This is a genomic window from Sphingobacterium zeae (assembly GCF_030818895.1).
Lineage (GTDB): Bacteria > Bacteroidota > Bacteroidia > Sphingobacteriales > Sphingobacteriaceae > Sphingobacterium > Sphingobacterium zeae.
In genome coordinates, this window is sequence record NZ_JAUTBA010000001.1 from 5421117 (window position 1) to 5478787 (window position 57671).

Here is a 57671-nt window from a genome sequence, read left to right on the forward strand (position 1 = left end):
TCAAATAACACCTTTAGCAAATAACGAAACACAGGCTATCGCAGCATAAAGGACAAAAAACAGCTTCCAATCCAAGTATATTCCATACGGTTTGGAAGCTGTTTTTTTATTTGGACACTTTCGTCGCAAATTGTATACCCTCCATCGCAAATCCATCTTGCTTGGCTGCCCGTGATGGAGTTCATAAAATATTCATCCTACGCTAAAGCCAATACATGGATGGCTACTTTTAAGGGCTATCCAGTGAAATACAACACGTATTGCGCCGACAAGAGTCTATAGGAGAAGAAATCATACGAATAAAGAGCCAAGTTGATTAGGTCTTGGTATATTTGTACCTATGATTTATGTCCATATCCCATTCTGTAAACAGGCTTGCCATTATTGCGATTTCCATTTTAGCACTTCACTTCAGTACAAAAGCGAGATGATCAATGCTATAAAACGGGAAATTGCGCTTAGAGCAGTGTATTTGGAAGACAAAAAGATCGAGTCTATCTATTTTGGGGGCGGCACACCGTCCTTATTGGAAGCGGATGAGATCGCGCGGATCATCGAGACGATCGCGAAGCATTTTGATATTGCAAATCACGCTGAAATTACACTAGAAGCCAATCCAGACGATCTAAATGCCGCCAAAGTAAACAGTCTGCGGAATACAGCAATCAATCGATTCAGCATAGGTATACAGTCATTCTTTGAGGAAGATCTCAAATGGATGAACAGAGCGCATAATCAACAGGAAGCAGTCGCATCGATAATGCGCGTGCAAGATGCAGGCTTTGAAAATATTACCTGTGACCTTATTTATGGCTATCCGTTATTGACAACGGAAAAATGGCGTCATAATATGCAACAACTGATTGACTTTGAAATTCCTCATATTTCTTCCTACTCCATGACTGTGGAAAAGAAAACAGCATTAGACCACTTCATAAAAAAAGGGATAACTCCAGCCATAGATTCTGATCAGGCAGCTGATCAGATGAGTCTTCTTATTCATACCTTGAAATCCGCGGGATATGAGCAGTACGAAATTTCCAATTTTGCAAAAAACGGCATTTATGCTCGTCACAATACAAATTATTGGAAAGGCAAACATTATCTTGGCATCGGCCCTTCAGCTCATTCATTCAATGGAACTTCAAGGTCCTGGAATGTTTCTAATAATGCGAAGTATATGACATCCATTAATTTAGATCAACTTCCCCTGGAAATTGAGGAGCTTTCCACGCTTGACCAGATCAATGAAAATATCATGACATCGTTGCGAACCATGTGGGGACTAGATCTAATTGCACTGGAAAGTAAGTTTGGACGATCCGTTAAAGATCGCGTCTTAAAAGAAGCTGAACCATTTATAGCAGCGAAGAATCTTATTTTGGAGCCAAACAACTTACGTTTAACAGATGCGGGCAAATTAATGGCCGATCGTATCATGTCTGATTTATTTATAATAGAATATTAGCAAATAAATATATTATATTTTATAAAATCATTAATACAAAAAGCGATTTAGCGCTAAAAATTGTGAAAATGGAAATTTAAGACAGTTTTCTACCTACTTTGTCCTATGTTTGTAACATAATCTATTATAAAATTATTATGTCACACAAGCCATCTTTTGACTTAGAGATCAAAAGTTACAGAGAGCAACATAATGCTGCCGTAAACTTAATTCAAATTGTCAGCAACCTGTGGTATAACCACGCCGTAGAGCTCGTATTCTTTCGAAATCGACTCTTTGATGCAAAACCGAGTGCTATCCTAAACCTGATTCAGGAAAGTGCCCTGCTTACCGACGAGCCGGTCGACATTCTTGACACACTGCAAATCGCACAGCTATTGGAAAAATCGCCACTTTCTCCCGCTCGTATTGACCTTGGGAAACTCACTTTACAGGCCAAGAAAAAAACCTTTTCCGCTAATGACCTACACAATTTCATCACTGTGGAGTTACAGGACATGCATCAACAGGAGAAATTGAAGCCACGTGATGTGGTGCTTTATGGCTTTGGTCGTATCGGCCGCTTACTGGCCCGCGAACTTATGCTTAACACCGGTGCGGGACAGCAGCTTCGTCTCCGCGCCATTGTAACTCGCGACGTCAATGATAGCAAATCGATCCTGAAAAGAGCGGCACTATTAAAAACGGATTCCATACACGGTGCATTCGAAGGCGATGTGCAGGCCGATATAGCAAATCCGGCACTCGTCATCAATGGAATTACCGTCCATCTGATCTCCGCAAAACAACCCGAGGATATTGATTACACAGTCTATGGTATAGAAAATGCTTTAATCATCGACAATACAGGGGCTTTTCGCGATGCGCAGGAACTTAGTCGCCACCTGAAATCCAAAGGCGCCGAACAAGTATTATTAACAGCTCCCGGGAAAGGGGTCCCAAATATCGTATATGCGGTCAACGAAAATGATAGCGATTTGCAAAAACATAAGATCTTTTCCGCGGCCTCTTGTACCACTAATGCGATATCTCCCATTTTAGCTGTACTTGAAAATACAATAGGAATAGATAGAGGGCATATTGAAACCATACACTCCTATACCAACGACCAGAATCTTGTCGACAATATGCACAAGAAATCCAGACGGGGCAGGGCAGCCGCACTCAATATGGTCATCACCGAAACTGGAGCAGGGGATGCCGTTGCAAAAGTGTTGCCTTCGCTAACGGGCAAACTGACTTCAAACGCTATTCGTGTTCCCGTCCCAAATGGGTCATTGGCGATATTAAATCTTCAAATCAAATCCAAAACTACGGTCAACGACATCAATACCCTTTTAAAAAAGGCATCGCTGCAGGGTAACCTTGTTGAACAGATTATGTTTTCCAAAAACAATGAACTTGTTTCATCGGATATCATTGGCACCAGTGCCGCTGCTATAGTCGATGCTCCGGCAACAATAGTTTCTGCGGATGGCAAAAACATTGTTCTGTATATCTGGTATGATAATGAATATGGATACTCACATCAGGTAATGCGCTTATCCCGACATATAACCGGTGTAAGAAGATATACTTACTATTAAACTGTAAAACATAAGCGGTAGCTGTACAGCCGCCGCTTATACTTTAAGCTTATACTTTAACAAGATTACTTTTAAGGTATTTCATAATAATTGGTGTTGCTCCAGCGTTCTGCAGCACGTATTCACGGGCCAACTTTCCCGCTTCCTGGCGGAAACCGCAATCTTGAAGAGCAGCAAAAGCTTTATGGAGTTCTCTAACACTTTCAATAGAAAAACCCGCACCATTCTGTACAAGATCCTTCGCCTCCTGAAACTTTCTGAAATTTGGACCAAATAGAACCGGTATGCCATAAGTTGCGGCCTCCAGCGTATTATGTATCCCCACCCCAAATCCACCACCAATATAGGCTATTTGGCCATAACCATACAAGGAAGAAAGCATACCGATATTGTCGATAACCAATACACGAGCATCTGCTATTGTAACAGGATCATAACTAGCCATATTCGAAAAGCGGAGCGCATTTGGCCAAAGAGCGAAAATACTCGCCAAATGTGACTCATGAATCTCGTGCGGAGCCAAGATGAGTTTATAGGCCGGATAATCCGCAAACAATTCTCTTAGCATTTGTTCATCTTGTGGCCAGGTACTTCCAGCCACCAACGTTGGATGTTCACCAACAAATTGGATGACCTCAGGAATCATTTTCTTACTTTTAGGGAGGTCTACTACCCGATCAAATCGGGTATCTCCGGCAAGCCCGGCGTTGCGTATCCCAAATTCTTTTAAAAGACGGACACTTTCTTCATTTTGCACAAAAAAGTAAGTCACATAGCCTAAAATCTGAAGAAAAAAGTTACCATATGTCTGAAAAAAGATCTGATCGGGTCTAAATATTGCTGAGATCAAAAACAAAGGAATGCCTCGTCTATACAGACCCTCAAAGAAATAATACCAATATTCATATTTCGTGAATACGGCGAAGCTTGGGTTGATGAGGTCAAGAAAAAGTCGCGCATTCTGTGCAGTATCATAGGGAAGATAAAACACATAATCGGCCAAAGCCGTATTTTTTCGGATCTCAAAGCCCGAGGGAGAGTAAAATGTTACAATTATTTTATGATCAGAATACGTATTTCTTACAGACTCTAAAACAGGTCTTCCTTGCTCAAATTCTCCCAACGAAGCAAAATGAAACCAGATATGTTTTTGGGTAGAATCAACCGTTTGTTTCATCATTTTATACCAGTCTTTCCGCCCTGTTACCATGAGCCTGGCCTTACCATAAAAAGGAGCTAAAATACGCAGTAAGAGTCCATAAAGAACGATTCCAATTGAATAAAGCAAACGCATGTTTTTAAAATAATGTTTATCTTAGTCAAAGATATTAAACCCATTTCATTAAAAGGAAGCCATGAGTGGAAAATAAAAATCAAAATTATCCGCGTGCCGAAACATAGGGAACCATATCTTATATTTTGCCTTACCTGCAAGACAGAAAGACTTTACTTACTATAATCAAAAATAATGAACAAAAAAATATTAGTCACAGGAGGAACGGGTTACATCGGTTCGCACACCGTAGTCGAACTACATCAAGCAGGATACATACCTGTCATCATAGACGATCTATCCAATTCAAACATCAAGATTTTGGATCAGATTGAGAAGATTATCGGGGTTAAACCTGAATTTCACCAATTTGACCTGTGCGATACAAACCTTGTGAACGAATTTGTTAAAGAAAATACGGATATATCAGGAATTATCCACTTTGCCGCGTCAAAGGCTGTAGGCGAATCTGTCAAAAAACCTTTAAAATATTACCACAACAATTTTTTCTCGTTAATCAATTTGTTAGAAGCTTATCAAAATAAGCCGATTAATTTTGTTTTCTCTTCAAGCTGTACTGTATATGGCGAACCAGATACACTTCCCGTCAATGAAAGTGCACCTGTCAAAAGAGCTACTTCCCCTTATGGTAATACCAAACAAATTGCGGAGGAAATTCTCGAAGAAACAGCTACTGCATACGATAACTATAATATTATTGCATTGCGCTACTTCAATCCCGTTGGAGCGCATGAGTCCGCACTGATAGGCGAATTGCCAAACGGTGTGCCTCAGAATTTATTACCATTCATTACACAGACCGCGATCGGTAAAAGAGAAAAACTAACAGTTTTCGGTGACGATTACGACACCATAGATGGCTCGTGCGTAAGGGATTATATCCATGTGGTTGATTTGGCAAAAGCACACGTTGCAGCAATCAATTTATTGGACAGAGGAAATCCGAACGGGAAATATGATGTATTCAATGTGGGTACCGGCAAGGGGTATTCAGTTCTCGAAGCCATCAAAGCGTTTGAAAAAGCATCCGGTCAAAAATTGAATTATGAAATTGGCCCACGACGGGATGGCGATGTCATCAAGGTTTATGGTGATGTGACCAAATCTGCGGAACAACTGCATTGGAAAGCCGAACTGGGGATTGATGAAATGATGGCTTCTGCTTGGGCTTGGGAAAAAAATCTGAAAGAAAATCCACTGGATTAAATAGGAAGCCATTGAACGCTACATTTAATATGACCGTCCAGGGAACTGAGACGGTCATATTTTTGGTCATAGTAAATTGGATTGTTTGGATCCTTTCTCTTTTTGCAGAACAAACTCCCCGATCCGCAGCTCGTCTTATCCATCTCAAAGCTGAAAAGCAGCCATAACAGAAGCTGGATTAAAATTTATTTCATTGAGTACATTTGACCGATAGCTCCCTTTTTCCAGATAGAGCATGGTAAATCCAACAAATATTGAACTAACGGCAAAATCGCCACATTTAATGATCAAGTTTTTTGCCGGTATCACATTCTCTCTATACTTAATATCGTATTCCCATTCTACCTCTTTTATCTCTGTGGGCTCAAACTCATCAAAGTTGAATGAGAACGCGTGAAATTTGAATACCACCGCATTGCATTTTTCAGGAAGGACCAGCGCTCTTTTGATATCAAACTCCGGAAATGATATTTTAAGATCTTTCTTCTTGTTCAGGGAAACTACCGGATCGATTAAAAAATAATCCTGCATGTGACAGTTTTCATTGAACTGAAAATTCACCAATCTATCCAATATGCTGTTGCTCAGTGTGCAGCTTCCCTTTTCGCATTCAAGATTTGTTTTTATTGCCCGGTAGATCTGCCTATTTAGCCGATTGCCCATCTGCCCATCATGAAGCCCTTGATGTATTTCGCCAAAACACATCCGGATCAGTGCGCCAGCACGACTCACATTTCCAAAATCTTTACCAGCTCTTTTGGTATCATCAGTCTGTTTGACACGATGTGGTCTGCTCTGCAGGTAGTTTTTATTGCCAACTTTTCTATTCACCAGCGGACCGACCAGGCCCCTGATAAATCCATTATCATTTATTCCCATACCTAAAGATACCACAGCAAAGCCCTGTTGTCAAGCATCTTGTTGATTTTTAAGGATTTCCAAATTTGAGTAAAATGACAATTGTAAATCTTGTAATTTTCAGGGGACTTTGTTGTGAATAGCGTATGGACAAGTTCGCCCCGTGCTCGCCCTGCTCCCGATTAGTAAAAAACATGCAGGCACAGTGAAAGCACCTTAAAAGGTGGACTCAAGGTGGACTCACTCTACACTCAAGCTGTTTACAGGGCGAACTTGGCAATAACATGGTCTTAACTTGCCCCCTATCAAAGGGCTCTGTCATCCGAAGGCCGAAACTAGAGTGCCTTAACTACGCTATACTATAGCTTTTTGAGAGATCCCATAGTTGAGTCATCTGTATTCATATGATTCATCAAGAAGCGTATTAATTTAGACTCCTCCACTAGTGATCGCGCCCATTTAAACAAATTCTTTGTCAGATATGTATTCCATAAGCACCCCAGCCTGATTTCCAAGTTTTTTTTTCAAACGCTGCATCGATTTTTTGATCGCATCTGGAGTAACCCCTAAAACATTGGCGACTTCCTTATTATTAAGTCCCAATTTCATCAGTACAATGACACGTAAATTGGATTCGGTGATATCGGAAAATTTAGATTGTATCTCTTGTAATAGATTAGGAAATTCTTTCATAATCAGCAGCTTAAATTCCTGCCATTTTTCCTCTGTAATCAAATGCGACTGCAATAAGATTTTAAGCTCCTCGCGATCTCTTTCAATATTATTGCCCTTTTCTTCTAGTAATGCTGAGAGCACATTGATCTGTTCATTGTTCCGCTTAAGATAAGCCACATATTCTTCGACCTGACTTTTTGAACTCATTAGCTCCCTATCGAGTTCAGCCTTTGTATACTTCAGGTTGAGTAGCTGATATTCGTAATCGCGAATACGTTTTCTTGCCCGATAGCGAACGGCGTTGTAAACAAAGAAAAATAATACCAATACCAATAAACTTAATATGAGCCATAGTCTTCTTTCGGCTTGCTTTTTCTTAATTACCGCCTGCGCTAAAGATAATTTATCCGCATATTTCTGTTTATCCGCCATAAATTTCAATTGGGATAATACAGGATCTCCATCGAGAAATCGTAACGAGTCCTGCAGGCGTTCAATCCTCCTACGCGCATCTAGTTCATGCCCAATTTCCTGATTATGAATGGCCAAATGTAATTTATGAATTTCAAGTTCCAATATTGTCTTCTTATCATCCGACCCTGATAAAAGCAACTCGGCCTCGCTAATCATGTGAGGAACATCAGTTATTTCTTGCCTGGCAATATTTATTCTAATCTGCATCATTAAGGCAAAAATCGTATTTCGTTTATCACCTATTGATCTAGAAATTTCAAGATCCTTTTCCAACAGTGATAAGGCCTTACGATAGTCTTTCATGCCTTCAAAGACAGCGGCTTGATTGCCCAAAATTTTCGCGTAACGTAATGAGTCATTTTCTGAAAGAGCCAAGGATTGAGCTAGTTCAAAATTTTTCATGGCCTGCACTGTATCCCCTCTACTTTTAAGCGTCAACATCCCTAAATTGTCTAGAATTTCGGCCCTCAATCTAGGCAGAATTATTTCCTGTTGTTGGCCTAAGTTCAAGTACTTGATTCCAGAAGTATAATCACCCAAGGTCCCAAAAAAAATAACCAAGCTTTTTATAGGTCTGTACGATATCTAACACCAGTTCTTTCGGTACATCTTCAAGGCCTCTTTCGCCTTCAAGAATAAATGGCATAGCTTCAGATGCTTTTAAACATCTATAAAGATAAAAGCCATACATGACTTTCACCCAAGTTTTCACATTTTGATAACTGTATCCCTCATCTAGATCCAATGCTTTGAGATAGTATTTATCGCTAAAGCTATTTCGCTTTCCTTCATCATTAAAAGACTGGTCGGCTAGCAAACAATAATAGATTGCAAGAAGCGCCTTGTCATTTTTTCGTACAGCTTGGCTAAAATACGGTGCAAGATATTTACTCAACGTCAGATTGGAAGATTGATGTTGGGCGGATTCTTTTATGATTGTTTCATAAAAATCTTTTTCTTCCATCGACGAGTTTGAACTCATAAGTCCCATTCCACGAACAATGTGAAACGGTATAATCGCTAACAAAAAAACAATTAGAAAAAATCTAGACATATTGGCGCAGGCATTGAAAATCACATTAAAATTAAAAAATAATTTTAATTAAATCACTATGGGGCCAAATCAAACCAAAATCGGGGATAATCTACCTAATGTAGGCTATTATAGAAAACAGATCGTATACTAGTAACATGCGCGGGATAGGGCTTGATCATTGAGAGTAAATACTATTCATTGACAAAATGATAGATATGATATGGTGTTACCGCCTGAGTTAACTGAACATCGAGTTCGTTTCGATCCATAATAACGTCAATCGGTTCAAAAAAAGATAATCCAATACGCTGAACATCAACTTTACATTGAGAAAAGAAACGGTCATAAAAGCCTTTTCCATATCCCACTCTATAGCCAAAAAGATCAAAAATTAACAAGGGTACAAGAACCATATCGATATCCGACGGAGCAACTTCAACACCTGCAGTTGGTTCTGATATTCCCCATGCATTCTTTTCAAATCTCATTTGCGTATCAAATAGGTAATGCCGCATCGAATAGTCTTCAAAGTTAGATCTTGAAACAACGATTTTTATCTGAGGATAAAATTCTTGAAGGTAATTTATGATTGCGTAAGTATTTGGCTCGTGATATTTTTCAATAGGAATAAAAACGTGTAAAAGGCTCACTTTGGAGAGATCAATTTTCATAAATTGATTCAGAAGCATGCTGTTGAGGACTGCCTCTCTGGCGATAGACAATTGACATCTCTTCGCTCTATACGTATGCCTAAGTTCTTTCTTCGATTTCATCTCAATAATTTTTTCATGACAAAACAACTGCTTTCTATAACTTGAAGATGGCATTCCATCGGGCTCATTCAACTATAAACAAAGATACCCCAACATCAATTGCATTCACATAAGCCATAAGATCAAGTCGAACCTTCTCAAAAACTAAAAAATTCCCTATTCTACTTTATTGAACTTTATAAAGATAAAAAAACGGCCTTGTAGCGAGCGCTAACAAGACCGAATAATCAACCTAAACCTAAAATCTTTATGCTATTTTACGCGCTCGATATAGTTACCGGTTTGCGTATCAACTCTTACTTTCTCACCTTGATTAATGAACAACGGCACCATAATCTCGACACCTGTTTCTACGGTTGCCTTTTTTAATGCGTTTGTAGAAGTATCTCCCTTTACTGCCGGTTCAGTATATGTAATTTCCAGTTCAACACTTTTCGGTGCTTCCGCCATGATAGGCTCATCACTTTCAAAAGCTATAATGACAGTCATCCCCTCTTTCAAGAAACGGGCTGAATCGCCAAACAAAAACTTAGGAATATTAAATTGCTCATAGGTACTATTATCCATTACAACGAAGAATTCACCATCTTCATATAAATATTGATAATCGTTTGTTTCTACGCGTGCAATTTCTACAGATTCGTCAACTCTGAAACGATACTCAACTAACTTACCCGTTTTAACATTACGCATTCTAGCTTGATAAAACGCGCGCAAATTGCCTGGTGTACGGTGTATATATTCTTCCACGGAAACTAATTCTCCGTTAAATCTTAAAATATTTCCTGATTTTACCTCTGATGCCTTAGCCATTCTTTGAATTGAACTTTAAACGGTTATCTCATTATTGAGTCGTCAAAAATACAAAAACTAATTGTGTTATAAAAATTTCCTTCACTACTTTTTATGGAAAATACTGTTTTCAATAGGAAGAAAAATCAGCGTTAGCATTCGGAAGGTAAATACACTAAAAATGTAATTTATTAGGGTTTAAGGACACAGCGATCGAGGTGAAAGAAAGATGAAGGAAACAGTAATAGTTAGGTTTTAAAGTCCAGAATTGAAATATGTTCATCACAAAACGCATATTCTTTTTTCTGGTTTGAACAGACGACAATTATTCTTGATTTTAGTTTTGTTCGTTCGATTAAAGTTAGGTACCACTCTTCGCCGGAACTATCCAAATTACTTGTAGGTTCGTCCAACATGACCAACGAAGATGCGGAACAACATGCTAGTACCAACTTTACCCGCTGTCGCATACCGGATGAAAAAAAACGTATCTCTCTGTCAAGCGCATGTTCCAGTCCCAATAAGCTGATAACAGTTTCTTTATCAAAAGAAGGAAGATAGCTTTTAAATTTAAAATGGAAATCAATCAGCTCCATTAAAGTAAATTCCTCTATCAATTCAACGTATGGAGCTGCAAGAGAAAGTTGCTGATATACTTGATCCACACCTAAGACTTCGTCTCCATAGTTATAGACCAATTCGCCTTCAGAAGGTGTCAAACTACTTGAAAGCACTTTCAGAAAAGTAGATTTTCCCGAACCATTATGGCCAAGGATGGCATAACTCTTTCCGGACTCAAAGGTATAGTTTATATGCCTAAAAATCCATTCATTGTTATACCTCCTACCAATATCCTTTAATGTAATTTTCAAATTCACAAGAATCGATAACGCGATTACATCGCTCTATTATTGAATCCTTTCATGATACCTCGGCCCGAATTCCGAATAAAATCCAAAATTTCATCCCGAATTTCTGTTGCCTGATATTCAGCCTCTATAATTTCTATAGCCTTAGCTAAATTTCTATTTTGGACAAAAAGAATTCGATAAAGGTTTTGAATTTCGGCGATCTGATCTTCCGAAAATCCTCTTCTTCTTAATCCAACTGAATTAATCCCTGCATAAGAAATAGGTTCGCGCGCCGCTTTAACAAAAGGCGGTATATCCTTACGTACCAATGAACCACCGGTAACAAATGCATGCGAACCAATTTTGACAAATTGATGAACAGCTACCATTCCAGCCAGTACGACATAATCACCCACGGTAATATGTCCTGCAAGCGTACTATTATTTGAGAAAACACAATTATCGCCTACTTCACAATCATGCGCAACATGACTATATGCTTGAATTAAACAATTTTTTCCAATGACTGTCTTATATCTATCTTTGGTGCCTCTATTGATTGTTACACACTCGCGTATGGTTGTATTATCACCAATTTCCACTGTTGTAATCTCACCATCAAATTTTAAATCTTGAGGCTCTCCAGAAATTACTGCACCGGGATATATTTTACAATTTTTTCCTATTCGTGCTCCATCCATAATCGTCACATTTGAGCCTATCCAAGTGCCTTCACCAATGATGACGTCTTTATAAATGGTTACAAATGGTTCGATGACCACATTTTTAGCAATTTTTGCTTCAGGATGAATATAAGCTAATGGCTGTATCATCTATACTACTTTAGTTGTTATTTACTCTTACGATCTGAGCCATAAGCTCGGCTTCACATACGATCTTCTCTCCTACCATGGCCACACCTTTCATTTTTGCGATACCTCTTCGAATCGGCTCCATCAAATCGCATCTAAAAATAACAGAATCTCCGGGGGTTACCTGCGCTTTAAAACGGGCATTTTCAATTTTCAGAAATAAAGTCAGCCAATTTTCCGGATCAGGAACTGTTTTAAGAACCAAAATTCCTCCTGTCTGCGCCATAGCCTCTACTTGCAATACGCCTGGAAATAATGGCGCTCCGGGAAAATGTCCCATAAATAAATCTTCGTTCATGGTAACATTCTTCAAGCCCACCACATGTGTTTCGGTCAATTCAAGAATCTTATCCACCATAAGCATAGGTTGACGATGCGGCAAAATCTTCATAATTTCTACCGTATCGTATAATGCTGGCATATTAGGATCGTAAACTTTAATTTTTTTACGTGTTTTATCTTTCTTAATCTGCTCCTTTATCTTTTTCGCAAAGGCAACATTGGCGGCATGCCCCGGCCGAGCAGCCATAATATGGCCTTTCAGGGGTCGCCCAACGAGTGCCAAATCTCCAACCATATCCAACAATTTATGTCGAGCAGGCTCATTTTGGTAGCGTAATTGATTATTGTTTAATATTCCTTCTTTAGCAACTGCTACGGTTTCTTTATGAAAAAGATGAGCTAATTTCTGTAATTCTTCAGGTGAAGTCTCCTTATCCACAATAACAATGGCATTACTTAGGTCACCGCCTTTAATAAGCCCATGATCCACCAACATTTCTAACTCATGCAAAAAGCAAAAGGTCCGTGAAGATGAAATTTCGGATTTAAAATCGTCAATTGACGTAATCGCAGCATGTTGGCTTCCCAACACCGGCGAGTTAAAATCGATCATGCAGGTCATCCTATAGCCATCCATCGGCATCCCCAATATCTCGACTTTACGATCAGGCTCTGCATAATGGATATTATTGGAAATCTCATAATAATCTCTGTCAGCATCCTGCTCCTCAAACCCTGCCTCTTCAAGCAGCTTTACAAAAATAGCTGAACTTCCATCTAAGATAGGTATCTCGGGACCATCTATATCAATCAGGACGTTATCAATTTGTAAACCAATTAACGACGCCATCAAATGTTCAATTGTACTAACACTTGCACCATTCTGAGTAATTGTCGTCCCCCTCGAAGTATCTGTCACGTTATCTGCATCAACCAAAATTTCTGGCTGCCCCTCCAAGTCTACACGTCTGAACTTAAACCAGTGATTTTCCGGAGCGGGTTTAATGGTCATCGATACAATTTTCCCTGTATGAAGACCTACCCCCGAAATCTCAACCTCGTTTTTGATGGTTCGCTGTTTTACATTCATTTCTAATAACATATTTTTAAATCAAAACTTCTTTTGACAAAACATTTATTGATAATGCTATATCGGTCAATGATATAGTTATACGATAAACTACTGTTTCATCACAATTAAAGAACAGCTTATTTTCAATGAAAAATAATTATTTTAATTTTTTTTCTACTAATTTTTCTAACTCCTGGATCCGCTTCTCCAATTCAGGAAGGCGAGCAAAGATTACATTAGATCGCAATTGTGGCTGATAAGCCATCAAAGGCGTACCGCCCCACTTCTTGCCCTCTTCTTTGATCGATCTATTCACTCCGGATTGGGCCTGAATTTGGGACCCCTTAGCAATAACGATATGCCCAACGACACCAACCTGACCGCCCAATACTACATGCTCTCCGATTTTTGAACTACCGGAAATACCAGTCTGCGCCGCAACGACAGTATTCCTTCCAATATCAACATTATGGGCAATCTGAATCAAATTATCCAACTTCACGCCATCACGCACAATGGTAGCTCCCATGGTTGCTCTATCAATTACGGTATTGGCACCAATCTCAACATTATCCTCTATCTGAACATAGCCAATCTGAGGAACTTTTTTATATGTTCCGTCTTCTTGTGGTGCAAATCCAAATCCATCGGATCCGATGACAACACCTGAATGTAACACCACATTTTTACCGATCTTACAATCATGATAAATCTTCACTCCTGGATAGAGCGTTGTATTATCTCCAATCGTAACTTTATCTCCAATATAAACCTGAGGGTAAATTTTCACATGATCACCGATCGATGCTCCTCTGCCTATATATACAAATGCACCGATGTAGCCCCCCTGGCCGATTTCAGCCTCGTCGTGTATAAAATGAGGTTCCTCTCGCCCACTTTTGTCAAGGCGAAACTCATTATACATATTTAGGACAGTAGAAAAAGCGGCATAGGCATTCTTAACCCGTATAATTGTTAATGTAGGTTTAGTCGAATGTGTCAATTGCAAATCTTCATTAACAATAACAATCGAGGCATCGGTAGTATATATAAAATGCTCGTATTTGGGATTCGACAAAAAAGAAAGATCACCTTTTTTACCCTCCTCAATTTTGGCAAGGTTACCTACCGCAACCTCTGGATTTCCTTCAATCCGTCCTTCTAATAATGTCGCTATTTGTTGCGCAGTAAATTGCATGGTACAAATCTATGTTTTTTTATTAAAAAATAACTACTTGACAGAAGGAATTGCAACATATCCTACCTCTTTTGGATAACACAAAGCATATTTAGCGACATTTTTCGACAGTGCTTCTAAATTCCCCAGATCAGAAGCCTCCGTTATATCGACAAGTTCGCCCGATTTTAACAAAATTTTTATTTGATCCTGGGATGAATTATACGCGCGATTCTGAATTTCCTGAGTAAATACATAATAGTGAATATCCTCCATCGCCACGTCGATTTCCGCCTGTACTTTTGCTTTCACCAAATCAATATATTCGCGCGAAAAAGGTTTGTTGCTCAATACAGAGCGATATAAATCACGCTTCATCACCCGTTGACACATTGTACGTAGAATATGGTCCTCATGACACTCCCATGTTTTTATGGCAGACATAATATCTGTATCATCCAAACGAGTAAACCAGTCTAAATGCAACGGGTTGTCCAAAAAATTACTTTTATTGATTTGTTGGCTTAAAAACCAATGAAAAGCTGGAGTAGAAAAGAGTTGATGGCCAGCAGCCGTCAAATATTTTGCCCGCTGCAGAATTTTAATCAGCAACTGCTCGGCACCAATAACGGTTTTGTGCAGATATACTTGCCAATACATCAGTCGCCGTGCTATTAGAAATTTCTCCACTGAATATAGCCCTTTATAATCCACAACAATCTCATCCGCTACCACGTTGAGCATTTTTATGATACGGTCAAATGAAATTACTCCCTCAGATACTCCCGTAAAAAAGCTATCCCTATTGAGGTAATCCATTCGATCCACATCTAACTGGCTCGACACCAATTGGTGAAGAAATTTGCGCTCGTATTTGTTATTAAAAATGGTAATTGCAAGGCTCAACCTTCCGTCTAAATCCTGATTGATTCGATCCATTAACAACGAAGACAACAACTCATGCGAAACGCCTTCAATTAAACTATGTTCTAATGAGTGGGAAAAGGGGCCATGCCCAATATCATGGAGTAAAATAGCTGAAAGAGCTGCTTCCTCTTCCGTGTCCGAAATGAATACACCCTTACTTCTTAAGGTTTCCAAAGCCATCGCCATCAAATGCATCGATCCAATGGCGTGCTGAAAACGAGTATGTAATGCACCTGGATAGACGAGATGTGTCATACTCACCTGCTTGATATAGCGGAGTCGCTGAAAATAAGGATGCTGTACCAAATCAAAGACCAATCCTGTGGGGATCGAAACAAACCCGTATACCGGATCATTTATAATTTTATTTTTGTTCAAGGTGGCGACAAATTAAGGCGATCATCAACACTATAAATTATGAAACCTGGCTCCCAAATCCTGAACGCTGGGTTAACATCAGTATAAACTTAAAACAAAGATAGTTAGTTCATCGTTAAGAAATGTTAAAAATAAAATCTAAAGCACGATATTTGCTTAAGTTAGCATGAGATCAAAAATCCGTTAAATAGGTAAGAGTTGTTCTTTTACACTATTCTATTCATAGAAACACGGTCCTCCTCTAGTAATTAAACACATATATAGCAGATGCAAAAAACACATATTCTCTGGGCTGACGATGAAATTGACTTTCTAAAACCACATATCTTATTTTTAGAAAGCAAAGGATATAAAGTTGACACCGTCAATAATGGAAATGATGCTGTTGAAGCCTTTAAAAATGGTTTTTTCCATCTCGTTTTTTTAGACGAGAACATGCCCGGTCTGACCGGACTTGAAACACTCGGTATACTGAAGTCAATCAATCCTTCTGTACCTATTGTGCTGGTCACTAAAAATGAAGAAGAACATGTCATGGAGGATGCGATAGGCTCTAAAATTGATGATTATCTGATCAAGCCGGTCAATCCCAAACAGATCTTGATGACCATCAAGAAATTGACTGAAAACAAGCGCCTCGTCAATGAAAAAACATCCATGGCCTACCAGCAAGACTTCCGTAATTTAGGGATGACTCTCAACGAAAACCTAGATTACAACCAATGGTCGGAAGTATATAAAAAGCTTGTGTACTGGGAGTTATCTTTAGAGAAACTTGAAGATAATAATATGCATGAAATTCTGACCATGCAAAAATCTGAAGCAAACATGCAGTTCTCAAAATTCATAGAGAATAACTATATTCATTGGATTAATCGTCCCGAAAACGGCCCTATCCTCTCCCATCAGTTGTTTAAGAAGAAAGTGTTCCCAACGCTGGAAGATGATGTACCTACATTTTTCTTCTTAATAGACAACTTGCGGTTTGACCAATGGAAAATTATCAATGAAGTCATCACCGACTATTTTAGACTGGAGGAGGAAATAAACTATTTCAGTATTTTACCAACAGCAACACAATATGCTAGAAATGCCATCTTTAGTGGACTAACTCCGTTAGAAATGGAAAAGCGTTTTCCGAAATTGTGGCAAAACGACGAAGACGAAGGCGGTAAAAATCTATACGAGGATAAATTTTTGGAGGATCAGATTAAGCGCCTTTATCGAAAGCCCATAAAACACTCTTACACAAAAATTCTGACGTTGGAACAAGGAAAAGACGTTGTAGACAATCTCGGAAATTTAATGCACAATCAGCTTAATGCATTAGTGTATAATTTTGTGGATATGCTATCTCATGCACGTACAGATAGCTCTATGATTCGCGAATTAGCAAACGACGAGGCAGCATACCGTTCCCTCACCTTGTCTTGGTTTGAGCATTCTCCCTTATTGGAGGCGATCAAATGGCTCTCCCAAAAAAAGGTTCGCGTGATTATCACCACTGACCATGGGACAATCCGTGTAAAAAAGCCAAGTAAAATTGTGGGGGATCGAAATACAAATACAAATTTGAGATATAAACAGGGCAAAAATCTGAATTATATTGACAAAGACGTCTTCGCTATCAAAACCCCACATGAGGCACAATTGCCCAAACTTCACGTGAGCTCAACCTACGTGTTTGCCAAGGAGGACACCTATTTTGTCTACCCGAACAACTACAACCAATTTGTCAATTACTTTAATGGAACGTTTCAACATGGCGGAATCTCTTTGGAAGAAATGATTATCCCCTTTGCGACATACTTACCGAAATAGTAATTTTGCAGCATGGAAATTATTGTAAATTCGGTAGCAGATTTATCGCAAGCAGCTCAAACACTTTTAACCAGTTTTCCGGAGGAACGCATTTTTTTGCTATATGGTCCAATGGGGGCCGGGAAAACAACTTTTGTAAAACACCTCTGCAAACAATTAAATGTTCAGGACAGCACATCGAGCCCGACATTCTCCATCGTAAATGAATACGAATCTGCTAGTGGCCCCGTATATCATTTCGATTTTTACCGTATCAAAGACGAACAGGAGGCATTTGATTTTGGCTACGAGGAATACTTTTATTCAGGAGCATACTGTTTTGTGGAGTGGCCAGAGAAAATCCCCAATTTACTTCCTGAAGAAGCAAAGGAAATACACATCAGCATCATAGATGCCACAACACGTCAAATCTCTATTCATTAACTTACCTTTTTCGACCTCCCAATATGGCTCAATCATCCTCTTGTCAATATATTCCATCTGATATTCATGTGCCTGGATTATCAGCTATACACGCCGAAAATCTTAGCTTTTCCTTTCATGAGAACAGCATGCAATTTGCTGTTGAAAACAGTTCCTTCGACATTGAAGAAGGAAAAATAACCGCGATTATAGGTGAGTCCGGGAGTGGGAAAAGTACCTTGTTGAGACTTATATATGGATTATTGGAACCAACAGAAGGTGTGGTGCGTTATAAAGGTTGGCAGGTACCTACACGCAAAGATAAGTTAATTCCTGGTCACGATGCGATGAAATTAGTCTCGCAGGGTTTTGACGATTTAAATACATATGCCAACGTGTGGGACAATGTTGCATCGCAATTGCCAAATACAAATATCAAACGTAAACAAGATAAAACTGCGGAAATACTGCAACGTCTTCGGATAGACCACCTTGGGCGAAAAAGAGTAGCAGATATCAGTGGGGGAGAAAAGCAACGCGTTGCAATCTGCCGTGCGCTCATCAATGAGCCCGAAGTTTTACTTATGGATGAACCCTTTAATCAGGTTGATGCCTCTTTTCGCGACACGCTCCAACAAGACATAAAAGATATAGTTAAAGAAACCGGGTTAACTGTTATACTCGTTTCTCACGATCCGACTGAAGTACTTGCTTTAGCAGATAATCTTATCGTGATGAAAGAAGGTAAAATTTTAGATCAAAACAACCCACATCAACTCTATGACAATCCTTCGCACCCTTATACCGCCCAATTGTTGGCAAAAAGCAACATCTTGACTATCCAGCAAGCTCAAAATCTAGGGATAACAACCGAAAAACCTATAGCAATCCATCAAGAATGGATTTCAATAAGTCCTTCACAAGAGTCCACTTTCTTTGTAAAAGATGTGCGATTCCGAGGATTTTATTATGAAATTGTTGTCAGCAACAATGTGATCGACTTACATACCATTACAACCTCTCAAATCATTCCGCCAAAACAACAAACAGTTGATCTGACCATATCCCATTGGATTTCTTTTGACCATTAATTTGATGTCCTAATCCAGTGTAGCTAGCCAGGACAAAAATGCGTCAAACCACAATTTATCCGAAGTTTTATTAATTAATCCAAAACCATGTCCCCCCTGCTCAAAGACATAAAGTTTGTTGGGCACTTTAGCTTTATCCAAAGCAGCAATCATTCGATAACTGTTTTCTATCGGCACAGCCCTATCGTCTTTGGCATGTACAAAGAAAACCGGGCAAACTTCCGGAGAGACCTGTAATTCAGAAGAAAATGATCGGACCAGATCTTCTGAAGGATTTTCTCCGATGAGATTAATTCTTGATCCTTTGTGTGTGATATCATTCTCCATGGAGATGACCGGATAAATCAATCCAGCAAAATCAGGTCTTAGGGATACATGCGAAGAATTCGCTATATAGTCCTTTTTGAATTGGGTAATTAAAGTAGAGGCCAAATGCCCGCCAGCAGAAAAGCCAATAACGCCAACCTTGCGAAGTTCAGGGTGCAACGTTCTGATCAATTGGACCGCCCGCTGAGCATCTTGAAGAGGTCCTATTGATTTGTTACGCATGATATTTGGCGAAGGTAAACGGTATTGTAAAACAAAAGCCGAATAACCATTTTTTACGAGTTCTTTAGCAACAGCATGTCCTTCATGATCCATAGCGATATGCGAATACCCACCTCCCGGGATCACCAGTACAGCGATATTTTTAGCGCTACTTTTATCTGCCGGATAAGCAAATAACCTGGGAACATTTTTTTCTAAATTCACTTGCTCTTTATCCGTCGAATTCGGAATGGAATCTGCATAAAGATTGATTGTTTCCTGCGCCTTAACGAGTGAAATCAACGAACATAAAATCATAAAAATTCTTTTCATTAAAATAGTATTTTAAAAGAGAGTTCCAGACTACATCGACTCGAAAAGACGAAGCACATATGAACTGTATACCCCTGTTTTATAATGAAGAAACGACTAAAAGATCCAAATCTTTCGCAGTCATATTAAACCTTGATGCCATATCTGCATTTGTAAGGTTACCTTGATACAAATAAATAGAACTTCGGATTCCGGGATTCTTCCAAATTGCGTTTTTCAATCCTCCAAGCTCAGCAAAATCGAGCAAAATTGAAGTAAAAATATTACTCATGGCATAAGTTGCTGTTCGTGCCACACGAGAAGCGATATTGGGAACACAGTAATGAATAACATCAAATTTTCGGAAAATGGGTTGATCATGTGAGGTTACTTCTGACGTTTCAAAATTCCCACCCTGATCAATACTAACATCTATAACAACGGAGTTGGGTTTCATTTTAGATACCGTTTCTTCCGAAATCAAACAAGAAGACCTTCCATTGCGCGCTCGCAAAGCACCAATCACAACGTCTGAACTGATAACAGCCTTATTTAAAATAATGGGCTGTATAACAGATGTAAACACACGGCTGCCAAGATTGTTCTGTAAACGTCTAAGTTTATATATTGAATTATCAAAAACCTTTACTTGTGCGCCTAACGCTAAAGCTGTTCGGGCAGCTTGTTCACCAACAGTACCAGCGCCGATAATAACAACTTCTGTCGATGCTACCCCGGTTACACCGCCTAACATCAGCCCCTTTCCGCCAAACGCATTGCTCAGATATTCGCCAGCAATCAGGGTTGCCGTTGCTCCCACAATTTCGCTCATGGCCCTAACCACGGCTAGACACCCGCCCTCATCTCTTAAATACTCATAAGAAATTGCTGTGATCTTTTTATGCATTAATGCCTTCAAGACATCCAGGCTCATGAGTGAGGGTTGCTGAGAAGACAATAAAAGTTGGCGTTCCTTCATCAACTTTACTTCTGCCGCAGTAGGGCTACCAACCTTGATAATTAAATCTGCTTGGTATACTTCTTCGCGGGAAGATACGATCCGAGCCCCCTGTTCACTATAATGATGGTCTAAAAAGTTGGCTCCACTGCCTGCCCCCGTCTCAATGATAACGTCGTGCCCATTCTCTACCAGCAATGCAACCGCTAAAGGTGTCAAACATATCCGCTTTTCCTGTAGCGAGATCTCTTTTGGAATACCTATAAATAAACTTTTTGCATTCTTTTTCTTTTCAAAAAGCATCTCTTTTGGAGAAATCATAGCTTGACTAGCAAGCTTCCCTAACTCATTCATCTTGTCAAATTGATCGTTAGCTAAAATTACAATAAATAATCAATCTTATCAAACGAAGATAAATTTGGTTTGGCACACCTTTGGAATGAAACAAATTTATCTACATTTGTCTAAATTAATCAGATATAATACCATGCTCAGTAAAGTAAATATAGTGCCGCGGTGGATCATTTTTTTATTGGACATCTTTAGCGTATCCATCGCCTATCTGCTCGCAAATGTCATTTACTATGATTTTGACTTCGCTTTTTTGCTTGACATTGATTTTAGTATACGTTATATTTTATTTATAGGTGTATGCTCTTTTTCATTCTACCTTTTTAAAAATGTATACCGGAATAGTTCGTTACACAAGTGCGATCGATTCCATACGTATATTATCGACGATAACATTTAGTGTTTTCATTCTCCTTGTTATAAAAATAATAATCCAAGCAAATGAGTTCGAGCGTAATATCCCAACTGCCCTCATTATTTTCTTTGCACTCTTTTCATTTCTAATCTTAACAGTCTATAGAACGATTATTAAGATTTTTTTCCTATACACAAAAAAAGCTAGTGGCTCCAGAAAAAAAACGCTGATCTATGGAGCAGGCGACTTGGGCATTGCTGTAAAAAGAACATTAGACCATGATGTAAGATCCAAAAATGTCATTGTCGGATTTTTAGATGATAACGAACAAAAAATAAATAAGGTAATTGATGGAACGAAGATATATTCTTCGCAGAAGTTCAGCCACCTGATCAAAACGTTAAATGTTGAGGAGGTCATTATTGCTTCCCATAATATTCCTTCGGACCGCAAAAATGAAATCACTGACGTCGCGCTGGAAAAAAATGTTAATATTTTAACGCTGCCCCCAGTTAAGAAAATTATGAATGGCGACCTTAATCCCAATCAGATCCAAAAAATAAAAATTGAAGATTTATTGGAAAGGGCGCCTATAAAGATCAACGATGATCACATCCTTAGTCAAACGAAAGGCAAAAGGATATTAGTCACTGGTGCTGCTGGCTCTATAGGAAGTGAGATCGCGACCCAACTGGGAAGATACGAACCACAGATGATTATACTATGTGATCAGGCGGAGTCCCCTTTACATAATCTTCAACTTGATCTTCAAGATGAATTTCCAAATCAAGTATATCATACCTACATAGCCGATGTCCGAAGTACAAAAAGAATGCAATTACTTTTTGAAACGTTCAAACCACACTATGTCTATCACGCAGCAGCCTATAAACATGTGCCGATGATGGAAAACCATCCATTGGAAGCGGTACAAACGAATGTGATGGGAACAAAAAATCTTGCTGATTTAGCTGTTGAATTTCAAGTTGAAAAATTTGTTTTTGTCTCTACGGACAAAGCGGTCAACCCTACTAACATTATGGGAGCAACGAAACGTATTGCTGAAATTTACGTACAGTCGTTGAACAATCATTTGGAAGCATCATTGCAAGAAAGTATCCATACTAAATTTATTACGACGCGTTTTGGAAACGTGCTGGGTTCAAATGGCTCCGTAATTCCACGATTCAGAGATCAAATTCAAAAAGGTGGCCCTGTAACGGTTACGCATCCAGAAATTACACGATATTTTATGACCATTCCCGAAGCTTGCCGATTGGTTCTTGAGGCTGGAACAATGGGACAAGGTGGCGAAATCTTTGTATTCGATATGGGAAAATCTGTAAAAATAGTCGAATTAGCTAAGAAAATGATTCGTCTCTCAGGATTCAAACCAAATGAAGATATTGAAATAAAGTTTACGGGTTTGCGCCCCGGCGAAAAGCTGTATGAAGAATTATTAAATGACTTAGAAAATACCCTACCCACTCACCATGAAAAAATTATGATTGCCAAGGTGAGAGAAAATAATTACGACATCGTGCTCATGAAGATCGAAGAACTGCAGCAACGATTAGCAACGCAAAACAAAAACGAAGTGGTGTATCAAATGAAAATCATTGTACCCGAATTCAAAAGCAAAAATTCGATCTACGAGCAACTGGATCGAGAAATCGAATTATCAAATAAGTCAGAAAACTAAACTTAATTCACTTTAAAATTGCAAAATACTTGTATTTTTACTCGAAAAGTGTATTTTTGCAATCCATATTTTACTGATTAGTAATGTCTAAAAACACAAATAATACAAATCAAGGTTTCAAACCTTCAAAAGGATCTTTTTTCCAAGATAACCAAAAAAGCGTAGTGTTCATTTTAGGTGGTATCGTTGTATTGATCTTACTTTATTTTGGATATCAAAAGCTGTATCTAGATCCGAGAGCAGAAGAAGCTTCGAACCGTATGTATAAAGCTGAACAGCTTGCCACAATTGATTCTTTGCAAAATAAAGCAATCATGGGGGATGGTGCATTTCTTGGATTTAAACAAATTGCGGATGAATATTCGAATACAAAATCGGCGAATATAGCGAATGCTTATTTAGGCGGATTGTATTTGCGCCAAGGTAAATTCGAAGAAGCTGTAAAAGCTCTTGAAAAATATTCTCCTACTGGAAGCCAAATTCTAGACCCTTTGGTAATTGGTTTAACCGGTGATGCATATTCAGAGTTAAAAGACTACAAAAAAGCTGCTGATTACTATAAACAAGCTTCCGAAAAATCGAGTAATTCATATACTACACCGATGTTTTTAAAAAAATTAGGTCTTGTTTATGAAGCACAAAATGATTACAAAGGTGCAGAGACTGCCTATAAAAAGATTAAGACAGATTTTCCTGAAAGCCAAGAGGCCAGCACTATTGATGGTTTGTTAGGCCGCGTACAGGCACATTTGTAGGAGATTACAATATCACAAAAAAGGAGGCTATTTGATAGCCTCTTTTTTTGTGACCATCTAAAACACTATCTTTGCTCCTATTATGGCAAGTAGCATTAAAAATTTATCAGACTTCTCGCATATCCAAGTCGCGGATGCAAGTCCATTCAAATTTGCAATCGTTGTTGCACAATGGAATGCAGAAATTACAGGTGCACTATTGAATGGTGCAATAAAGGGTCTGGAAGAACATGGCGCTGAAGAAAAAAACATTCAAATTATTGAGGTCCCTGGAAGTTTTGAATTAATTTCAGGGGCGGATCTGGCACTGAGAAATCAGGGTTTTGATGCAGTTATTTGTTTAGGTTGTGTTATCCAGGGCGAAACAAGACATTTTGATTTCATCTGCGATGCCGTTGCAAATGGCGTTGCCAATGTGGGACTCAAATATAATAAGCCAGCAATTTTTGGTGTATTAACAACAGACAATCTTCAACAGGCCCTGGATCGTGCAGGAGGGAAGCATGGGAATAAAGGGGAAGAAGCTGCTATTACAGCAATACAAATGGCTCATATTGCCAATAAATTCTAATTTGGTATCAATTTTGCCTACTAACATGTCAATGATGAAAGTATTTATCGAACATAGCTTAAAGTAAGATACCTCCATTTGTGGTAAATCGATTAATAAAATATGTTATTATCTTATTAATCGATTTTTATTTTTCATCAGAAAAAATTGTCGTTGATGGGCTCACATGGATAAAGTAAGCGGAACAATCGGCAGTCTTACAGAAAATAATGCAATGGTGAAGTGGAGTATTTTTAATTTTTGCATAGTCCACACTTGATGATTGTTTCTTAAAAAAATAGGGTTATGAAAATATTATCGAACGTACTCAGTATCGTTATCCTGACCTTGTTCTGTCAGTTGAATTTAATAGCGCAAGAGGATAGTCTACATAAACAGATTTGGCAAAGTATTGGCGGTCAAGAAAAGTGGGATTCGTTACAGTATTTAGCATTCTCTGCAAAAGGGAATAACATTTCAGACCAATTAGCTAACGAGGAACGAAAATTCTTGTTCAATCGGACAACGGGAGCGTGTCGATTTGATGGGTATACAGGAACAGACCAAGTGACTTACCTATTTAATTTTAAAAACCCTGGGGGTGATAAGCTCTTTATTGGCGGAAATTTATCCACAGACGAGGCAGAGCTTAAGAAATCAATCAAAAGCCAACTCTTTTTGGATTTTAATTTGCTCCTTTTACCCACCCTCATTGGACAGAAGAATGTGCAGCTCAAAAACCAGAAAGAAAGCTTTAGCGCAGGACAAAAATTAACGATATCCAATATCCTTTCTTCAACCCCCATTTTTGGGACCAGGATTGCCGGATTGCTTTACATCGATCAAAATACAGGGGAAATCGCGCGTTATGAATACACAGATAAGGGAGAAAAAATTACGTATGAAGTGAGCAATTATAAGGAGATCGGCGACGGTATACGTTTACCAAGCCTATTCAATTGCACAACGAACGAACAGAGAAGTTGTATATTCTCCTCTATTTCATCTTTTGTACAAGTAGAACAAAAAAAATTCACAGAATTATGATCAATTGGATTGCATTAAACACAGAAGAACAGCTACAAGAACTATATCAATCGGATAACGTTGCAGCTATTTTTAAACATAGTACAACATGCGGTATTAGTAATATGGCTAAACGTAGTCTTGAACGAATGTCGGCGATATCAGACCACGACTATACGATTTATCTCTTAGACCTATTGCGCTACCGTTCTCTTTCGAATGAGATTGCTCAACGCTGGAATGTAGAACATCAATCTCCTCAAATATTGATTATTAAAGGAAAAGACAGTATATACGATGCTTCACATGGCGATATCCAATTCGATGAGATAGAAAAATACTTAGTGGCAATCTAATAGTATAGTCCATGTCGGATCCTTTTTGGATTCCATCAAAATAAACAGCTATTTTTCTGGTTCTGGATTTTTTATTTCATCGTCCTTTTCCCACCATTCTGAAGATTGTAGATCATCGATCTCTCGACGGTCCTTTTTAGTCGGCCTACCGCTGCCACGATCTCTTTTGAGGACAGGAGCGTGAAACATAGATTTATACCCAACCGTCTCTTCAACAGGAGTTTGATCCTCGTAAAATTGCACGGCAGTCTTTGCATCCACACGACGCTCCAACAGGCCAGTCACGAGGACGACTTTCCGCTCAATACCTTTTTGAATGTGATACACATCACCTATTTTCACCTCGTAAGATGGTTTTATATTCTGCCCTTTTAATTTGACCCTTCCAGCCTTACACGCCTCTGTCGCCAAGGTTCTCGTCTTAAATAAGCGAATTGACCACAAATATTTATCAATTCTCAATTTTTCTGATATTCCAGCCATAGTACAAAAATAGCTATTTTTAGGACCATTACAACCAAAAGAAATTATAGAAAATCTAAATATACTGCGTTCAGTTATCAACATTCTCCTATTCCATCGCTCACCACCGAACACCAACTCCTTACAGCAAGAGGGTTGTTAAAGCAATAGCTTCATGGTGGATACACCTTTAAAAGGTGAACTCAACGTGAAATCGCTGCGCACACAGGGTAGTTAGGGGGAAGAGTGACTGTAAAATAGTACGCTGTTGGTATCCGTTAAGTATAACGCAAGGAACAATGGATAAAGTTGCTTTTAAGTCCAACTTTATCTAAGTTTGTACATCAAAATAAACTAATTCAAATAAGCAAAAAAATAATATGGTAGAGCCACTTAAAAAACTGATTGAGGAAGCTTGGGAAGATAGGCAATTATTAGAATATAAAGAATATACGGAAGCAATTCGTACGGTCATCATGAAATTAGATAGTGGTGAAATTCGCGTTGCTGAACTGATTGGCACGAGATGGCACGTGAACGATTGGATCAAGAAAGCTGTTATTTTGTACTTTCCAATTAATGACATGCGTGAAATGACTGCTGGGCCTTTTGTATTTCATGATAAAATGAAACTCAAAACAGACTATAAGCATACGGGTGTACGTGTTGTACCAGGCGCATCCGCTCGTTTAGGTGCTTATTTGGCTAAAGGAGTTATTATGATGCCTTCCTATGTTAATATTGGTGCTTATGTAGACGAAGGCACGATGGTGGATACATGGGCAACTGTTGGCTCTTGCGCACAGATCGGCAAACATGTACATTTAAGTGGTGGCGTTGGCATTGGCGGTGTATTGGAGCCTGTACAAGCTGCTCCGGTTATTATCGAAGATAATGTTTTCATCGGATCAAGGGCGATTGTTGTCGAAGGTATTCGCGTTGAAAAAGAAGCCGTATTAGGCGCCAATGTTGTACTGACAGCCTCAACAAAAATTATTGATGTGACTGGACCTGAGCCGATAGAGTATAAAGGTTATGTGCCTGCCCGCTCTGTTGTCATTCCAGGATCGTATACCAAAAAATTTGCAGCTGGAGAATATCAGGTTCCTTGTGCCTTGATTATTGGACAACGTAAAGAGTCTACGGACAAAAAGACTTCATTAAACGATGCTTTACGTGAACACAATGTTGCGGTTTAAGTTTAAAATTTGCATAGAAAATTAAAGATGAGTGGATTCGTAGATCGGGAAGATTTGAATAAGGCCTTGGAAACGCTAAAAAATGGCGGACTAATCCTTTACCCAACAGATACAATTTGGGGAATAGGCTGTGATGCTACCAACCCTGAAGCGGTAGAAAAAGTCTTTCAACTGAAAGGAAGGGATAAATCTAAAAGTTTGATAGTCTTATTACATAATGACAATCAACTTGCGAGTTATGTCAATGAGATCCCGGAAGTCGCTTATCAACTTATTGAATACACAGAAAAGCCTTTGACAATTGTTTATTCGAATGCCAAAAATCTTGCTCCCAATGCTATAGCAGAAGACGGATCTATTGGCATTCGAATTGTCAAACACCCTTTTTGTGAACAGCTTTTACAACGCTTTCGCAAACCCATAATTTCCACTTCAGCCAACATCAGTGGTGAACCTACGGCAAAAGATTTTGATGAAATTGCTGACACCATTAAAGCTGGAGTTGACTATATTGTCGCCTACGACAGAGACGTAACAACAGATGGGAAATCATCTACTGTCATGAAGCTGGACCCAAGTGGTAAATTCGAATTTATTAGAAAATAATATGAAAAAGGTCTTTTTATTTCTTGTTTTATCCATTGTCGCCACTCGCTTTTCATTCGGGCAGCAAAAGGATATTCTCGCAGCCAAGCCCGGTGTAAAATATGGGAAAGAGATTTCTGCTTCCAATGCGATTTCAGTGGCAAAGCTCGAAAAGGAGCTTACACAAAAGAATGCTTTTCATGGAAAGATAACGGGTAAGGTGGTAGAAGTGTGTAAGAAAAAGGGTTGTTTCATGACCTTACAACGTGACGGGGAAGAGCCTATTACCGTTCGTTTTAAAGACTATGGTTTCTTTATGCCATCTGATATTGTGGGTAAGACGGTTGTCGTGGAGGGGAGCGCAAAGAAAAAAGAAGTTTCCGTCGCATCTTTACAACATGCGGCAAAGGATCTTGGCAAATCACAGGCTGAAATAGATCAAATTACACAACCCAAAAAAGACATTAGCATTATCGCTGATGGTGTTTTGGTTATAAAATAAAGTTGCATACGCTTAAGCTGTCGTTGTTCAGATGAAAAGATTCCAAACGTCACCCTGTCAATCCATACTAGTCGATGGCACCTTAATGACCTTCGATATGCCCATTATTATGGGGATACTCAATGTGACGCCAGATTCTTTTTACGATGGCGGCGATAATACGACCGTAGAGCGTGCAGTAGAGAAAGCGAAGGAGTTATTGCTTGAGGGAGCGCAAATTCTCGACATTGGCGCCTATTCGTCACGCCCAGGCGCACCATTAATTTCATCACAGGAAGAAATGGATCGAGCCCTTCCCCCAATTCGAGCAATTAAAGCAGCGTTTCCTGACGCCATTTTATCGATTGATACCTTTAGGGCAGACGTTGCAGCTGCAGCGGTCGAAGCAGGCATCCACATCATTAATGATGTATCTGGTGGTACACTGGACGATAATATGTTTGCTACAGTAGCCAAATACCAAGTTCCTTACATTCTTATGCATATGCGCGGTATTCCCGAAAATATGCAGGAAAAAACAGACTATACAGATATTGTAACGGATGTTGCCACCTTCTTGGGTGAGCGTATCGCCATGCTAAGAAGTATGGGGGTGAATGACATTATTCTTGATCCGGGCTTTGGCTTTGCCAAGACAGCCGAACAGAACTATGAGTTGCTTTATCGTGTCAATGAACTTCACTACTTCGAATTACCAATTTTGGGCGGAATATCCCGCAAATCCATGATCTATAAAAAAATCGGGATCACAGCCAAGGAAGCGTTAAACGGTACTACCGCTTTAAATACATTACTTCTCGAAAGAGGTATACAAATTCTTCGCGTACATGATGTAAAAGAAGCGAAACAGTTAGTTGATCTCTTCTATTCCTAGATTAACTCTATTTTCCTACAAAGCATTTCATCGGATTTTCACAGTGTGATACGGACTTTCCTTGCTATCGTTCAACTGTTATATAGGAATGGTCCGAAAGACTTAAAATCTATCAAATAAGTTAAGCTTAGATAAAAATTCCTGGGCAGAAAAACTGCCCAGGAATTCCAAAACTCGTTTTATTTTATTTCGATGCTACGGTAAGCACAGCCTTCTTATTGCCGGCATTCAAATCCAGCGTGAAGATATAGGTCTTACCTGATTCGAGTACTTTACCAGTTTTGATACCCAGATTACCAGCATCACGACCGTTGTTGCCATTCCCGATAAATACAATATCACTTGTTGTTGTAACGTCGGTGCCTCCAAACTCACCACCCCATCCTTTTTGATGGAAAAATTTGAAATTAATGTTATCGGTATTTATAGACTCTCCGGCCTTAACCGTTATCTGATATTTCTTATTACCTAGCGGAACCAAACACAGCGCTTTATCGGTATTCCAGCCTACCTGATTACTGGATACCTTAGGTTTTCCAATTCCTTCGCCAATAATCCAGACGGCACCAGTTCCGTCATCTTGTAGTTTTGCCAAATCATTGCCTGTCATCGCCTCAACCACAAAATATTTTAAGTTAAAGTCTGCGGTAACACGGTATTTGCCGGTTGCTCCTTTGAACGAAAAGGTTCCATCGGCCGCTTGAGCAAAGTAATCTGGATCAATCCACCAATTTTGCAGATCTGCAATCCCTTCGAAGGTTGTCGCTTTTCCTTGCGCGAGCTCGATTTCAACTTTGGAATGCTTATCATCAAGTCGGCTAAACTGCGATCCATTGAGTAGTACAACAATAAACGGAGAAGCCTGAAAGGTCAATGTATTAAATTGAATCGGATATACACCAGAAGTCGAATTCGAGAATGGAATTTCGGTAGTAGAACCTAAATTAATAACATTATTGACCCAACCAAAATTCATTGTATTTCCTTGTGAACCTACTTTTGGCGCTTGGATATAGCCTTTTACTTCTGCAGGAAAGTTTTCTTTTGCTGCATATTGATTACGTCCTACCTTTTCCATTCGATAGGACTTGGATTCGGTGACCAAGGTTAAATACGGAAAGTCAGGCCTGCTGAGGCTTAGATCAAAAGACTGTTCGCTCGTTTTCTGGCTTATATTCTGCAAGACAAATTTTAAGGTTGCTTTTCCGTCGGGAATACCTTTCAGGAATGGAACATAAATCTTTCCAGCGTAGTCTCCGTTTTCTTTGGTACGGATCACGGTCTCTGTTACCTTGTCATCTGTAAAATATAGCTGGGCTTTAACCGTAGAGAGTGCAACTTCTTTATCGGAAACGTGTACTTGAAATGCTAGGCTATCCCCAAAATTTGCGGATGAGATAGGTGATTTCAATTCGATTTTAGGATCCCCTACCTGATAGGTATATTTTTCATCCTTTTTACAGGAACTAACTGCGGTAAGAGCAGCAGTTCCCAAGAGTAGATTGATGAAGTATCTTTTCATTTTTTCATAATTTATGCGCTATCAGCAAGATAGCGCTTAGGGTTTATCGTCCTCCAATTAATAAGTCCAGCGGTAAGAAACAACCGCCTTGGCAGGCACATCATAGCTAAAATGATTTTTACCGTCGGCTAAGGTAATTTTGCGGCTATCGCCTGAGTCATTTAATAAAACAACCGCATAAGTTCCATCTGTATTTTGAAACGCCGTATAAACCAAGCCTTCAGCAGTATACCCAGAGGTGCCAATCCGTGTGGCTCCTGATTTGACCACCGAAGAAAGGTGACCAACAATATAATAGTGCGAATTGCGCGTTATATTTTTATAATTCGCCTTATTGATATCTACAGCTCCATAACATGTCTGACAGCCGCCCTCACGATTCGGTCCTTTTTCGGTATCTAACATCAGATTCCAGACTATGACACCCTTACTCCAATTGTTCACTGTGCCAATGGCGACTTCACGCATATCTTCCATCAAACGTTTTTCAAGATTCCGGCCATCATTCCATTCTCCAATGGATGTTTCTGTAAATACCAGTTCTTTATCCGGACGTTGATTATGGATATCTATTAGCTCCGCTTTATCACCACCATAGTTGTGGTAAGCTGCTCCCGCAAAGAATGCGGCTGCTGCCGGATCGTTATAGATCTTCACAGGGTAATCAGTCTGATCAGCAATATCATCATAGTTATAATTATGATCAAACGCATAGATTTTTGTCGACAGGTTTGCTGCTTTTAATTGTGGCCCTAAAGATTGTTTTACAAAAGCTTGCTGTTCTTGCCATGACATATAAAGCGACGCAGAGTTCTTCCTATTCAAAGGCTCATTTTGAACAGTGATGGAATAAATATTGATACCTTCTTTCTTCATTGCCTGGATCCATTGCACGAAATACCATCCATAATCCTGATAGTATTTTGGATTTAGCTGTCCGCTAGTCCAGGAATCAAAAGGCTTTAGATCAGTCAGGTTGTTAACTTTCATCCATTTCGGTGGAGTCCATGGTGAGCCCATGATCTTTACAGATGGATTGATAGCAAGTATCTCTTTAAGTACCGGAATGATATATTGGGTTTCTTCCATCTGCATACCGAAATTTTCTTTCCCTTGCTTGTCCCAGCAGGTGTATTCACTCAACGAAAAGTCAGAACATCCAATAGCAATACGAATGTAATTCATACCCATTCCATCTTTATCGGAAAAAGTTTCTGTAAGAAATTTTGTTCGATCTTCCTTACTCATTTTCATTAGATTATAGCATGTGGATCCTGTAATTGCCGCGCCGAATCCATCCATCGTCTGAAATTTCTTCGCTGGATCTAACGTAATTGTATTGGGCGACATATTAAATTTGGAGCTAAAATCAACAAAGCGTTTTCCAAAATCCAAAGACCGACTGCCTGTCGTGGTATAAATGGTAACATCACCACTTTTTTTAATATCTTCACCTTGTGAAGGTGTATAGCTGTCACGGTTACAAGATGTTGCCGCCACGAGACAGGACAACAAGAATGTATATATCATAGTATTTTTATTATTGCGTTTCATCTGTTAGTTTTTTTTCCCGTCCATCGGAAGGGCTTCCCATTGTTAAATCAATTAATAGCCAGGATTCTGAACGAGGTTAGGGTTCTGATCAATTTTTGGTTGCGGGATCGGCAAGCGGTAAGAGTTTTTTGTAAAAGGGTATACCTGCGCTTTTCGCCCAGCATCTTTTGCATAAACAGCATTCATAACTGACTCTACCTTGTCTAAGCGCACAAGATCAAACCAGCGCTGTCCTTCGAAGGCCAATTCCAGTCTACGTTCTTTCAAATAAGCATCCAATAAAGCATCTTTATTGGAACGTACCGCTGAAGATAATTTAGGCAATTTAACACGCGTACGGATTTTGTCTATAATGTCGGCAGCTCCAGATAAATCTGATCCCTGCTGAATTAATGCTTCTGCTTTCAACAACAATAGATCAGCGTAACGAAGCTTAACAATACTATTAAATGCAGACCGCAACTTAAACATGAATGGATAGTTATTTGAAGGATAATAATTACTCCAGGTTGTGGAATAATAAACGATCGATTGGCCCAAACGAATTTGATCTCCCTCGTTCGTATAGGTCTGTATCAAATCCCGAGACGGAGTTACCCATTTTGCCCAGGTAAAGTTGTTATCATAATTGGACAAATCACGTCCAAACATCCAGGTGGCCCAATTACCGCCTCCTGCTGTAAACTGTGCTTCTAAAATAGATTCTTTCGTATTACGTTGCGCAAGATCAGTATTGCTTGCGTTCATCGCATACAAATCTGAGTAATTAGCATTGAGGTCAAAGCCATCTGCAGTCAGGGCATCAACAAATTGAACGACTTTACCATAATCCCGAATTGGCTTTTCGGCATAGATCTTTGCCAACATAGCACGCGCTACAGATTTAGTAAATAAGGTCTTATTGCCGTTATTGTTGGCTGGTGCATCAGCCAATCCATCTAGCAGATCTTTTTCGATCTGCTTATAGGCTTCTTCTTCGGTGGCTTGTTTTGGAAAATACTGTGGATAAACTTCATTGACATTATCTCCCGTAATATCGGGTGCAATGGTGGTAATCACAGGGATCGATCCAAATATACGGACCATATCAAACATGGCCAATGCCCTGAATAGTTTTGCTTGTGCCTTATACGTTCTAATATCTGTATCGCTCAGCGATTTATCGGCGACACTATCCACATAAATGATCAAGCGATTTGCGCGTCCAACGTCTTCCAGGTATCTTCCCCAATCGCGGTCAACAACAGAATTAGATCCTTCAATAGAATTGTTCTCAAAAGGCAGAACTTCCGCTCCTGTCGTTCCAGCATAGGAATTGTCGGCGTGAGAATCTCCGATCAAGAGCAGGTCGAGATACCAATGCTCTTGCCTGTCTTTCATCTGTTGATATATTCCAGCCAGATAGGTTTCCACCTCGGCCCTATTTTTAAAAACAACCTGTGTTCCTGTCTCTGTTTTACCCTGGCTCACATCCGAATAATCCGAAAGCGGATCACGATTTAGCGAACAGGAAAATAAAAACAAGGAGCCCGTTAGCAAAGAAAGTGCGTTACTTATATATTTTTTCATGATACAGACAATTAAAACTCAATATTAAGACCTAGAACAAATGAACGATTCTGCGGATAGGTTCCCCAATCAATACCTTGGATTCTAGCATCGGATCCGCCAGAATATTGGTTTACTTCGGGGTCCATGCCCGAATATTTTGTCAAGGTAAATAAATTACTTACAGATAGATAAGGCTGAATTTTGTTGATACCAATCCGTTTCAGTTTTTCAGGCGCAATAGAATAACCCAAAGAAACATTTTTCATGCGCAGATAACTACCATCTTCGACGAAATAGGTTGAGTTTTTCATATCGAAACCTGCTTTTGGAACATGCGTAATCTGTCCAGGTACCCGCCAACGATCCAATACCACCGTTGTTTGATTGCGACCGTCATACATGCCCTCTGTTTCCATACGGCTGGCATTGAAGATATCATTGCCATAAGTCCCCTGAATGAATATACTGAGATCGAAATTCTTATAAGAGAAGCTGTTTGTCATACCGTACACAAACTTTGGAAGCGGATTACCGATATACGTACGGTCACTTGATGAAATCTTACCATCGTCATTCAGATCACGGTACATGAGTTCGCCCGTTTCAGGATTTACACCATCTGATAGATAACCGTAGAATCCTGCAAGTGATCTCCCCGGCTCATTTTTTACCACAAAGTCATTGACATAATCGTTTGTCTTGACATCATAATACACCTGTTGTAAATCCAATTGCTGTAGTTTATTTCTGTTGAAAGAAATATTAAAATCTGTGTTCCAAGTAAGATTTCCGGTCAGATTCTTTGAATTCACCGCAAATTCAAAACCATGGTTGTTCAGGCGGCCACCATTTCTCTGGATAGTGTTTGCTTGCTGTCCTGCAGGCAGACTTGCATTCATTAACAGGTCTTTGGTATCCTTGTTGTAATAATCTGCACTGACGGTTAATCTATTGCTCAACATGGTGATATCAAAACCGATGCTGGTGGTACTTGTAGTTTCCCAAGTCAGGTCTTTCGCTCGTAAGATTGTTGGTTTGTTGATATTGGGCAATGAATTTTCTTTTCCTTCGACAAACCACTGTTGACGCTGGATACCGCTTAATTGCAGATACGCATAATCGCCTAATCCGTATTGGTTACCCGTTTGTCCCCATCCACCGCGAATTTTAAAATCATTAATCCAGGCAATATCTTTCATAAAGTCTTCCGAAGAAATTCTCCATGCAGCCGAAACCGATGGAAAATATCCCCAACGGTGTTCTGGGCTAAGCTTCGACGAACCGTCTGCACGCATATTCGCAGTCACTAAATACTTGCCATCATAATTATACATGGCGCGAGCAAAATAGGACATAATTCCCCAGTTTGAGGCCGTAGATCCTGTTCTGTCCCAAGAAATCTTATTGGCAGCATTCAGTGTTTCAATGATGCCATTGGCATAGTTTGAGCCAAAAATCTCACTTCTAGCGTACTTAGAATCTGTCCAGGAAGAACCACCCATTGCCTCCAGATTATGCTTACCATAGCTTTTGCTATACGTTAAGATATTATCCCAGGTCAATACGGTGTTTGTATTGCGCATGTCGGAGGCCTCACCAAATTGATTTCTTCCCCATGCTGTGGTCCAAGGATCCAGGAAGGTAGTCATAATGCCCGATCTTCGATCGAATGAAAACGAAGTTTTCCAAGTGAGGTTGGGCATAAAAGAAACCAATGCACTTCCTGTGGCGACAATCCGATTTTCTCGGTTATTATTATTTTTTGTCCGCGCTAAGTTTTCCAAAGGACTGGTAATGTTGCTGATCCCATAGAAATTATTATAGAATCGATCCGGATTTGCCAGATCCCATACCGGGGCATAAGTGGGTGTGGTAATCACCGAGGTAACAACACCGCCACGATTGGATCCCAAGCCCGAGGTAATGCCATTATCATTGTTATCCGAATAATTGATATTCGCATTGACCTTTAACCATTTTCGAACCTGATTGTCAATATTAACACGGAAATTATACCGTCTAAAGAACGAGCCTTGTAATGTCCCTTTTTCATTCAAATAACCGCCGCCCAAATAGTATCGGATTTTCTCATTACCATCCGAAATTGATATTTGATGGTTTTGCTGAATACCTGTTTTGTAGGTCTCTTTAAACCAGTCGGTCTGATCCAACAATCCTTCCGGAAGGTTGACTAGGCCGATCTCATCTTGTAAATCTTTGTATTGGCTAGTATTTAAAACCTGGACAGTGTTATTGACAACATTGGCTGTCCATTGTGTTCCAAGCGTTATTTTTGCTTCACCAGCTTTACCGGACTTGGTGGTTACTAAAATCACGCCATTCGAACCTCGAGAACCATAAATGGCGCCGGATGAAGCGTCCTTTAGGATTTGGATATCCGCGATATCATTTGGTGACAAGAATTTAATATCCTCAACTGGAACTCCATCAACGACATACAAAGGAGTCGTATTGCTATTAAAAGACGTTATTCCGCGAATTTGTATTTGAGGTGCTGCACCTGGTTGACCACTCGGCTGAATAACAGCTACCCCGGCCGCTTTGCCTTGAATAGCTTGGCCAAAATTAGTAACGGGTCTCTTCTCTAGGTCTTTGGTAGAGACAGAAGAAATTGCGGTCGTCACGTCTTTTCTTTTCACACTACCATAACCGATTACAATGACGTCTTCAAGCACATTGGTAGACGAATTTAATTGGACCACCATGGTATTATTGGCAGGCACTTCTTTGCTATCGTAACCAACAAATGTAAATTGGAGTGTACTGCCCATAGCAGCCGAAATTTGAAAACGCCCATCCCCGTTACTGGAGACTGCATTGTTACTTCCCTTCTGTGTAATGGTTACTCCAGAGAGTGGTTTCTGATCGTTGGCATCCAGGACACGTCCACTGATTTGGATCCGGTCTTGTGCAAACACCACATTCATCAAAGTGAACAGGAAAGCCAACCCCATAGAAAAGGTAACTTTTCGTGTAAAGTAAATCATATGAAATAAAAAATTGGTTATTGTTTCATCTTTTGGTTATTCCAAAATGGCAATGAGTTTCCCCTGCTTCATTGCTCAAAACAAAACTAAGGTCACCTTGATAGAGAAAAAAGAGCGAGTACTTAAAAAGTACCTATTAAAAAACTCAATACCCTAATAATAAGAATAATACGAAAAATAGCACGCTTTAAAAAGTACCTAAATAAGCGAAAGAAAGCGATTGATCTACTGTGTTTTGGTATGGAAGCGTGGGTCTACGCACGGTCAATTACCGCAATCTGGCAGACGGCAGCTTCAAAGGCGTCCCGATTTCCGGCAGCTTTATTACGTACCTTTGTTCTATAATTATAAACAGTACGAAGAGAATAACGCAGGAAGCTTGCAATCTTCACCGAATCATCAATGCCCAATCGAATTAAGGCAAAGATGCGAAGTTCGGTATTTAACAGCTCGGTCTTTTTGGGGTATATCTTCTCGTCCTCCTGAAGCAAAGCATTGAATTCATCAACAAAGGTCGGATATAGGTTTAAGAAAATACGATCAAAATTGACATACAGTTGCTTTACCTCCCGTTCTTCCATTTGTGTTGACTTCAACTGCTCACGAAGAGCATCCCACTGTTGATTTGTAGCCCTCTTTAATAAAGCCTTTCTAATATCTTCCATTTTATCGATATAGCTTGAGCACATATCAAAAAATTGAGCTATATATTCTTCTTTGATGTGGTTGGATTCCGATAATTTAAGATTAGTCTGATTGATTTCATTATTTAATGATCGAAGTTGCTGATTTGTTGCTGACAGCTGTGATCGTATTCGTCGCAAATGTTGCACCTGTCTATAAATAATAAGGAGCGCAATGATGACGCCAATCAATAAAATACTGACGATAACGACTAAGCCAACCAACTGCTTATTTTGACTACTGATTTTCTGCTGATAGGCTGCATTGATGATAGGGTATGAAGAGGTGCCTTCGATAATTCGATACCGGACTTTACATAACATCGCATCGTCAATTGCCTTTTCAATAAACTGAAAAGCTCGGTCAAAATCTTGCTGATCATAATATGTTAGGGCGAGGTCGTGAAAAGATGCGTTGTCCCGATTAGCCATTTCAATATCAGCACTCGCCGATATGGAAAGATAATAAATCTGACTTTTTACATCCTTCTCATACTTATATATGAGTCCCATAAAATACGCTATCAGGGCACGCTGCTCAACATCCTTCTTGTTTTCGTTCCAAAGCATTAACAGTTGTCTTTTAGCATCCTCACGATTACCGTTGAACAACGTTTTTATGGCGATGGTGGTACGATATTCCAATGAAGACTTTGGCAGTACCGTCAACAATGAATCACGATACTTTTCACTTGCCTGATAATACTCTGATCGATTATTACTCTGACCATAATGGCTATAGAAAGAGCTGTAGGTATCATAATACTTTGCCAGAAGATTCCTGCCGAGATGAGCTGACTCGACTTGCTTCAATAATTGTGCGGCTTCGATGTATCGTCCGATGGTGGAATATACCCATGCCAAATCGAGATGGATTACTGCCTGTAAAGAGTCATTACCTAGCGGAGCCAGTTTTTGACACAGTAAAATATAAGAAAGCGCTGCGTCGGAATCAAATTTCTTATAATTTTCAAAGATTTCGTAGTTTTTCTTCAAAAATTGAGCAGGATTACTTTCGAGAGCTTTTGCTTCTTGTTTCAGTTTTTCCAGCTTATCTTCACGATTTTTGACGTAAATCTTTTGGTTGTCCATTAAATATTCCAAACGTTGTAAAACGCCAATACTATCCGAAGTCACTTGGGCAGATAGGTAAATACTAAAATGAGAGCAAAGTAGAAAAAGAAAGATGCGCTGCAACATACTAAAATCGGTTCAACATTCTGTGCCTAAACTACATAAAAATAACTACAAAACATACATGACTTTGCAGCAAGCATTAGTAATGAGAACAAACTGAATATTCTTTCTGCCCTATCACATGAAGGACTATCAAAAAAAAGAGGACGTCTCACGACGGCCTCTTTCACTGACCTTTTTTGGGTCCAAGAATTAACAAGTTAATTCTTTATCGCATGAAAAATAGTTTTCCTATTGAAATAAAAAGCCTTATTGCCAGCCCCCTCCTAGGGCTTTATAGAGTAGAATCTGGTTTAACGTACTCTCTTTCTCCAGCTCCACTTTTCCAACTTGAGCTTCCAAAGATTCTTTCTGGGCCGTCACAACATCCAATGATGACACCCTCCCGGCAATAAACAGCTCTTGGGCAGCTTCAATAGATAATTCCAATGCCTGAACATGCTCATCCACGAAATTACGTCGCTTGACGATCGCCTCTTGCGTCATAATCACATTAGAAACTTCATTGTACGCATTTAAAACCGTTTTTTCATAGTCCACAAACGCTATTCCATAGTCTGCTTTAGCAATCTCATACTGCGTTTTAAGCTGTCTTTGGTTAAATAAGGGAAGTGTAATACCGCCAAAAAGATTATAAGCAATAGATCTATCCAAGTTGAATAGCTTGCCAAAGCTAAAGCTCTGTAATCCTACAAATGGACTTATTGCAACAGAAGGTAGAAATGCCAGACGTGAAGCTTCTTGGTTGTTTGAAGATGCAATCACCTTGAGATAGGCCGCTTTAATATCCGGACGTTGATTTACCAGATCATCTGGTGTACCAAATTGCATGGCATGATATAAATCGGCATTTTCGGTATAAGTACTTCTTACAATCGGTTGATAAAAGCGTCCCAATAACCCATTGATATGATGTTCCCACAAAGCTATCTCCTGCAGTAACTGCTCCTTGGCAGCTTTGGAGTTGGCTAATAAGGCCTTAAATTGCTGTACAGATAGCTCCGTTGCATAACCAGCATCCTTTTTTACCTCAACAACTTCTAATGCATTCTTATGCAATGCAATATTCCGATCGTATACCTTTATTTTTTGGTCCAGCGCTATCAGTTCATAATAAGCCGTGGCAATATTAGAGACCAACTCTGTTTCTAAAAGGCGCTTACCTTCCTGTTCAGCTAAAAAGCCAAAGTAAGCTGCTTGTTTTTGGCTCTTCAACTTTCCCCAAAGGTCAATTTCCCAGGAGGAGCGAAGTCCTATAAAATAATCTGGAATAAAGGGCTCAGGCAATTTTTCATCACTCTTCAGGTTTTCTGAAAAATTTGAATCGTAGTTACCTATTCCCGATTCTGTATAATGTCCATATTTCCGTATTCCACCTTCCACTACAGCTTCAACGGTTGGCCCTAATGCCGCCTTACGCTGTTTAAAATAAGCTTGTGCAGATTCCAGTCGTAAGATCGATTGACGAATATCCATATTATTCAGCAAAGCAGAATCAATCAGAGAAACTAATTTTGGATCCCTAAAGATTTCCTTCCAGGACCTGCGGCCTACATTTAAACTATCCGGCGAGATGCTTTTGGAAAATGAAGCCGGTACATTTACTTTCTCCGGTTGATGCGCCTTTTTAGGCACCGAACAACTACCCAATAAAATAAGTGCGGCTATGACTAAAGACGCCTGTTTGACAACGTGTTTCTTATTCTCCTTTTTTGAGAATAAAATCACTAATCCAGGGATGACAAGAATCCCGAGTATGGTTCCGATAAGCATCCCCCCCACCGCAGCGGTACCAATACTCCGATTGCCCAATGCTCCGGCTCCACTGGCCATCATTAAAGGAATCAAACCTGCTATAAATGCAAAGGAAGTCATTAATATGGGACGCAAACGGGCAACCGCTCCTTCAATTGAAGCTGTCACGATATCCATTCCCTGCTTATATTTTAAATTGGCATATTCCACAATCAAGATGGCGTTCTTACCCAACAAACCAATCAGCATCACCAATGCTACCTGCGCATAGATATTGTTTTCCAGTCCGAAGACTTTCAAGAAAATAAATGCACCAAAGATCCCTGCCGGAAGACAGAGGAGAACCGGTAAAGGCAACAGAAAGCTTTCATACTGCGCACATAACAACAGGTAGACAAATAGAAGACATAGGGCAAAAATATACAAAGCCTGGTTTCCAGAAATCTTTTGCTCACGGGTCATACCGGACCATTCGATGCTATAGCCTTGCGGCAAAGAAGAAGCAATTTTCTCCACTTCGTCAATGGCTTGACCCGAGCTGAAACCTGCTGAAGACTGCCCTGTAATCATGGCTGAACTAAACATGTTGTAACGCGTGATTTGTTCAGGTCCATAAATTCTGTCCATGGAAATAAAGGCATTGTAAGGTACCATCTCACCTGTCTCATTCTTTACATATAGGCGCAGTACATCTTCTGGGCGTTGGCGATATTCGGGACCAGCCTGAACCATCACTTTATACATTTGTCCATAGCGGATAAAGTTGGTTGCATAAAGACTTCCCATCAAGGTCTGCAGTGTATTCATGGCATTTTCTACTGATATCCCCTTTTTTGCAGCCATATCGTAGTCAACCTTCAGCATATATTGCGGGAAGTTCACATCAAAGCTGGAGCTGATATCCTGAAGGACCTCGCTTTTCTCCATATCGTCCATAAACTTCTGCAGTACTTCGGCCGTTTTATTCAGATCCTCATTACCGCTTCGATCCAAAAGTCGCAACTCAAAACCCGACGAATTACCAAATCCAGGTACCGTCGGCGGGGGAAAGAAATCAATCTGTGCATCAGCAAAGTCTTTGGTTTTATCGCGTAGCTCCTTAATGACATCATCTACAGTCTGGTCCCGCTCTTTCCAAGGCTTAAGGTTAATCATACCCATTCCATAGGAAGCTCCTGATACTTCGGTAACTATACTATATCCTGACAAGGTCGAAACAGTCTCAACAACATCGAGCTTTCGTGATACGGAGTCAATTTTATCCAAAACGCGTTCTGTGCGGTCTACAGTTGCACCCGGCGGTGTCGTTACCGCAACATAGATCATCCCTTGATCTTCTGTCGGAATAAAACCTGCGGGTAAGATGGCACTACTGCCCCAAGTTGCGACAAAAAATCCTCCCAACAAAAGCAGTGTTAGTCCGCGTCGTGCACTCGTTTTTACCAAAATACCTTTATAGCCAAAGGCAGTTCTATCATAGATGTGGTTGAATTTTTTAAAGAAACGATCCAACCAGTTATTCGATGGTTTACGGTCATGTGGTGATTTTAAGAAAAGTGCACACAAAGCGGGCGTCAATGTTAAAGCGTTGATTCCCGAAATAACAATAGCGGCGGCGAGTGTCAGCGAAAATTGACGATAAAATATTCCGACTGGTCCTGAAAGAAAGGCTACTGGAACAAAAACAGCCGACATAACCAAGGTGATGGCCACAACGGCACCACCAACTTCTTTCATGGCTTCTAATGTCGCTTCCATAGGTTGGAGATGCTCATCTTCCATTTTGGCATACACAGCTTCCACGACAACAATCCCATTATCTACCACAATTCCTATCGCCAATACCAATGCAAATAAGGTCAACAGATTGATGGAGAAACCGAGCATCTGCATACAAAATAGTGCGCCAATCAAACACACGGGCACGGCCAAAATAGGGATAATTGTGGCTCTAAAATCTTGCAAAAAGATAAATACCACAATAAAAACCAAAAGGAATGCTTCTAATAAGGTTTTGATAACAGAAGATATTGAGGCATCCAAAAACCGCGACACATCATATCCCATCGTATAGGTCATGCCCGTCGGGAACTGGGTCTGTTTCAGCTCTGCCATCCGATCCTTTACACGCTGAATCACCTCCTGTGCGTTTGATCCGGGCAATTGCTTTAACATGATGGAAGCCGAGGGCCGACCATCGGTTTTGGATACCATTTCGTAATCTAATGAGCCAAATTCAACATCGGCAACGTCTTTAATACGAATAATGGAGCCATTGGCCGTGGCGCGAATAGGAACGTTAGCATATTCATCAATTTCAGTGAATTTACCCGGATAACGCAAAACATATTGTTGCATGTTACGCATTTTATCCGAGCTGATACCTGTTTGACCTGGCGCCGCCTCGATATTCTGCTTCCGCAATGCAGCAACCACATCCTCAGCAGAAATATTATAAGCTGCCATACGGTCAGGCTTAACCCAAACACGCATCGCATAGTCGCGCATCCCCATAATCTGAGCAAGTCCAACCCCCTCAATACGTTTCAGTTCCTTTAAAATATTAATGTCTGCGAAGTTGTAAATGAATCTTTCATCTGCCGTTTCATCGTCTGTAAAAACATTGAGATACATTAACATCGAATTGACCTCTTTCTCTGTCGTAACGCCTGCTTTAATTACTTCCTCGGGTAGTTCATCCAATACGGTTGTAACGCGATTTTGTACGTTTACGGCAGCGATATCTGGATCCGTGCCGACTTCGAAAAAGATCTGAATCACTGTGCTTCCGTTATTGGTAGACACCGAGTTCATGTAAGTCATCCCTGCAACACCGTTAATTGCTTTTTCTAAAGGAATAGCAACTGCATTTGTACTTACTTCAGCATTAGCTCCTGTGTAATTGGCATTGACGACTACCGAAGGTGGGACAATATCCGGAAATTGTGTAATGGGCAATGTAAATAAGGCCAACAGACCCAAAAGTGTAATAAACACCGAAATAACCAACGACAGTATGGGCCGTTTTATAAATGTTTCAAACATAATCTATCCTCCGCTACAATTTCCTCATTTTTGGATTAATTTTCATTCCACTCCGCAGTCCTTGCACTCCTTCATAAACAACTTTGGCGTTGGAATCCAAACCTCCGTCCACAATATAATAATGTCCTACACGCGGACCAGCACTAAAAGGTGTCATTTTAACGGTACTATCTGCCTGTAGTGTGTACACATAGGTTTTATCCTGAATCTCAAATACTGATTTTTGATGTACAAAAGTGTGCTCCCCTGTCTCCATAGGCACCGCGATCTTACCAGTTGCACCGTGTTTTAGGATATGTTCGGCATTTGGGAATTGGACCCGAAGCGCAATCGATCCTGTATTGGCTTCAAACTCACTTTCAACAAGATGCGCAATTCCTTCATGTGGATAAAGCTCGCCATTGGCTAAAATTAATTTCACCGACTTTTGCGTTTCTTTGCCATTGAGCTTATCGCGCATAAGTGCTAGATACTCCCGTTCAGAAATATCAAAATAAACATTCACTTTGCTGAGGTCAGAGATGGTTGTAATCAAACTTCCTTCGGTCAAAAGAGAGCCCTCACGCAGTAAGATACGGTCTATACGACCGTCGAATGGAGCCCGTATAACGGTATAATCCAATCTTGTCTGCGCCTGATTAACCAACGCACGAGCTTCCTCTATTTTAGAATTGGATGCTTTTAGCTGAATCTTTAATAAATTATACTCCGAAGGACTCACAATATTCTTGTCAACCAATTTTTGAGTTCGTTCCATCTCCAGTTTTATCTTTTGAGATTCGGCAATAGCATTATCATACTGTGCTTTGGCTTTGGCTAATTCTGATCGGTATTCCTCATTATTATATTTAAATAATAGCTGTCCTTTCTTTACCCAGACGCCTTCATCGACATAGATTTTATCCAAAAAACCATTCAGTTTTGAGCGAATCTCGACGTTTTTTAAGGCTTGAACATCTGCAATATACTCCTGATAAACGGTGGTGTCCATCACCATCAAAGATGCAACGGGTATATTTTTGAGTTCTTCTTTCTGATCAGCGTTAGCATTAGAGGAGCGGCATGATGCCAACATCCCAACCGTGCCAAGTAAAAGGCACAGTATCCGTAATTTGTTCATAGGGAAATAATCTTCTTTTTAGTGGTCACTATGGAATACCCAATCAATTTTTTATCCATGTAGGCGTTTACCGAACATGGGTATTTCATCAACGATAATAAAATGTAAAATGTAAAATTCTTTTGCTAGCCATTAAATTTCAATGACTGAAGGGATCGTGTAAACAAATGAACTACGATAACTTCATCAATTCTGAAGTGTACGCTATCGCCACGGTCGTATGACGCACAAAAACTGTCATACTTTTCAACTTTAATGAAATGTAGCTTTGAATGAAAAGATAAATAGAGAATAGTTAGAACGGCCGAAACCGGTATAGGAAATGATAGTACCCGGGCCGACAGATGGTTTTAGAACGGTAAAAAGGATGTTCGTCATCCTTTGCGAAGCATAAAGCGGTGAAAACAATACCGAAAACAAAAATGAATATTGGTAACACTTGACTATTTACCGCAAATATGCGATAGTCATCCTGTAACAGCACTTTTTCCTCATGGGAAGATTGAATAGGATCCAAATCCAATACATCATCTAAAAAATACTCCACAATAGTCTCGCCCGCATGCACAACCTGTCCCGTTGCCGACGAGAAAGAATCATACGTCAACAAATTAAGGTATGCAAAGAGTATTAACAAATGAAATATTTTACCTAACATATTGTAATTAAGAACGACAAAGATATGATTTTAAATACCCAAGATTATTGTATTCATGTAAAAAAACCATGACAGCCTCAAAATTAACTATCATGGTTTTCAAATACAACTCAATTTTCATCGATTGTTAAGAACTTTTAACGTTCAATGAAGTGCTAAATTTTCGTATAGATTAAGGATTAGCGAACTTATTGCTGTAGCAATTTTATCACTTATCTATCTTTTCACGACTAAAGGAATACGGAGAATCCGCTTTTTTTGTACCTCTATTTTTATTTGGGGCATCGCTCATTTTGAACTGAAGGTTGGCGCCCTGCAGTAAGTCTTTATAACGGATATAATTCCTGCCATAAGGTTTTCCATTCCAGGAAAGTTGGTCTACATAGACCTGATCCCCCCCCTTTTGCTTCGCTTCAATCAGCACTTTTTTACCGTTCTCAAGACTTAGGGTCACCTTATCAAATTGCGGAGAACCGATCACATATTCTCCTGATCCGGGTGAAACGGGATAAAATCCCAATGAAGAAAAAACATACCACGCCGAGGTCTGCCCATTGTCTTCATCCCCACAATAGCCATCCGGTGTGGGCAAATACAGTTTATCCATTATTTTACGTACCCAATATTGTGCTTTCCATGGCTCTGCAGCATAGTTATAAAGGTAGGGCATATGTTGAATTGGTTGATTACCATGCGCATACTGTCCCATATTCATCACCTGCATCTCACGCATTTCGTGTATCATACCGCGACTCTTCATCCCCTCATAACTCGGAATAACAAATACAGTATCCAACATGGATACAAACGACTTATTACCACCCATTAAATCAATTAAACCTTGAGGATCGTGGAATACGCAAAAACTCCAGTGCCAAGCATTTCCTTCGGTATATTCTCTCGACCAAGCACTCGGGTCAAAATTGGGAACGAATGAACCGTCGGCGTTTTTTCCGCGCATCAGTTTAGTACTTGGATCAAACAGATTTTTATAGTTCATTGCCCGTTTGGCATAAATCGCTGTCTCCGCCTTGGATCTACCCAGCGCTTTACCAAACTCATAGATACACCAGTCGTTATAGGCATACTCCAGTGAGCGCGCTACATTTTGGTCGACCTTTACGTCGGCGGGGATATAGCCTAATTTGTTATAGTATTCGTAACCAAAACGGCCAGTAGAGGTATGTTTAGGATAGGCATTATTGGCACCATGTTTCAATGCTTCCCATAATAATTCTTTATCATATCCCTTCCGACCAGTAATTAACGCATCCGCAACAATAGATGCAGAATTGTTTCCAATCATCGATGCGCGGTGTCCTGGAGAAGCCCACTCAGGAAGATAGCCGCTCTCTTTATAAGCATTTACCAAGCCTTCTTGCATACGATCGTTCATAGAAGGGTACAATAAATTCAATAGTGGAAATAAACTGCGGAATGTATCCCAAAAACCTGTATCTGTAAACATTTCTCCAGGTAACACCTGGCCATTGTAGGGGCTATAGTGAATACGGTTACCCCTTGCGTCGATCTCCGAAAAATCTCTAGGGAAAAGTGTTGATCGGTACAGACAGGAATAAAATGTACGCAGTCTGTCAATATTTTGGTCTTCAACTTGTACACGTCCCAGCACGTCATTCCACTGCGCTTTACCTTCGTCAACAACCTGCTGAAATGTCTTCGACTTAACTTCTTTCAAATTAATTTCTGCCTGTTCAAAACTTATAAAAGAGGAAGCGATCCGAGCAATGACTTTCTCGCCTCTCTTCAAGGAAGGAAAGCCAACGACTGCTCCGGCGTGATTATCCTGAATTTCCAATTCATCTGTTCTTATCGCGCCGCTTTTAACAGCAGCTTTGTAGGAGAAAGGTCTATCAAAGGTAATGACAAAATAATTTTTAAAATTATCCGGAACGCCGCCGCTATTCTTTGTTGAATAACCGATGATCTTATTTTCCTGAGGAATTACTTTAATATAAGAGCCCTTATCAAAGGCATCGATAATAACGTAAGCACTATCTGTTTTAGGAAAGGTAAACTGGAAGATTGCCGCTCGTTGCGACGGAGATAATTCAGTTGTTACATCGTGATCTGCGAGATAAACACTATAATAGTAAGGTTTTGCAATTTCGGCTTTATGTGAAAACCAGCTTGCTCGTTTTTCCTGATCAAATTGCGGAGTTCCCGTGACAGGCATGATTGAAAACTGCCCATAATCATTATTCCAAGGGCTTGGTTGATGGGTTTGCTTGAACCCTTTGATTTTATCTGCCGTGTAAGTATATACCCAGCCGTCTCCCATCTTGCCCGTCTGTGGTGTCCAGAAATTCATACCCCATGGCCTTGCGATCGCAGGATAGGTATTCCCGTTAGACAATTCATACTTCGATTCGGTACCGATCAGAGGATTCACAAAGTCAACCGGTGAGGACTGCTGCGCCATAGCTGTATGAATAGCGCATAGAAAAAGAATGCTACCTGTAAGTTTTTTAATATTAAACATATTTATGCTTTTGGGTTGAACGTTTATAATGCAAAAGGCTAAAACGTATTAGTAAATATAGGTAAGAAATTTAAATATAGCCGATTGACAAGCTATTTTTCACAAGATGGTTACAAAAAAAAGCGAACAGCCCCTATCACTCCAAATAAAATAGCCGCAAGATATTGTCTTTGTCAAACCAATACCTTACGGCTAATTTTTAAACCAATGAGCCTCTTGTCGCTAACAACCTCAACGAACTGTTGTCAATTTTTGGTGCTTACTTTGGTAGTTCCAAAAGCCTAAATTCACTTATTTGGAAATTTGACCCAGAGGATACCGCTTTTAAAACATACCTGTAATAACTATAAGGTTTTGCGTTCGTAAAAGAGAAATTAACGGACTTTCTTCTATCTGCTGAAGTAGTACCAAAGCTATAACCTGTGACCGTGCTTAATGTTACCCAAGTTTCTCCATTGTCGGATGCCTGTATTTCCCAATCTTTCGGATCTCTTTCCGGAGCATCATTTCCGGTTGTTATGGTATAACCATTGATCGTTTGGGGTTGATAGAATGCAAACTGCCAATACATACCGGGCTGATATCCACCGACAAAAAGTTTCGTAGTAATGTCGTTGTCGATTAATTTTTTCGAACCTTCGCCCGCATCAGGACCACTGGAATTGTCCTGAGAAATTCGAAAAGTATTGTCAATATTTGTCCAGTCTTTTACAATTCCCAGATCTGTCAGCATCTTTGTAATAACGATCTGCGAACCTTTCGGAGTTTTAACACGAAGTTGATAGGTCTCAAATTTACCGATTTCAATAGAAATATCTGCTTTTGCCTTATCAGAAACTTGCACATACTTATCTTTATCAGTCATCTTTGACCAAGTGACTGCCTGTACTGCTATGTCGCTGTCGTATGCCAAAATCAGCTTACCAGTTCCATTCTTTGTCGCATTGAATCGAATTAATTTTTCAGCATCAATTTTGATAACTTCTTCACGTTGCGCCCAATCTCCATTCTCGTTGAGCACTTTAAGTTTGACTGTAAAATTACCCGTATTTAAAAAGGTATGTTGTGGCGAAACCTTTGACGAGGTGCTGTCATCGCCAAAACTCCAGCGCGTTTCGCTATAATCCGTTGACTGATTTGTAAATTCAAAAGTAAAAGGATCATCCTTGGCAACCTGTTTTGTAGAGAAAGCTGACACCGGATTGGGTAGCTGAGGTTTTTCTACTACTACTACTTCCTTTTCTTTACTGCAACCTAGACAGGTAAACAGTAAAAGAATATAAAAACTGTATTTTACTAATTTCATCTTCATAAATTCATCGTTGTAATACCATGTGTTGCCTTACATCTATAAAAATTCAATCATCCTCCATTCAGAACATTGAAATAAGCTACTCCCAACATTTTCTGTAATATTTAGACGATAAAATTTGTAAATACCCGGCTTTTGGACATTAAATCTTCGTGTCTGAATTCTATTCGGGAAACTCTCATTTGTTCGTGTGTCAATCGTAACCCAGTTCTTACCATCTAACGATCCCTCAAGAAACCAGCTTTTTGGGTCACGCTCGATCGCATCATTTCCGGATGTAAGTGTATATGCCCCAATTTTCAGCGTTCGCGTGAACGTCAATGTACACTGCAGATCGCCCGTAAATGCACTTTGTAAAAATTTGGTACTCGTGAGGTCGTCCACAAATTTTAAGCTACCTTCACCCGCACTTGCACCACCATTATTATCCCGGTTTACCGATAGTGTTGCTTCTCCCGTTACATCAAATTCAACAACTTTTGCGCAATCAATTAAAATCGTGGTATAGTTTTTCAGCGGATTGATCACATGCAGGGTAGGATCCTTTAAATAGACTGTTACAGCGAGAAACTTATCTTTATTTTTGGTAATAACATCCCAAGGAATCGATATATTGAAGGCCGCCGCCGATTTATTCCCCAGCACCTGCACGCGTGAAGGAAGTGCGTATTCATTTTCCTGTAAACCGATCGTATTCGCGGGAACCTTTTTCTGCGTTATCCAATTTGAAATTGAATCAGTTGTACCTCGCACTTCAACATAAAAAAATTTACTTGGAAAGGATGCTAACGAAACGCCGATTGGTATCTCGATTCCTGAAGGTGTAGTATTGTAATTGTTATGATCGCTTGCTAAAATAATATTGCCAGGTGAATTTGTTATCGAAAGATAATGGATATCTGTTGCTGTCAGCAAATTCTTTGAGTCCATCGTTACAATTACGCTACTGGGATTTCCCAGCTGATTACCTTTTCCAGGATTGGATAATTTATAGGACAACGCAAACTTCTTACCGTAAACACGTTCGATCTCTGTTCGCGAAATCGTTAATAAAAAGGAGGTGGTATCCGCACCATATTGAAATTTCACGATATTCGGAAAAGAAAATGCCGAATTGGGGAGTGTAACCACCTCTTTTAGTGTTCCTGATTGGATTAATTTGTTCACCGTATCGGTATTCAATTGAATTTCAACATCAAAGGTCTTTGACGCAGGACTACTCAATTTTACCTTCATCGGAACCTGTACATAATCATTTGTTTTGATCAGATTATTGCCTCCACCTTCAGCGATAACTTGAGCAGGAGCACCCTCCCGTAAATTAAATACCTCTAAATTATCTTTTGAACAAGCCAACAATTGACTTAAGAACAAAATGATCGTTATATAATAAAATAGTCTTTTCATAATTCTCTTTTTAAGATTACTTATCAACCCAAACTCGTCCATCTAATTGCCAATTCTCTTGTCGCGCAATTTGTAACCAGCTAAATATCTGAGCGGTTATATCAGTGTTTTTCGGTACTAACGTACTTATTGTTTCAACAGAAGGAGCGCAAAGAAAATCGTTCAGCTTAGAAATTTCATACGTGGAATTGCCCATCTTTAAGGTATTTCCATAAGGCCCATCGTCATAAAGTACACCATCAGTAACCGTTCCAACAATAGGCCAATTGGCAGCAAGATTCGGATAATAGGGATGTTCTTCACTTACTCCAACCTGACAATTGTACTGCGTAATGACGGCCAAAGGCAAGGCTACTTTCCAAAATCGCACATCAGCCAGGTAGTAGTCACCTTGGTTCCAACTGCTTCCTCCATTTAAAAGCCCCAACCTAAATTTCGCTGGACTGCTAATCGTTCCCCACGAACTTATGTCCATCTCATTTCCCGGGAGACCGTTTGTATAGGTTTTCAAAATACGTTTACCTTCGCTTGTGAGGGCTCCGACTATAGTCACATTATTCCAGGTTGCGTTGTTCAATTTAGGACCATTTACCTCACCACTTCCGTTCGGGCCGCGCCCGTTGAACATCCAATAATCATCTTTATCTTTAAAAGCCATTACCCATCCATTTGTTGGTGCACCTGATTCCCATTTCTCACGTTTGCCGATAAAAGATGGATAATTAGAAAATTTGTATGTGTTATTTGGCCCCTTATTCTTCTTAACTTTTAATTCAATGGTAAATTCTTCTTTATCACCAAGATCGAAAACAGGATTATCACCTTCGGTTAACTCTGCGTAGACACCGCCTTTAAATCTTAGAAAATCTCCCGAAAAGCGACTGCCCAAGTAAGGTTTATTGATATACCTTGAATTATATTTAGGTGAGTAAAAGATAGTGAAGGTATTCACATTTGGATTACTAAAAATTGTATTGTCATTCTGCGCAGGAGGAATTTCAAAAGGCCCTCCTTTACTCGAAGTGATGATAACCAGCCAGTTCTCTTTTTTAAAAGCTGGGCGTTGCACCAAGGCCTGAATAACTTCCCCTACCTGCTTATCGAAATTTTCTATGGCGGATTTATAAACAGCGCTGCTATTGTCATAGGCGCTGGCCTTTCCGGCCTTATCAACAGCTGTGAAATGGGCAGTCAACAAGGTTAATTCCGGTTGCTTTAACCCTTCCTTAACACTATTGACAACCTCCTCGTCGGTACTCTCCAACTTAGCTACCGCAACAGGAGCAAGATTTTCAACAAATAGTTTAGAACTGCTATAGACTTTGAATTCAGGGTTCTTCATATTTGCAGCGACCCGTGTATAGACTGTTGGAAAGGTCTGAAAATTATTGTTCTTAAAATTATCACCAATGACCAAATGTTTATTTTGGTTCACCCCAGTGATAATACTGGCTAGATCGGCGCCCATAGCAGTTGCATCGTCATGCTCCTCGCTTAACGAAACCCAGGAATAAATCGAATGGTTGAGCAATCCATTCATCGTTGGAATATTTGCCGTCCGGACAGACTCTCCCCTTGCTCCGTCCACGATGAGCATGAGTACTTTTGGCTTGCCATATACTAGGTCAACGGTATCTTGTTGCCCCTCATTATCAGGCAACAGGCGTCCGAATTCATCATTACACGATATGGAAATTGATAATATAATCAAAGACATTAGCCAGCGGCCTATATTTTTAAAATTAGCTTGAGATCTCATCAGTTTAAAATTTAAGTTACTGTTCCAATTTAATCCGAATCAGATTATGTACTTCTTCATTATTAAACCGGTTAAAAAAGCCCATTAAAAGTAATGCGCGTTTACCATCCTCTGTTTTTGTCTCAACAACTTTATTGATATAACCAGAGAAATAACCAGAAGTATTATAATCTCCATTCAATTCACCGTTGGGATTCAGGATCATAAAACCATTTCGGGCAATATTACTATAGCGCGAAAAATCTCCGGAAACAACAATTAATCCGCCATTTAACTGCATCGCATAGAAAGGACTTCCACCTTCAAACGTTTTGGCCTGGAAACTTTGGTCCACGGTTCCATTTGCATTCAACATAATAACTTTTATTGCCGATACACCGTTATATTTACTAAAGTCTCCAACGATCATGTATTTATCTGTTACACTATTATAAGTAACCGAGGAGACATTGTAGTCTGCTCCAACTCCACCAGGATTAAATGTATCGTCCAATGTTCCATCCGCATTCAACCGTGTTATATATCCTTTTGGTTGGCCGTCGAACCTATTGAAGGAGCCATATACTACAATTTTGCCTTTTAAGGCCCCACTGGTATGATATACAGTGGCTACCGCTCCATTTCCACCAGCCATTGCTTTGCCGTCTGCCCCAAACCTGAAGGACTTATCCAACGATCCATCTAGATTCAAACGGGCAACATGTCTGATTTCGGTACTATCTAGGATAATCGTATCCCTTGTTTCCAACCGATTGGGCTTATCATAAGTGCGATGGATGTAATATCTAAAATTCCCCGTTGCTAAAATTTTCCCCTCCGACTCGTATATATTGCCGATATTGCCATCAAACCCACCGTTAAATGTCGGATAATACTTCAACGTATCACTTTGCCCCGGGCGTCGGAATGGTTTAATGCCCATGGTATCAATCGCTCCGGTGGTGTAAATTCGCGTCAGATTGCTGATATCTGAATTTCGCTGTCCATATCCTGAAAAAGAACCTGCCAAAAAGTAATAATTCCCTAGTTTGAGAATGCTATTCAGCGAATTATTAGCGCCTGTACCTATACGAAAGCTTGCATCATACGTTCCATCTGCAAAAGTTCTGACGAGACGATTAATAGGCCGTATCGACCCTTTATTATTATAATTTGTAAATGACCCTGTAAAGATCATTTTACCATCTTCCAAAAAAAGAACATCAGAAACGGTATTATTTGTTCCTACCCCCACTTGAAAAGTCTGATCGATAGATACATTTCCTAAAACCGTAAATTGTGGCCCAAAAAATACAATATCGTCAATGGCAACAGAAAGCACTCCCGTACTGGCAAAAGGTGGAACTTTCAACTTTACATAATCTGCCGTTAGCTCGACGACCTGTGCTTTTTCGCCGTTAAATCGAATGATAGCCTTATCTTTATACTTATCCAAGCCTTTAATTCGCATGATGGTCTCGACTCCTGTTTTACCCGATTCGGGTTGCATTTTATCGGTTGGATTAATTTCTATACCCAATGGCGGAAGCCCCTCCTCGTATGGAGCTGAAAACATCCTATTGTTCTTATTACAACCCAAAAAAAGAGCAATAAAGAACAATAGGGCTGTATATTTCCAAATCGTATTGTACATAACTTTCATAATTTAAATTACAACTGCTTATTGCTATTAACGCTTACTTTCTAATATATCTAACAGAATATCACTCTGATTGAATCCAAACTGCGCTTTGGTATAATCAATTACATGGACAACCCCATTATCCGGCTGGATATCTGATGATGCAACGGGACATGAACGCCAGTCGTTTGGCCTGCTGATATCTGGAATGTATGAAATATATAATTGTCTATATCCCATATATTTCAACCGGGTAATATTATTCTTGTCAGAGTCGTTTATGGCATCGTTATAGACAACACCTATGTTAGAAACTGTATTTGCAAATGAGGTGTAATTTTGCCCTTTATAAACATTTAGCAAATCAAAATCAATCTGTGGATAATCCATCAATTTTCGCTTATTATTGAACATATAACGCAATAAATATTTACGCCAAATAGTACTATCTACGTCTGCCAATGTTTTGATGGTATCGCGCCCCAAATCATAAAGCAGCCAGTTCACGCTAGATTGATTGCCGGGCACATTTGACTTAGCTTGACCGATCATCTTCTTTATATTCTCATCTCTCGGGGCAAAAAAAGTAAATTCCTTGGTCTTAAAATCTTCTTCTAAACCTGCCAACCTAATAATTTTGGCAATCGAATCAAATTCCCGCGGTTTGGAATCCAGATAATCCATTATAGAGCCATCAAATTTTGCCTGTGCCAATCCACCATCTTTATAATATGCATCCTTTTTGCATGATACTATGGCAAACAGTAACATCGTTAGCGACGCATATCCTATTATCTTAGCTTTTCTCATAATAAACTGATTTAATTTCCTCCTGTCCAATAATCGTTCAACACGATCTTTGAATTAAAATTTTTGGCCGAAGCATCCAAAGGCCAGGTCCATGCACGACGGTTATACTGATCAATTGTCATGGGATTCATGGTCCATTGTGGATTGAGTATCCTTCGAGTCCGGATCAGATCAAAATATCTCACCCCTTCTCCGATCAATTCACGACAACGCTCTTCGAAAATAAAATTCTTCAGATCAGTACCGCCACCGGCATAGCGCGGGGCTTCAGCTCGATCTCGAACTATATTAAGCACTGAGATTGCCTCGGACTCGCGCGCGCCACCTAAATTAGCAAGGGCCTCAGCCTCTAATAACAACGCATCAGCATAACGAAAGATCATAAATGTATTGTCTGGATTAGAGTCTTCATTTCCTGACGCAAAGACATTGGCTGCAAATTTCTTTAAAACAAATGATCCATCATTCGCATACATATCCTCATACCAGAGATCCTTGCGCTTGTCTGCAGGGCCATTCAGCGGGTAAATTCGATACATAAAAATGGAGGAATAATAGGCAATACTGAACTGCTGATTGTAACGGGGAAATTTATATGGCCAACGTAAAAAATGATCCCACAAAGGTGCGTAGTCATTATTCTGATCATTATAATTGATTGTTCGGTAAAATTCAAACAATGATTCTTCCGTGCGTCCTTTTGAGACCTTAGCCCATTCTTCCGGGGTAAGTTTGTACAAATGATGGACTCCACTCGCACGCAGCTCCTTTCCAAGACTTGCTACACTTTCGTAATACTTCGTTGCATTAGCCGAGTCAAAATTCGCATTCCACATCTTCATATGCATCAACAGCGCGATAATGCTTCCTCGGCTTGCCCGCGCACCACGCTGTGAGGCTTCCCCAAATGTCCATGGCATCATATCTTTAACAGATTCCAAGTCGGCGATACTTTTACTAATAACAGAAACCATATCCTCACGGGGGAGTTGCTTTGCGAAATATGCATCCGTGTAGTAAACCACATCGCCATACAGACGTACCATCCAGAAGTAACTTAGACAACGCATAAAAGTAGCTTCGGCTTTATAGCGGTCTTTATCTGCAGCAGATAACCCGGAGATTCCCTCATCCAATTTGGCTATTAAAATATTACAGCTCTGAATCACTTTATAATAGGTATCCCAGATAGACACCTGATACATGGCATAACCACTTGACCTACCACCACTTAATGTATTGTTATACACTGCATTCATATCATTTGTTCCCAAATCGCGAAGTATCATACGATTAGTTCCGGATGTAGGAGAGGGAAAAATTTCTCCAGACCTCGCCTCGCCAATAGCACCAACTACCCAAGACTCGTTCAGTTTTTCGAAAAACTGGCTATAAATACGTGCTATATTTGATTCTACATCTTCTTTAGACTGATAGAAATTGTTACCCGTAAGTCTATCTATCGGCTCTACAGTCAAAAATTTCTTACAGCCTATCATGACGGTTGTACATAGACATATGACAACAGCTATTCTTCCTATATTTCTTTTTGTTTTCATCTTACAGATCAATTAAAAATCAATATTAACACCAACATTATATTGTCTAGGCACGGGATATCCTCCGGAAGCGTCTCTTCCCATTGTGCTTACATTTTCGGGATTAGGTCCGCTGTATTTTGATAATGTCGTTACATTGTCAGCTGAAACATATACCCTTAAACGCTCAAGTCCATATCTTCTAACCGCATTTTTCGTAAACATGTAAGAGAGCGTCACACTATTTAACTTAAAGTAAGATCCATCTTCAGCCCATAAATCTTGGTCCATCCGAAACGGATTAACGCTTGAATACCTTCTGAAATCATAAGCATAAGGATACTTTGCAATATCGCCGGGTTTCATCCACATATTAATATCATCTAAAGGAACTACAGTCCTATCCCCATAGGGATCACTCATCAATTGCAATCGCTCTGCAAGGGCATTGTTCAAGATGGTACGTTTTGCTGTATAGGATGCATATAAGTTCAAACCAAAAGATCCAAGGGTTTCATGATTGTAATTAAAATTCAATTGCATACCACCGGTGATCAAAGGTTGAGAATTCCCAGTACGGGCATAGTCATTTTCATCTAAAACATAGTTACCATCTAGATCTGCAAAAATTGGATCCCCGGCCTGAAATTCGGTACCATTGGCCATTCGATAACGTCGTCCGGTCGCCGGATCCACGGGTACATCTGCATCGGTGCTATATACACCTCGATTTAATAACATGTAATTAGACATCGTTGAAGTTCCTACCCTGAAAACAACATGTTGCTTATATTTATCATTATTTTCCCAACGGACAAATTGCCCACCATAATGCTCGGGTAGCTTTAACAGAACATCCCGATTATATGCTCCATTTACCCCTACTGACATGGTAAATCGACCTTCGGTCAAAGGTCTTAACATAACAGATAACTCATGACCATAATTGGCAATTGCAGCCGAGTTACTATTTACTTTTTCAAATCCCAACGATGAAGAAAGTCGTTCTTCAAATAGAATATTATTTACTTTCTTATAATACGTATCATAGGTCAATTCAAACCTGTTTTGAAAAAAA

General features: G+C 39.7%; 46 protein-coding genes (2 of these 46 cut by a window edge). 16 read left to right on the forward strand and 30 right to left on the reverse strand.

The window, feature by feature from the left end; all coding sequences use genetic code 11:
- The 3 genes from QE382_RS22865 to QE382_RS22875 form a co-directional block, all read left to right on the forward strand.
- On the forward strand, positions 1-24 hold the 3' end of the coding sequence (locus tag QE382_RS22865) for a M1 family metallopeptidase (RefSeq protein ID WP_307187895.1). 1854 nt of this gene lie to the left of the window's left edge; only the last 24 of its 1878 coding nucleotides appear in the window; its start codon lies beyond the left edge, outside the window; its stop codon occupies positions 22-24.
- 316 nt (positions 25-340) lie between these two features.
- Positions 341-1468, forward strand: a complete 1128-nt coding sequence (gene hemW, locus QE382_RS22870; RefSeq protein WP_307187896.1) for a radical SAM family heme chaperone HemW — start codon at positions 341-343, stop codon at positions 1466-1468.
- Between the two features lie 137 nt (positions 1469-1605).
- Positions 1606-3054 carry a glyceraldehyde-3-phosphate dehydrogenase gene (locus QE382_RS22875; protein ID WP_307187897.1) on the forward strand — a complete coding sequence of 483 codons (1449 nt, stop codon included), beginning with the start codon at positions 1606-1608 and terminating at the stop codon, positions 3052-3054.
- Between the two features lie 49 nt (positions 3055-3103).
- Here the strand turns inward: QE382_RS22875 and QE382_RS22880 are convergent, their stop codons facing one another.
- Complete coding sequence (locus tag QE382_RS22880; protein WP_307187898.1) at positions 3104-4348, reverse strand: 3-deoxy-D-manno-octulosonic acid transferase; 1245 nt, start codon at positions 4346-4348, stop codon at positions 3104-3106.
- Between the two features lie 174 nt (positions 4349-4522).
- On the opposite strand from QE382_RS22880, the gene galE reads away from it, so the two are divergent.
- Positions 4523-5554 carry a UDP-glucose 4-epimerase GalE gene (galE, locus tag QE382_RS22885; RefSeq protein ID WP_307187899.1) on the forward strand — a complete coding sequence of 344 codons (1032 nt, stop codon included), beginning with the start codon at positions 4523-4525 and terminating at the stop codon, positions 5552-5554.
- 144 nt (positions 5555-5698) lie between these two features.
- Here the strand turns inward: galE and QE382_RS22890 are convergent, their stop codons facing one another.
- The 10 genes from QE382_RS22890 to QE382_RS22935 all read right to left on the reverse strand — a co-directional run bounded on the left by QE382_RS22890 (position 5699) and on the right by QE382_RS22935 (position 15721).
- Positions 5699-6433 carry a hypothetical protein gene (locus tag QE382_RS22890; RefSeq protein WP_307187900.1) on the reverse strand — a complete coding sequence of 245 codons (735 nt, stop codon included), beginning with the start codon at positions 6431-6433 and terminating at the stop codon, positions 5699-5701.
- A 438-nt stretch (positions 6434-6871) separates the two neighbouring features.
- Entirely contained in the window at positions 6872-8002 is a 1131-nt protein-coding gene (locus QE382_RS22895) for a helix-turn-helix transcriptional regulator (protein ID WP_307187901.1), read from the reverse strand.
- Between the two features lie 91 nt (positions 8003-8093).
- Positions 8094-8525: a hypothetical protein gene (locus QE382_RS22900; RefSeq protein WP_307187902.1), complete on the reverse strand. Its 432-nt coding sequence runs from the start codon at positions 8523-8525 to the stop codon at positions 8094-8096.
- Positions 8526-8788: 263 nt separating this feature from the next.
- Positions 8789-9370, reverse strand: coding sequence for a 5-formyltetrahydrofolate cyclo-ligase (locus QE382_RS22905; RefSeq protein ID WP_307187903.1), 582 nt, complete (start codon positions 9368-9370; stop codon positions 8789-8791).
- 252 nt (positions 9371-9622) lie between these two features.
- Positions 9623-10183: an elongation factor P gene (gene efp, locus QE382_RS22910; RefSeq protein ID WP_209577505.1), complete on the reverse strand. Its 561-nt coding sequence runs from the start codon at positions 10181-10183 to the stop codon at positions 9623-9625.
- Positions 10184-10410: 227 nt separating this feature from the next.
- Positions 10411-11040 (reverse strand): ABC transporter ATP-binding protein, encoded by a 630-nt coding sequence (locus tag QE382_RS22915; protein ID WP_307187904.1) that lies wholly within the window; start codon positions 11038-11040, stop codon positions 10411-10413.
- 17 nt (positions 11041-11057) lie between these two features.
- Positions 11058-11846, reverse strand: a complete 789-nt coding sequence (gene lpxA, locus QE382_RS22920) for an acyl-ACP--UDP-N-acetylglucosamine O-acyltransferase (RefSeq protein ID WP_209577503.1) — start codon at positions 11844-11846, stop codon at positions 11058-11060.
- A gap of 10 nt (positions 11847-11856) precedes the next feature.
- Complete coding sequence (locus QE382_RS22925; RefSeq protein ID WP_209577816.1) at positions 11857-13257, reverse strand: bifunctional UDP-3-O-[3-hydroxymyristoyl] N-acetylglucosamine deacetylase/3-hydroxyacyl-ACP dehydratase; 1401 nt, start codon at positions 13255-13257, stop codon at positions 11857-11859.
- A 139-nt stretch (positions 13258-13396) separates the two neighbouring features.
- The gene (gene lpxD, locus QE382_RS22930) at positions 13397-14437 is read right to left on the reverse strand and encodes a UDP-3-O-(3-hydroxymyristoyl)glucosamine N-acyltransferase (RefSeq protein WP_307187905.1); all 1041 of its coding nucleotides are present in this window, start codon (positions 14435-14437) and stop codon (positions 13397-13399) included.
- A gap of 33 nt (positions 14438-14470) precedes the next feature.
- Positions 14471-15721: an HD domain-containing protein gene (locus tag QE382_RS22935; RefSeq protein WP_307187906.1), complete on the reverse strand. Its 1251-nt coding sequence runs from the start codon at positions 15719-15721 to the stop codon at positions 14471-14473.
- 267 nt (positions 15722-15988) lie between these two features.
- Here QE382_RS22935 and porX point away from each other — a divergent pair, with 267 nt between their 5' ends.
- Genes porX through QE382_RS22950 form a run of 3 tightly spaced genes read left to right on the forward strand, consistent with a single transcriptional unit; the run spans position 15989 to position 19035 of the window.
- A complete protein-coding gene (porX, locus tag QE382_RS22940; RefSeq protein ID WP_307187907.1) occupies positions 15989-17542 on the forward strand; it encodes a T9SS response regulator signal transducer PorX in 1554 nt (517 codons plus the stop codon).
- 12 nt (positions 17543-17554) lie between these two features.
- Complete coding sequence (tsaE, locus tag QE382_RS22945; protein WP_307187908.1) at positions 17555-17965, forward strand: tRNA (adenosine(37)-N6)-threonylcarbamoyltransferase complex ATPase subunit type 1 TsaE; 411 nt, start codon at positions 17555-17557, stop codon at positions 17963-17965.
- Between the two features lie 23 nt (positions 17966-17988).
- Complete coding sequence (locus QE382_RS22950; protein WP_307187909.1) at positions 17989-19035, forward strand: ABC transporter ATP-binding protein; 1047 nt, start codon at positions 17989-17991, stop codon at positions 19033-19035.
- Between the two features lie 9 nt (positions 19036-19044).
- Here the strand turns inward: QE382_RS22950 and QE382_RS22955 are convergent, their stop codons facing one another.
- Both QE382_RS22955 and QE382_RS22960 read right to left on the reverse strand, forming a co-directional pair.
- Positions 19045-19896: an alpha/beta hydrolase gene (locus QE382_RS22955; protein WP_307187910.1), complete on the reverse strand. Its 852-nt coding sequence runs from the start codon at positions 19894-19896 to the stop codon at positions 19045-19047.
- Between the two features lie 79 nt (positions 19897-19975).
- The gene (locus QE382_RS22960; RefSeq protein WP_209577490.1) at positions 19976-21187 is read right to left on the reverse strand and encodes an alanine dehydrogenase; all 1212 of its coding nucleotides are present in this window, start codon (positions 21185-21187) and stop codon (positions 19976-19978) included.
- Positions 21188-21513: 326 nt separating this feature from the next.
- On the opposite strand from QE382_RS22960, the gene QE382_RS22965 reads away from it, so the two are divergent.
- The 5 genes from QE382_RS22965 to ytxJ all read left to right on the forward strand — a co-directional run bounded on the left by QE382_RS22965 (position 21514) and on the right by ytxJ (position 25928).
- Complete coding sequence (locus QE382_RS22965; protein ID WP_307187911.1) at positions 21514-23241, forward strand: polysaccharide biosynthesis protein; 1728 nt, start codon at positions 21514-21516, stop codon at positions 23239-23241.
- Between the two features lie 83 nt (positions 23242-23324).
- A complete protein-coding gene (locus QE382_RS22970) occupies positions 23325-23996 on the forward strand; it encodes a tetratricopeptide repeat protein (RefSeq protein WP_307187912.1) in 672 nt (223 codons plus the stop codon).
- A gap of 82 nt (positions 23997-24078) precedes the next feature.
- Positions 24079-24567, forward strand: a complete 489-nt coding sequence (ribH, locus tag QE382_RS22975; protein ID WP_209577484.1) for a 6,7-dimethyl-8-ribityllumazine synthase — start codon at positions 24079-24081, stop codon at positions 24565-24567.
- 285 nt (positions 24568-24852) lie between these two features.
- Positions 24853-25593, forward strand: a complete 741-nt coding sequence (locus QE382_RS22980; RefSeq protein WP_307187913.1) for a hypothetical protein — start codon at positions 24853-24855, stop codon at positions 25591-25593.
- The gene (gene ytxJ / locus QE382_RS22985; RefSeq protein WP_307187914.1) at positions 25590-25928 is read left to right on the forward strand and encodes a bacillithiol system redox-active protein YtxJ; all 339 of its coding nucleotides are present in this window, start codon (positions 25590-25592) and stop codon (positions 25926-25928) included. The genes QE382_RS22980 and ytxJ overlap by 4 nt, the downstream gene beginning before the upstream one ends.
- Positions 25929-25976: 48 nt before the next feature.
- On the opposite strand, the gene QE382_RS22990 is transcribed toward ytxJ, so the two are convergent.
- Positions 25977-26411 (reverse strand): RNA-binding S4 domain-containing protein, encoded by a 435-nt coding sequence (locus QE382_RS22990; protein ID WP_307187915.1) that lies wholly within the window; start codon positions 26409-26411, stop codon positions 25977-25979.
- Between the two features lie 359 nt (positions 26412-26770).
- Here QE382_RS22990 and QE382_RS22995 point away from each other — a divergent pair, with 359 nt between their 5' ends.
- The 4 genes from QE382_RS22995 to folP are packed head-to-tail and all read left to right on the forward strand — an operon-like array spanning position 26771 to position 29550.
- On the forward strand, positions 26771-27589 hold the full coding sequence (locus QE382_RS22995; protein WP_209577476.1) for a 2,3,4,5-tetrahydropyridine-2,6-dicarboxylate N-succinyltransferase: 819 nt from the start codon (positions 26771-26773) through the stop codon (positions 27587-27589).
- Between the two features lie 27 nt (positions 27590-27616).
- Positions 27617-28195: an L-threonylcarbamoyladenylate synthase gene (locus QE382_RS23000; RefSeq protein ID WP_209577474.1), complete on the forward strand. Its 579-nt coding sequence runs from the start codon at positions 27617-27619 to the stop codon at positions 28193-28195.
- Position 28196: 1 nt separating this feature from the next.
- Positions 28197-28676 carry a DUF4920 domain-containing protein gene (locus tag QE382_RS23005; RefSeq protein ID WP_209577472.1) on the forward strand — a complete coding sequence of 160 codons (480 nt, stop codon included), beginning with the start codon at positions 28197-28199 and terminating at the stop codon, positions 28674-28676.
- 31 nt (positions 28677-28707) lie between these two features.
- Positions 28708-29550 carry a dihydropteroate synthase gene (folP, locus tag QE382_RS23010; RefSeq protein WP_307187916.1) on the forward strand — a complete coding sequence of 281 codons (843 nt, stop codon included), beginning with the start codon at positions 28708-28710 and terminating at the stop codon, positions 29548-29550.
- Between the two features lie 184 nt (positions 29551-29734).
- On the opposite strand, the gene QE382_RS23015 is transcribed toward folP, so the two are convergent.
- The 16 genes from QE382_RS23015 to QE382_RS23090 all read right to left on the reverse strand — a co-directional run.
- Entirely contained in the window at positions 29735-31072 is a 1338-nt protein-coding gene (locus QE382_RS23015; protein ID WP_307187917.1) for a DUF5125 domain-containing protein, read from the reverse strand.
- A 57-nt stretch (positions 31073-31129) separates the two neighbouring features.
- Complete coding sequence (locus QE382_RS23020; protein WP_307187918.1) at positions 31130-32602, reverse strand: endo-1,6-beta-glucanase; 1473 nt, start codon at positions 32600-32602, stop codon at positions 31130-31132.
- Between the two features lie 75 nt (positions 32603-32677).
- Positions 32678-34195, reverse strand: a complete 1518-nt coding sequence (locus tag QE382_RS23025; protein ID WP_307187919.1) for a RagB/SusD family nutrient uptake outer membrane protein — start codon at positions 34193-34195, stop codon at positions 32678-32680.
- 11 nt (positions 34196-34206) lie between these two features.
- A complete protein-coding gene (locus QE382_RS23030; protein WP_307187920.1) occupies positions 34207-37185 on the reverse strand; it encodes a SusC/RagA family TonB-linked outer membrane protein in 2979 nt (992 codons plus the stop codon).
- A 254-nt stretch (positions 37186-37439) separates the two neighbouring features.
- A complete protein-coding gene (gene susR, locus QE382_RS23035; RefSeq protein ID WP_307187921.1) occupies positions 37440-39068 on the reverse strand; it encodes a SusR family glycan utilization regulator in 1629 nt (542 codons plus the stop codon).
- Positions 39069-39314: 246 nt separating this feature from the next.
- Positions 39315-43865 carry an efflux RND transporter permease subunit gene (locus tag QE382_RS23040; RefSeq protein ID WP_307187922.1) on the reverse strand — a complete coding sequence of 1517 codons (4551 nt, stop codon included), beginning with the start codon at positions 43863-43865 and terminating at the stop codon, positions 39315-39317.
- 13 nt (positions 43866-43878) lie between these two features.
- Positions 43879-44985, reverse strand: a complete 1107-nt coding sequence (locus QE382_RS23045) for an efflux RND transporter periplasmic adaptor subunit (protein WP_307187923.1) — start codon at positions 44983-44985, stop codon at positions 43879-43881.
- 295 nt (positions 44986-45280) lie between these two features.
- The gene (locus QE382_RS23050) at positions 45281-45643 is read right to left on the reverse strand and encodes a hypothetical protein (RefSeq protein WP_307187924.1); all 363 of its coding nucleotides are present in this window, start codon (positions 45641-45643) and stop codon (positions 45281-45283) included.
- Between the two features lie 208 nt (positions 45644-45851).
- Complete coding sequence (locus tag QE382_RS23055) at positions 45852-48146, reverse strand: GH92 family glycosyl hydrolase (RefSeq protein WP_307187925.1); 2295 nt, start codon at positions 48144-48146, stop codon at positions 45852-45854.
- Positions 48147-48405: 259 nt separating this feature from the next.
- Positions 48406-49458 carry a PKD domain-containing protein gene (locus tag QE382_RS23060; protein WP_307187926.1) on the reverse strand — a complete coding sequence of 351 codons (1053 nt, stop codon included), beginning with the start codon at positions 49456-49458 and terminating at the stop codon, positions 48406-48408.
- Between the two features lie 36 nt (positions 49459-49494).
- A complete protein-coding gene (locus tag QE382_RS23065) occupies positions 49495-50865 on the reverse strand; it encodes a discoidin domain-containing protein (RefSeq protein ID WP_307187927.1) in 1371 nt (456 codons plus the stop codon).
- Positions 50866-50881: 16 nt separating this feature from the next.
- Positions 50882-52624 carry a DUF4983 domain-containing protein gene (locus QE382_RS23070; RefSeq protein WP_307187928.1) on the reverse strand — a complete coding sequence of 581 codons (1743 nt, stop codon included), beginning with the start codon at positions 52622-52624 and terminating at the stop codon, positions 50882-50884.
- A gap of 16 nt (positions 52625-52640) precedes the next feature.
- Positions 52641-54257 carry a DUF5008 domain-containing protein gene (locus QE382_RS23075; RefSeq protein ID WP_307187929.1) on the reverse strand — a complete coding sequence of 539 codons (1617 nt, stop codon included), beginning with the start codon at positions 54255-54257 and terminating at the stop codon, positions 52641-52643.
- A 36-nt stretch (positions 54258-54293) separates the two neighbouring features.
- On the reverse strand, positions 54294-55055 hold the full coding sequence (locus tag QE382_RS23080; protein ID WP_293953207.1) for a fasciclin domain-containing protein: 762 nt from the start codon (positions 55053-55055) through the stop codon (positions 54294-54296).
- Positions 55056-55066: 11 nt separating this feature from the next.
- A complete protein-coding gene (locus tag QE382_RS23085) occupies positions 55067-56614 on the reverse strand; it encodes a RagB/SusD family nutrient uptake outer membrane protein (protein ID WP_293953209.1) in 1548 nt (515 codons plus the stop codon).
- Between the two features lie 12 nt (positions 56615-56626).
- A protein-coding gene (locus QE382_RS23090) for a SusC/RagA family TonB-linked outer membrane protein (protein WP_307187930.1) crosses the window boundary here: on the reverse strand, positions 56627-57671 show its final stretch. It continues 2114 nt past the right edge of the window; 1045 of the gene's 3159 nt are visible here — the last part of the coding sequence; its start codon lies off the right edge, out of view — the gene reads right to left on this strand; the stop codon is at positions 56627-56629.

Bases quoted from the DNA above. Each gene is read 5' to 3' on its own strand.
- QE382_RS23080 (WP_293953207.1), bottom strand. From the start codon at position 55,055: ATGAGAAAAGCTAAGATAATAGGATATGCGTCGCTAACGATGTTACTG.
- QE382_RS23020 (WP_307187918.1), bottom strand. From the start codon at position 32,602: ATGATATATACATTCTTGTTGTCCTGTCTCGTGGCGGCAACATCTTGT.
- QE382_RS22990 (WP_307187915.1), bottom strand. From the start codon at position 26,411: ATGGCTGGAATATCAGAAAAATTGAGAATTGATAAATATTTGTGGTCA.
- hemW (WP_307187896.1), top strand. From the start codon at position 341: ATGATTTATGTCCATATCCCATTCTGTAAACAGGCTTGCCATTATTGC.
- QE382_RS22955 (WP_307187910.1), bottom strand. From the start codon at position 19,896: ATGAAAAGAATTTTTATGATTTTATGTTCGTTGATTTCACTCGTTAAG.
- ytxJ (WP_307187914.1), top strand. From the start codon at position 25,590: ATGATCAATTGGATTGCATTAAACACAGAAGAACAGCTACAAGAACTA.
- QE382_RS22980 (WP_307187913.1), top strand. From the start codon at position 24,853: ATGAAAATATTATCGAACGTACTCAGTATCGTTATCCTGACCTTGTTC.
- QE382_RS22960 (WP_209577490.1), bottom strand. From the start codon at position 21,187: ATGAATGAGTTAGGGAAGCTTGCTAGTCAAGCTATGATTTCTCCAAAA.
- QE382_RS22970 (WP_307187912.1), top strand. From the start codon at position 23,325: ATGTCTAAAAACACAAATAATACAAATCAAGGTTTCAAACCTTCAAAA.
- QE382_RS23055 (WP_307187925.1), bottom strand. From the start codon at position 48,146: ATGTTTAATATTAAAAAACTTACAGGTAGCATTCTTTTTCTATGCGCT.
- QE382_RS23005 (WP_209577472.1), top strand. From the start codon at position 28,197: ATGAAAAAGGTCTTTTTATTTCTTGTTTTATCCATTGTCGCCACTCGC.
- lpxA (WP_209577503.1), bottom strand. From the start codon at position 11,846: ATGATACAGCCATTAGCTTATATTCATCCTGAAGCAAAAATTGCTAAA.
- QE382_RS23075 (WP_307187929.1), bottom strand. From the start codon at position 54,257: ATGTACAATACGATTTGGAAATATACAGCCCTATTGTTCTTTATTGCT.
- QE382_RS22950 (WP_307187909.1), top strand. From the start codon at position 17,989: ATGGCTCAATCATCCTCTTGTCAATATATTCCATCTGATATTCATGTG.
- QE382_RS23030 (WP_307187920.1), bottom strand. From the start codon at position 37,185: ATGATTTACTTTACACGAAAAGTTACCTTTTCTATGGGGTTGGCTTTC.
- QE382_RS23070 (WP_307187928.1), bottom strand. From the start codon at position 52,624: ATGAGATCTCAAGCTAATTTTAAAAATATAGGCCGCTGGCTAATGTCT.
- QE382_RS23050 (WP_307187924.1), bottom strand. From the start codon at position 45,643: ATGTTAGGTAAAATATTTCATTTGTTAATACTCTTTGCATACCTTAAT.
- QE382_RS23040 (WP_307187922.1), bottom strand. From the start codon at position 43,865: ATGTTTGAAACATTTATAAAACGGCCCATACTGTCGTTGGTTATTTCG.
- QE382_RS22900 (WP_307187902.1), bottom strand. From the start codon at position 8,525: ATGGAAGAAAAAGATTTTTATGAAACAATCATAAAAGAATCCGCCCAA.
- QE382_RS22890 (WP_307187900.1), bottom strand. From the start codon at position 6,433: ATGGGAATAAATGATAATGGATTTATCAGGGGCCTGGTCGGTCCGCTG.
- ribH (WP_209577484.1), top strand. From the start codon at position 24,079: ATGGCAAGTAGCATTAAAAATTTATCAGACTTCTCGCATATCCAAGTC.
- susR (WP_307187921.1), bottom strand. From the start codon at position 39,068: ATGTTGCAGCGCATCTTTCTTTTTCTACTTTGCTCTCATTTTAGTATT.
- QE382_RS22995 (WP_209577476.1), top strand. From the start codon at position 26,771: ATGGTAGAGCCACTTAAAAAACTGATTGAGGAAGCTTGGGAAGATAGG.
- QE382_RS22895 (WP_307187901.1), bottom strand. From the start codon at position 8,002: ATGTTGACGCTTAAAAGTAGAGGGGATACAGTGCAGGCCATGAAAAAT.
- QE382_RS23025 (WP_307187919.1), bottom strand. From the start codon at position 34,195: ATGAAAAAATATATAAGTAACGCACTTTCTTTGCTAACGGGCTCCTTG.
- folP (WP_307187916.1), top strand. From the start codon at position 28,708: ATGAAAAGATTCCAAACGTCACCCTGTCAATCCATACTAGTCGATGGC.
- QE382_RS22905 (WP_307187903.1), bottom strand. From the start codon at position 9,370: ATGAAATCGAAGAAAGAACTTAGGCATACGTATAGAGCGAAGAGATGT.
- QE382_RS23085 (WP_293953209.1), bottom strand. From the start codon at position 56,614: ATGAAAACAAAAAGAAATATAGGAAGAATAGCTGTTGTCATATGTCTA.
- QE382_RS23015 (WP_307187917.1), bottom strand. From the start codon at position 31,072: ATGAAAAGATACTTCATCAATCTACTCTTGGGAACTGCTGCTCTTACC.
- QE382_RS22880 (WP_307187898.1), bottom strand. From the start codon at position 4,348: ATGCGTTTGCTTTATTCAATTGGAATCGTTCTTTATGGACTCTTACTG.
- galE (WP_307187899.1), top strand. From the start codon at position 4,523: ATGAACAAAAAAATATTAGTCACAGGAGGAACGGGTTACATCGGTTCG.
- QE382_RS23045 (WP_307187923.1), bottom strand. From the start codon at position 44,985: ATGAACAAATTACGGATACTGTGCCTTTTACTTGGCACGGTTGGGATG.
- QE382_RS22875 (WP_307187897.1), top strand. From the start codon at position 1,606: ATGTCACACAAGCCATCTTTTGACTTAGAGATCAAAAGTTACAGAGAG.
- QE382_RS23000 (WP_209577474.1), top strand. From the start codon at position 27,617: ATGAGTGGATTCGTAGATCGGGAAGATTTGAATAAGGCCTTGGAAACG.
- QE382_RS23065 (WP_307187927.1), bottom strand. From the start codon at position 50,865: ATGAAAAGACTATTTTATTATATAACGATCATTTTGTTCTTAAGTCAA.
- efp (WP_209577505.1), bottom strand. From the start codon at position 10,183: ATGGCTAAGGCATCAGAGGTAAAATCAGGAAATATTTTAAGATTTAAC.
- lpxD (WP_307187905.1), bottom strand. From the start codon at position 14,437: ATGCAATTTACTGCGCAACAAATAGCGACATTATTAGAAGGACGGATT.
- QE382_RS22965 (WP_307187911.1), top strand. From the start codon at position 21,514: ATGTATACCGGAATAGTTCGTTACACAAGTGCGATCGATTCCATACGT.
- tsaE (WP_307187908.1), top strand. From the start codon at position 17,555: ATGGAAATTATTGTAAATTCGGTAGCAGATTTATCGCAAGCAGCTCAA.
- QE382_RS22925 (WP_209577816.1), bottom strand. From the start codon at position 13,257: ATGAATGTAAAACAGCGAACCATCAAAAACGAGGTTGAGATTTCGGGG.
- QE382_RS23060 (WP_307187926.1), bottom strand. From the start codon at position 49,458: ATGAAGATGAAATTAGTAAAATACAGTTTTTATATTCTTTTACTGTTT.
- porX (WP_307187907.1), top strand. From the start codon at position 15,989: ATGCAAAAAACACATATTCTCTGGGCTGACGATGAAATTGACTTTCTA.